This window comes from Chloroflexota bacterium (genome assembly GCA_013152435.1).
Classification (GTDB): domain Bacteria; phylum Chloroflexota; class Anaerolineae; order DUEN01; family DUEN01; genus DUEN01.
In genome coordinates, this window is record JAADGJ010000106.1 from 133,269 (window position 1) to 188,917 (window position 55,649).

Here is a 55,649-nt window from a genome sequence, read left to right on the forward strand (position 1 = left end):
GGGGTCCAACGCCTGGATCTTCGTGGAGACGTCCGGTGTGGGGGGCACCCACCCGGCCCTGCTGGAGGCGATGGCCTTTGGAAACTGCGTGGTGGTCCACGATACGTCGGAGAACCTGGAGACGATCGGAGAGGCCGGGCTGAGCTACCCGGGGCGTGAGGGCGGGTCTGGCCTCCGCCCCGTCCTGGCCCGCCTTCTGAGCGACCCCGATCTGGTCGAGGAGTACCGCAAGCGGGCGGAGGAGCGGGTGCGACGGCACTACTCATGGGACGCGGTCACCGATCAGTATGAGGCGCTGTTCAAGCGAGTGCTGGGGCGAGAGGCTCCCTCTCGCCGCTCGGCCGAGTAGGCTCCACGAGATTTTAGCCCGGAAGCTCTTTCAGGTATAATTCACCCCGGAACTGGCTGACCCACTCCGCATCGCTTCGCGAGGGTGCGAGAACCCCCAGACGCCCAGGTGCGTCTCATAAGCGGGGGAACGACGTCACCTCTCGCCACGGCAATGCCTCACACCCTCGCCTGCCAGCCATGCCCGCGATTTCAGATCACCTTACGGAGAGTGAGATTTGAGCCAGGAAAAGATCCGGTGCAGTGTGGGGGTCACGGCGCACAACGAGGAAGCCAACATCGGAGCGCTCCTGGATGCCCTGCTCGATCAACACCTGCACGATGTCGAGATCACCGAGATCATCGTCGTCGCATCGGGGTGCACCGATCGCACGGTCCCCATCGTGCAGGAGTACGCCCAGCGTGACCCGCGCATCCGCCTCTTCGTGCAGGAACGCCGGGAGGGGAAGACCTCCGCGGTGAACGTGTTCCTCAAGCACGCCAAGGAGGACATCTGCGTCCTGGAAAGCGGCGACACGCTCCCCCGCGAGGACGCGATCGAGAACCTGGTCCGCATGTTCGCCGATCCCCGGGTCGGCATGACCGGCGCGCACAAGGTGCCTCTGAACACGCCGGATCACCTCGTCGGGCTGTTCACCCATCTGCGCCTGCGCATGGAGCACGAGCTGTGCCTGGACATCCCCCGGCTGGGGGAGCTCATCGCCTTCCGGAAGGTGTTCGACCAGATCCCGCCCGATGTGGCTATGGATGAGGCGTTCGTGGAGGCTCTCATCATTCAGCGCGGGCTGCAGGTGCGCTACGCGCCCAACGCGGTGGTCTACAACACCGGGCCCACCACCGTGAGCGATTTCGTGAAACAACGCCGCCGCAACCACGCCGGCCACCTCTACCTCAAGCACAAGTACGGATACAAGGTTGCCAGCATCCAGAACCGGCGGGTGGTCCGGGTGGCCCTGCGAGAGATATGGGGCGCCATCCGGCTGGTGCTCGTCCTGATGGCCCTGGGCGTGCTGGAGGCGTGGGCCCGACTGCTGGGCTGGTATGACTTCGCCATCAAGAAGGAACGGCACACCGTATGGGACATGGCGTGGACGCAGAAGGCCAACCTGGCCCAGGCGGGGAAGGAGTGGACGAACCACAAGGAAGAATCGCTCGTGACCCCCGTACACGAGGTGAATCCCCTTGAGAGATAAGCTGACCACACTGGCCAAGGCGATCATCAGCCTGGGCCTGATCGCCTGGATCTTCCACCGCGTGGACGCAGCCGAGGTCGGGCAGATGCTCGCCAGCGCCAACGTGTGGTATCTCCTGCTGGCATTGATGCTGTACATCGGCGCCATCGCCCTCAACGCGGTGAAATGGCAGGTCCTTCTGCGAGCGCAGGGCGTTCGTGTGCCGCTGCGAGCGCTGTTGAGCTATACCTTCGTGGGCGTGTTCTTCAACAACTTCCTGCCGGCCAACGTCGGCGGGGACGTGATGCGGGGGTATGGGCTCTCCAGATACACCACCCGGCTGACCGACGCCGCCGTCTCCGTGATCGTGGATCGCGTGGTGGGGCTCATCGCCTACATGAGCGCGGCCGTGGTCGCGGCGATCGTAGTGGTGAACACCGTCGGAAACAGCCAGGACTTGCAAGCCGTGGAGTACGTGGCCTTCCTCTCCCTGGCCGCCATCGCGGGCGGCTTCGGGGTACTGCTGAGCCGTCGGCTGCGCGCGTGGATCGGACGCCTGTTCCAGTGGCGCTGGCTCACCCCTCTGGCTCCCGTATACGGCCGCGTGTCAGATGCCTTTGGCGCCTATCGATTCCGCTATCGAGCGCTCGCGCTGGCCTTCCTGATCGCCCTGGGTGGGCTCATGCTGACCAACCTGGTGAACTGGCTGCTGGCGGAGTCGATCGGCGGCGGCATCCCGCTGCTGTACATCTGCCTCTTCAACCCGCTGATCGCCCTGGTGTTGCTGGTCCCCATCTCCATCGGCGGCATCGGCGTCAACCAGAACGTCTACCCCTTCTTCTTCGGGCTGTTGGGCATCCCCCATGGACTGGCGCTGGCGGTATCCCTGCTCATGCAAGCCCTGATCCTCGTCTCCGGGCTGCCCGGCGGCATCCTGTGGTGGCGCCTGCGGTCGGCAGAGGTGCCCGCAGGCTCCCCCATGGCCCCGGGTCGGGCACAATGAAGGGACCGCCCCTCTCCATCGAAGCGGTGCAGGCCCTGTACGAGGGAACCGATGCGGCCCACCGTTTCGATCACGTGCTCCGGGTGCTGGCGCTGGCCGAGCGCATCGCGCGGGCGGAAGGGGCCGACCTGGCCATCGTGCGCACGGCTGCCCTGCTGCATGACATCGAACGGGAGCGACACGCCGCGGATCACCACCTGCGCGGGGCGGAGCGAGCGCGCCAGTTGCTGCGAGGACACCCGCAACCCTTCGTAGACGCCGTAGCGCACGCCATCGAGGCCCATCGATTCCGGGCTGGCCCGGCCCCGGCCACCCCCGAGGCTCGATGCCTGTTCGACGCGGACAAGCTGGACGCCATCGGGGCGATCGGCGTCGCCCGGGCGTTCGCCTACGGTGGACGGCACGGGCAGCGGCTGTGGGCGCCGCTGTCCAGCGTCGACGCCGACGGGCCGGAGCCCCCTCCGGACGAGTACACCCCCGTACACGAGTTCGTGCGCAAGCTGGCCCGTCTGCGGGACCGGCTATACACGGCCACCGCCCGGCAGATCGCCGAGGACCGCCATGCCTTCATGCTGGCGTTCTACCGCCGGCTGGAGGCGGAGGTCCAGGGACGAGCCTGAAACCCCATCCCAAAGGCCGATCGTATATACATAGGGGGATCGTCCTCCGATCACCGCGTCAGGGGATCGTGACGGAAGGGATGTATGATGGAACACAACCGAAGATCCCGCGAGCCCGGCCGGCCTCCCGCGAACCTCGGGGAGAGCTCCCGTTGACGGGAAGGATGGGCTCTTCCTCGGCCAGCTCCACGTCCACAGGGAAGGAGCGAGAGGGGCTTCCTTCATCCGCGGATCACGCGCCGACCCGCCGGGAAGTCCTGCTCCCTCGCCGACCCGAGGCGGCCGCTCCACGCCGGCTGTTCGTCATCGGCCTGGACTGCGCCGAGCCCTCCCTGGTATTCGACCGATGGCGTTCCGGGCTACCCAACCTCGCACGTCTCATGGCCGAGGGCGCCTACGGACGACTCCAGAGCTGCCATCCCCCCATCACGATCCCGGCGTGGTCGTCCATGCTGACCGGCAAGGACCCTGGTCAGCTGGGCTTCTACGGGTTCCGCAACCGCGCGAGCTACGGCTACGAGAGCCTGGTCGTCGCCAGCAGCGCCCTGGTCCGGCACGACCGGGTGTGGGATATCCTGGGCCGCGCCGGACGGCGGAGTATCCTGGTCGGCGTGCCACAAACCTATCCCGTCCGGCCCCTTCACGGCTGGATGGTCAGCGGACTCCTGACGCCCAGTCACGAGGTGCCCTACACCTACCCGGCCGATCTACAGCGGGAGATCGAAACCCTGGTCGGCGAGTACGAGTTCGACGTGCGCGACTTCCGCACGGAGGATAAGGAACGCCTCCTGCGAGACGTCTACCGCATGACCGAAAAGCGATTCACGGTGGTCAAGCACCTCCTGCGATACAAGCCCTGGGACTTCTTCATGTTCGTGGAGATCGGCCTGGACCGGATCCAGCACGCCCTCTGGCGCTTCATGGACCCAGAGCATCCCCGGTTCGAGCCCGGCAGCCCCTTTGCGAACGCGATCCGGGACTATTATCGCTACCTGGATCGCGAGATCGGCCAGCTGCTGGGGCTCCTCGATGAGGACGTGGTCGTGCTGGTCGTCTCCGATCACGGCGCCCAGAAGATGGATGGCGGCTTCTGCGTCAACGAGTGGCTGATCCGGGAGGGGTACCTGGCGCTGAAGGCACCACCCAGGGGGATGACCCTGCTCGAGCAATGCGAGATCGACTGGGCACACACGAGGGCCTGGGGGATCGGCGGCTACTACGGCCGCATCTTCCTGAACGTTCGCGGCCGCGAGCCGCAGGGGATCATCCCACCTGAGCGCTACGAAGAGGAGCGGGAGATCCTGCGGGCGAAGCTGGAGGCCACGACCGACCATCTCGGCCGCCCGCTCGGCACTGTGGCGCTGAAGCCGGAGGAGATCTACCGCGAGGTGCATAACATCCCGCCGGATCTCCTGGTCTACTTCGGTAACCTGAGATGGCGAGCCGTCGGATCCGTGGGCATCGGCGCCATCCACACGTTCGAAAACGACACGGGCCCCGACGAGGCCAATCACGCCCCGATGGGCATCTTCATCTGGTGGGACCCCCGGCGACGCCTGGGCGGCCGGGAGCTCGTCGGCCTTCACATTGAGGACGTGGCCCCGACGATCCTGTCGATCATGGGCATCCCTCCACCCCCAACGATGGAGGGACACCCGGTGAGCATCGAAGCCTGACCATCGCCATTGCCGAGCATCCGATTCCCTCAGCCTCTCATCCGTCCCGTAGGGCCGAGGGCTACCGGTCCTGATCTCCGACAAGCCCCTCGCCCCCACAAGAGGAACTCCCGGCCGAACGCCATCGTCTGTAGAGGGGGGCGATTTTGCCAGCTCGGTCCAACGGGACTATCATGAGGCAGGCCATGTGAGGCGACGAGAAAGGAGCATGATGCGCCGATTTCTGTTGGGTCTGGGATTGCTGGTTCTGATCCTCGTCCTGCTCACGGGAGGCGTGGGCGCTTCCCCGCAGGACGGGCCTCCCGCGGGCGACTTCGTCCCGGGCGAGATCCTGGTGCGCTGGCAGGATCATGTGCCCACGACGGAGATCGAAGCCACGCTCGCCACGGAGGGGCTGGAGCGTATCGGCACGATCGATGCGCTCAAGATCGATCGTTTGCGCGTGCCTGTCGGTCGCGAGCGGCAGATCATCGCCCGCCTGCAGGCTGACCCCCGCGTGGCGTTCGCCGAGCCCAACTACATCGCGCGGGCTGCTGGCATCCCCAACGACCCAGACTATTGGCGCCAGTGGAACCTGGAGCAGATATCCGCCCCGAATGCCTGGGACCTTGCCACCGGGAATCCCAACCTGAAGATCGCCATCATCGATTCAGGCGTGGACGTGAACCATCCGGAGCTGGGTCCACGGCTGGAGGGCGGCTGGGACTACGTGCGGAACGACGCGGTCCCGGATGATGAGTACGGACATGGCACGCACGTGGCGGGGATCATCGGGGCGATCACCAACAATCAACAGGGCGTGGCCGGCACCTCCTGGTACGGTCAGCTGATCCCCTACAAGGTGCTAGATCAGGCCGGCCGTGGCACCTACGCGGACATCGCCTCGGCCATCGTCTCCGCGCAAGAGAAGGGCGCACACATCATCAACCTCAGCCTGGGCGGATCGGTTCCCAGCCAGACCTTGCTGAACGCCGTGAACGCGGCGTACAACGCGGGAGCCCTCCTGGTGGCCGCGACGGGGAACAACAACGGTCCGGTGAACTATCCGGCGGCCTATCCCCAGGTGATCGCGGTGGCCGCCACCACTCATCTGGACCGCTACGCCTGGTATAGCAACTTCGGCCCGGAAGTCGACGTCGCCGCGCCGGGGGGCCTGCCGGAATTCGCCATCTACAGCACCATACCCAACGGGTATGGTCTGCTCTACGGCACATCCATGGCGGCCGCCCACGTCTCCGGCCTAGCCGCGCTGATCTGGTCCATGACGCCGCAGCTCTCCAACGCCGAGGTGCGCCAGATCATCGAGGCCACCACCGAGCAGGTGGACGCCACCTCCTATCCATACGTGAACGGGCGCAACAACTACCTGGGACGGGGACGTATCAACGCGGAGATGGCGCTGCGCCTCGCCATGGCGCCGCGGGTGGAGAGCACGCCGGAGGAGATCGATTACATCATCACGACCGGACAGCCCGTGCCCCCGCGCACGGTCTACCTCACCAACCCCAGCCTGCAGCCGATCTCCTGGCAGGCGCAGGTATTGGCGGGGCGATACTGGCTCTTCCTGGAGCCGCCCACCTCGGGGAACCTGGTCTACCCGGACACGGCCGCCCTCTCCCTTACGATCAACACAGCCAGCATGATTCAAGGCACATACACCGGCCTCGTTCGCGTCACGGGAAGCAGCACCAGCGGGGGACAACAGCTAGACATCTACGTGCAGGTCCGCGTGATCGAGAAGGTGCATCACATGTATCTGCCCCACCTGACACGCTAGCGGGAGGCAAGGCCCCGTTCACCACGCCCTCAGCCCCCTGTCATCATGGCCCTCAGGACCAGCCCGATCAGGATCAGCGTGACCACGCTATACAACAGCATCTCGGCTCGTTCCCCGCGCCCTCGCGTGTAGGCATAAGCCGTGGGAAGCGCCAATATGCTCATCACCCCGTACAGCACATGGATGGAGCGGGCCGGCCGGATCCCCTGAAGCCAGAGGAAGCCACCGAGCCCCCCCTGCACGATCAGCACCAGCTCCACGATCACCAACGCGCCCCAGTAGCTTCCATCAACACCCCGCCGCCGCAAGAAACGCCACCACCCCCAAAGCGTCATAGCGAGGAGATAGAGCAACACCGTGTTGGCCAGCCGGTCATGGACTTCGATCAACGCCATCTTCCACTTGACCTCCGCAATGAATCAGACCTCACTGCGATCTCTCCCCACCCTGACCTACAAGCCGGCGACGACCTGGGCCAGGTGCTCTCGGAAGGCGCTCCCGCGCAGCTCCAGCCATAGCCCGGGGAAGGAACGCTGCAGACTCACCTGCTCGGCCTCCTTCGCCTCCAGGAAGCGATAGGCACCCTGCAGATCAGCCGGAGCTTTACGACGTCGCGCCTTGCGTTCCCGACGTCGAATGAACTCACGCACCAGCTGAATCGCCACGTCCGCGTCATGCAGATCCCCCAGGTGATCCTGCACCTGCACGACCTGAGAGATCAACGGCTCCGCCTCGGGCGGCAGCACCTCCCGAAAGAACTCCAGCGTATACCGCAGCCGCTTACAATCGATGCGCAGGGCATGGAGGGTCTCGATAGGCACCCGCAGCATGGCCTCCGGATCGTCGTCATTCGGGAGCACCGTCTCATAGGCCCGCACGCAGGCATAGCGCTGCCAGATCTGCTCCGGCGCCACGTGACGCACCTGCACGGGCACCACCTCATCGTCCGGCGGAGGCACCACCCCCGCGCCGGGCGTCTCCAGGAAGCGCCGGAACCGCCGCACGAAGCGACGATACATCTTGCTATCCAGGTAATCCAACATCGCCGCCCGGGCGGCCATGCGCTGCTTATGCCAGGTGTTCAGCAACGGCTCCAGCGCGGACCGATCCTCGTCGGACAGGGGCGCCAGATACAGCTCCATACGAGCGATGAGCACATCCAGATCCCGAACGGCGCCCAGCATGGCGGCCGTCTGTCGGAGGCCACGCCGGTGTTTGCGGATGGCCGAACGCTGGAAGAATCGACCGAACACGCGAAAGGCCGCCCGCATCCGGCGTGTCGCCACTCGCATATCATGCAATGCCTCGATGTCCGATCCCTCTCGCGTGCCCGGCTCATGCTTCAACATACGACGGAAATGGAAGGCCAGCACCTTGCGTCCGGCCTCCGCCATGGGATCATCGGACAGAACCCCTGGTCCCTTACGCTGTCCCTTCACGACGCCGCCTCCTCATCGCCCCACACCTCGCCCGCGACCATGCGGTGCCAGCGCAACGCGCGGGCGAACTTCGACTCCGGTTGCGGATGCAGGTGAAACTCCCGCTGCAGGAGCCCTCCGACCGCCTCCAGGTCCGCGAGCTCCCCGCTCCCCTCCAACTCGATCTCCAACTCCTGCCAGGAGAGGGCCCGTCCTCCCTCCTTCACCACCACCTGATCCAGGGAAAACAGGCCGATCAGACGATCCCCAGCGCGCAAACGGCGGCGATACCGGGTCTGGCGGAGCTCGAAAAGCAGGCCCAGGGGGCTATCCCCGATGAGCGAGAGGACCAACGCCCGCGCCGGGCCCTCCGGCCAGGTCCGAGGCTCGATTCCCCCCTCGACGGCCACCTCCAACTCGCTCCGCCGATGGACGAGCCCCCCCACACCCCCCAAACCCTTCACCGTCACGACGGACCGCCCGCCCTCGCTTCGCAGTCGGCAGGCATATCCCCCCTGCAGCAACGCCGCATCTTGAGTGTCATAGTACCGATCGATGACCTCGACGATCTCCACAGGCCCCAACACGTATTCGCTCACCCTCGTCACCGCCAAAAGGCGATCGAAGGTGACCTCATCCGGCACCTGAAATTTGGCCTCCACCTCCACGCCCATGGCATCTCCCCCACGAACACCCCACGCCCACGCTACCCTGCTACCCCGAGGAAGAACACCTCATGGAGCAACCCGATCGAATACATTACCCAAGAAGCCCCCTCGGGACCCCGACGGTTTCCTCCATGAAGCGCCACCTCGCGTGAGAACATGATAACATGAGCACAGAAGCCGGTCAACGACGATCCGGGGCGACCTCCCTCAAGAGCTGCGCCAATTCCAGAACCGAGGGGAAGACGAGATCCGGGCGCTCCTCGGCAGCCTCCAGGTCCCCCGCCTGGGTCTCCCCGCTCAGCACCAGGACAGCCACCAGGCCGGCGGCGTGAGCGCCCGCGATATCCGTGTACAGTCGATCCCCCACCATCGCGGTGGCCTGCGCCGGTGTGCCCAGGCGCGCCAACGCCTCCTGGAAGATGTACACGTTGGGCTTGCCGACGGTCACGACGGGTTGGACCTGGGTGGAGGCAACGATGGCGGCGGCGATGGCCCCCGCGTCCGGGATGAAGCCACCGGGAACCGGGCAGTTGATATCCGGATGGGTGGCGATCCACGGCACCCCCTCTCGAATGAAAGTGCACGCGCGGGCCAGCCGCTCATAAGTCAGCGTCTTATCGAACCCCAGCACGACGAGATCCGGCGAGTCCTCCACCACAGGGAATCCGGCTGCAGCGAACTCGGCCTGCAGGCTGGGTGTGCCCAACACGAACAGGCGAGCCCGGGGATGGTGCGCCTGCAGCCACCCGATCGTGGCCGCGCCGGAGGTCAGCACCCGGTCCGGCGTAGCAGGCAAGCCTAAGCGACGGAGCTTGCGAGCGTATGCGACGGCGTCCTGCGACGAGTTGTTGGTCAGATAGAGGAACGGAATGCCCCTATCCTGCAACAACGCCAGGAAGTCGGCCGCGCCGGGCAACAGATCATCGCCCACATATAGCGTCCCATCCATATCGAGCACGAAGCCCGCCAGCCCAGCGACGAGCGCTCGCGCCCCGGCCATCGTAGGGAAGGTCATCGAAGCGCATCTCCTCTCACGGATTCCCGGGCGCTTCCACGCCCAGGGGCGGCCCAACGGAGGTAGGTCACGCGTGGGGCGAGCGTCTAGTCCGGCCTATGCCCTCGCGCGATAATGGCAATGCAGGGTATGTCGCGGGACCCTTAACCTTTCTCCTCCTTTGTGCGGAGTGCTCGAGGTGAGACGCCCTCGAGCACTCTCGCGTCCAACGTCCTTTAGGATGATGACATCGCACCGCCCCTTCGTCAAGCGCGATTCTGGCCCTGGAGACCCCGCTGTGCTAGAATAGCGCATCGTGACAAACCGGCGGACCTCCTCCGAAGCATCGTCCCTCTCCCGCCCCCAGGACGGCCGTATCACCCTCCACCGGCCGAACGGGACCCCCAGAGGAGCCGCCCAACGACAGAGGCACACGTGGGAGACGACCGCCAAGCACTGCGTGAGAAGGCGCTAGAGGTCTTCAAACGGCTCGTCGCGGAGTATGGGAAGCCCACCTGGCGGTCCCGTGGCGATCCGCTCGAGATCCTGGTGGGGACGTTCCTGTCGCAAAACACGTCGGATGTCAACAGCAGCCGGGCGTTCGCGGCGCTCCGGGAGCGCTTCCCTACCTGGGAGGCGGTGATGACCGCCCCGGTCGATGAGGTCGAGGAGGCCATCCGGCCGGGAGGGCTGGCCCGGAGCAAGGCCCCCCGGATTCAGGCAGCCCTGCGCCGCATCCTGGAGGAACGCGGGGAGCTCTCCCTCAACTTCCTGGCGGCTATGCCGTTGGAAGAGGCCAAGGCGTGGCTGCAATCGCTCCACGGCGTGGGGGCGAAGACGGCAGCCATCGTGCTGCTGTTCAGCTTCGGGCGCCCCGTATTCCCCGTGGACACCCACGTCCATCGGATCAGCCGACGGCTGGGGGTCGTCCCCGGCAAAGCGACGCCGGAGCAGACTCAGGAGGTCTGGGAGTCTCTGGTGCCCTCGGAGATCTTCTACCCGCTCCACATCGATCTGATCCGCCACGGCCGACAGGTGTGCAAAGCCCGAGATCCCCGCTGTCACGTGTGCGTCCTGCAAGACCTCTGCGACCACTATCAGCAGGCGATCGACGATGGGGAACGCTGATCCCCCACTCACTCCCTGAAGCCAGCACGCCGATAGCACAAGATACGGGCAGGAGACGACCATCCTCGTCCCCTGCGATCCGGGAATACACGCAAACCTCCGGCGGCGTGTCCAAAGATGGTGGAAACGCCGCGAAATAACCCATGATGCCCATCGCAAGCCCCCAGGGGTGGCGCGGCGGGAGATCTCGCCGCACGAACACTCCCCTTTCAGCCTGGAACCTGCCCGGCCCGGCCTGATTCGGGCGAACAAGGCCGGGCACCGTATTTTCACCAAAAAAGGTACACCACCAAACTTCCTCACGTCTGGCATTTGGCATGAGCTTTTGCTATAATGGGCCACGGGGTCGCATTGGGGCCATCCTGAGCATTCTGCCAGCCAAACGGTTCTCGCTCGTAGGATCCGGCGAGCATCGAAATTCACATCAGGGAGTGCATCCGTGACACGACAATCCAGGCCTGCTCCCAAAGCTGCGCTCGCCTGCGCGGGTTTGCTCGTCGTTCTCCTCGCGTGGGCCATCGCTTCACAGCCGCCCCTGGTGGTTGCGGATTTCGCCTTCCAATCCCCTCCCGACGCGAACGCGGCCGCCGCCACGGCCACACCGATCCAAAACTCGGCCTTTCAATCGCCCCCACCTATCCAGACGCCTGCTTCCACCCCGGCGGAGGAGCCCGCCGCGCCGCAAGGGCAAGAGCCTAAGGAGGCCTCACCGGGGGCCACTCAGCTGCCCAGAGAGGAACAACCACTGCCTCTGGAACCTCTCGAGCCCGCCCAGCAAAGCGACCTCGAGATCCTCTTTCGGACCCTGGCTCTCGCCTTCGGATACCTGTGGCTGGGATGTGGGATCATCATCCTGATCGCCATCCCCGTGATCCTCTTCTGGCTCGACCGGCGCGGGCGACGCGCCCGCTCCTGAGGAGGGAACCGCATGCGCGCGCGGATCACCCTTCCAGAGAGGAGCCGGCGCCACGCGGCCATGATCGCGCTCACCTGGCTGGCCTTCGCCTGGCGGGTGTGGGGGCTAACCGCGCAAAGCTTCTGGCGCGATGAAGTGGACGCGCTGCGGTTCGCCACCCGGCCCTGGCCGGAGATGCTGGCGACGTTCACCAAGCCGGGGGAGAACGGCCCGCTCTTCTTCCTGCTCCTACGCCCCTGGCTGGCCATAGCCGGCCACAGCGAATACGCGCTGCGGTTCACCGCGGTGTGCGCGGGCGTGGTCGCCGTGCCGCTGGCCATGATCCTGGCCGCCCGACTCGGCTGGCCCCGAACCGCCAGCCTGGCCGTCGGGCTGTTCATGGCGACGAACCCTTACCTGACGTGGTACAGCCAGGAAGGGAAGATGTATGCCCTCATCACCGCGCTGGCCCTGGCCAGCAGCCTGGCCTTCGTGCAGGCGATACGCCGGGGCGGCTACCGGCGATGGGCGCTGTACTGGCTGCTCACCACGCTCTGCTTCTATATCCACGTCCTGGCCGTGCTGCTGATCCCGCTGCACCTCCTATGGTTCCTCACCGGTTGGACAACGAGCCGCCATCAATGGCGGGGGTACGCGATCGCGCTGGCCGGACTGACGCTGCCCTATCTGCCACTGGTGAAATGGCAATATAAGCTGTTGACCGCAAGCTGGTTCAATCCCGGGTTTCCCTTTCTCCCACTGGACCAGATGGCCACCGTGCTCCTGCTGGCATTCACCCGTGGGTTCTACCCCGTCTCCAACGCGTGGAGCGTGATGCCCGCCGTCTTCCTGGCCCTGGCCGGCCTCTGGATCGGGCACGATCGGATCAGGCGCTTCGGGGTTCCTCCCCTGGCATGGCTGACCCTGTGGCTTCTATTCCCGGCACTGGCCCTGTTCGCCATCTCGCTACGGGTCCCGCTGTTCACCGATCGCTACCTGATCTGGATCGCGCCGGCGCTGTGGCTGCTGGCCGGGCTGGGCGTCGCCGCGGTGAGGCCGTACAGCCGATGGATCGCCCTGCTGGCTCTGGGCAGCGTCATCGCGCTGAACCTGCAGGCCACAGCCTACCACATCCACACCCCGATCAAATCGGATTTCCGACAGGCCACGGCCTGGGTGGAGCAACAACGCCAGCCGGAGGAGGCCGTGATGTTGCTCATGCCCTACCTCCGTTACACGTACACGTACTACGCGGGCCATGACGTGCCCCTCGTCGAGCCCCCCTACACCAACGCCGGAATGACGCCCGAGCAGGTGGACGACGAGATGCGTCACCGGCTGGCCGGGCGACAGGGAGTTTGGCTCGTCATCTCGGAGGAGGAGATGTGGGACCGCCGAGGGCTGGTGCGCGCCTGGCTGGACGAGCATGCGGAGGCCATCGCCCGCAAGAGCTTCGCCCGTGTGGAGGTGATCCACTACCGCCTGAACTCGCTCGAGGAGAAGTAGGCGCCGCACGCAGGTGAGATGGGGAGTCGCGAAGAAGGACTCTGCCGTAACCGACGATCCCCCTCCTGGGAGGGCCCAAAAGGGCCTGTCCGGACGGGGACGATCACGAACCACTCCTGTTCATGGGCAGACGGTGGGTGAGATCTTCCACCATTCCTGGCTCAGACGGAGTCGAAGCCGGGAATAACAGGCCAGGGGCAGGGAAAGGAGCGATGCGATGTTGGCTCGTCTCGTAGATCGGCTCACGCACTGGTGGCGCCCTCGCCCTCGTCGCGTAGGACTGGCCCTCAGCGGCGGGGCCGTGCGCGGTATCACACACATCGGCGTCCTGGAGGTGCTGGAGGAAGCTCACGTCCCCATCCATTGCATCGCCGGGGTGAGCGCGGGGGCAGCCGTGGGGGCGGTCTACGCCGCCGGGGTGCCCGCCTCACAACTGGAGGACCTGGCCCTGCAACTGCGTTGGACGCACATCAGCCGCGTGCGCCGCCCCCGCCTTGGGTTGCTGGACATCAGCCCGCTGGAGGATTACATCAACGAGGTCCTCGGCGCCCAACTGACCTTCGCGGACCTGCGTATCCCCTTCGCCGCGGTGGCCGCTGACATCGTGGCCAGCGAGCTGATCGTCCTACGGGAGGGGCTGGTGGCGCCGGCCGTACGCGCGAGCTGCTCCGTGCCCACCATCTTCAGCCCCGCCCGGCTGGACGGTCGCCTGCTGGTGGATGGCGGGATCCTCAACAACCTGCCCGTGTCCGTAGCCCGCAGCCTGGGGGCCGACTACGTGATCGCCGTCGACCTGCTGCCTCGGGGCGCGCTGCAACGGGAGCCGAGGCATCTGCTCGAAATGCTGACGGCGACCATCTACACGCTCATGCGGGCCACCCACTTTGAAACCGAGCAAGCCGACTGCCTGATCCAGCCGCAGATCACCCACCTGAGCCTGATCGACTTCTCCGATGCTTCCGCCCTGTTGGAGGCGGGGCGCGAGGCCGCCCGAGCGGCGCTTCCCCAGATCCGGCGGGATCTGAACCTTCCCCCAGCATAGCGATAGGCAACTCGCCAACCGGGACGGCCGATAGGGATCTCGACTCCCCATCGGCACCGCTGTGGTATAATCCCCCATGGGACCCAAGCCGCTTTCTCCAGGCGCACTCTCAGCGCGTGTCTGAAAAATCACCGATAAGATGTCTGAGGGTCCCCCTCAACGGCCAGCTCCACAGGGGGAGGTGTGGAGGGGAACCCCCTCCACGGAAGTCCCACTTTTCCGGCCTGCACCTGTCCTTCTCGGCCCTTTCCGCAGAGATCTGGGCCGAGATCGGGCAGATCGAAGGCGGAAGAAGGGCTTTTTCCGGAGGGGCTTCGCGCGGCATTCCCCCCACCACAACGGACGGGACGTAGAAGGCATATCCATTCTGTGGACACAACTTGCTCCCGGGCTTGCATCCGAACGCACTTCTCGCCCCCTCATTCGCGAAAGCTCTGAGAGCCTGCAACTCACACACCGATAGCGAACAAATACAGAGAGAGGCCCGCACCCACACGCGATACCCAAGGGATGTGAGCATGTGATGCAAGTAATCCTGAACGCCGACGACTTTGGCCGTTCGCAGCCCATCAATCAGGCCATTCTACGGGCACACCAGGAGGGAGTGCTCACCAGCGCCAGCCTGATGGTGGGCGGCGAGGCATTCGAGGCGGCGATCGCCCTGGCGCGGCAGACGCCCACGCTGGCCGTGGGACTCCACATCACCCTGGTAGACGGTCCCCCCGCACTCCCCCCTTCGGAGATCCCTCACCTGGTTGACGACCGGGGGCGCTTTCCCAACGCGCCGGTGCAGCTCGGATTGCGCTACCTGTTGAGCCAAGATGCCCAACAGGAACTCGCACGGGAGCTATCCGCCCAATTTGAGCGCTTCGCCGCCACGGGCCTCCCCCTCGCACACGTGGACGGCCACCAACACATGCACCTGCACCCCGTCGTGCTCCGTCTGTTGCTCCCCCTGGCGGAGCGCTATGGCGCGCGTGGCCTCCGCCTGCCTCGCGACGATCTTCGGCTTGCTCTGAGCTATGATCGCCGGCGAGCAGGGATCAAGATCCTATGGGCCGTCATCTTCGGCCCGCTCTGCCGCTGGGCTCAAAAGCAGCTGCAAGGACATTCGCTGCTCACCACGCATCGGGTATATGGCCTGATGCAAAGCGGAAAGATGGAGACAGGCTACGTCGTAAAAGTGCTACGCCAGCTCGACGTGCCCACCGCCGAGTTGTATTTCCACCCTACCACAGGCCCCAGACAAGAGGCATTCGGCCCCAACCCCAGCGATCTGGCCACGCTGCTGAGCCCAGCCGTGCGAGAGGTGATCCGGGAGCGAGGTCTACGCCTGACCAACTATCTGGCTCTCCAAGAAGGTTAAGGGCATGCTGAGGACAGCGTTTGCGTTGTTCACCTTTGTCAGCTGGATCTATTGGCTGGTCGCCTGGTGGCACGTCCGGGCCTTCTTCCGAGACCCGTCGGAGCCAGATCACGACTTCGCTCCACCCGTGTCCATCCTGAAGCCCATCAAGGGTTTAGACGCTCAAGCGTACCAAAATTTCGCCAGCTTCTGTCAACAGGATTATCCCGACTTTGAGCTGATATTCGGCGTGGCGGATTCATCCGACCCGGCCGTGCCGATCGTCCAACGACTCCAGCGAGACTTCCCGCAGCACAATATCCGATTGATCGTCACACCCGCCATCGGGACGAACCCCAAAGCCAGTATCCTGCACGGCCTAGCCGCCCAGGCACGCCACGAGACGCTGGTGATCAGCGACAGTGACATCCGGGTCTCCTCGGATTACCTGCGACGGGTGGTAGCCCCACTGGCCGATGCGCGCATCGGCCTGGTCACCTGCCTCTACCGAGGAGAGGCAGCCTTAAACCTGACCGCCCGTCTGGAGGCTCTGCACATGGGCGTCACCTTTCTGCCTTCTGTGGTCGTCGCCCGCAAGCTCCTGGACATGCGCTTTGCCCTGGGTGCGACGATGGTCCTCCAACGCGAAACCCTGGCACACATAGGCGGGTTTGCCGCCGTGGCCGATTACCTGGCCGATGACTATCAGGTGGGAGCACGGGTCGCAGCATTGGGGCTACGAGTACATCTGTCCAACTACGTCGTGAGGAGCATCTTGGGAGCAACAAGCTTCCGGGAACAATGGGATCGGGAGACGCGCTGGGCCCGTTGCATCCGGGTCAGCCGGCCATGGGAATATCCGGGACTGCTGCTCACCTTCAGCACCCCGCTGGCCATCGCCTTCGCCCTCGCCACCCGCCTTGCACCGGAGGGACAGCAGGTGCTGACGATCTCCCTGCTCTTACGCTGGCTGGTGGCATGGCAGGTGACCCACTACACCGACGATCGTGAATCACGCAAATGGCTGATCCTTCTGCCCATACGGGACATGTTGAGTGTACTGATCTGGTGTGCCGGCGCAATGGGCAGACAGGTGACGTGGCGAGGAGAGCGATTCGCGCTGACCGCCGATGGCCGCCTGCACCCTCTACCACGGGCGACACACAAGATCCCCTCTTCGGCCCTAAGGTGGACCATACGAGGGCTGGATGCCCTGCTACGCCGCTGCTATCACATCCAGGAATTCAGTCAGGAAGAGGATTGCATCCTTCGCATCGCCCTACACAAGAGCGACGAGGAGGTCTTGCTATCCGACGGCACCCGGGTCCTCCCCGGGGATCTCATCGGCGAACTGCACCTGTGGAACGAGCACATCCCGCCCATGCCGCCCGAAGGACCGGATCTCATCTGGGCGTTCACCTTCCGACGCCGGATGGCCCGCTCCCTGGCCGCGCTGGCCGCTTACGTGGAATCCGACCCTCGCTTCCGAGACGTCAAAGCCTTCCGGGGAATCCTGGCTATCGGAAGCGGAGACGGGCTAGCGCAAGCAGCCCGCGCGGCGGATCGTTGGGGGTTTGACCTGTTGGACCAACAGGAGCCCGCTGGGCTCCTCACCCGGTTCCTGAGTTTTTGGCAGAAACTCTACACCTGGGGGATAATCTGGACGTTCAACCCAAGCAGCCTGAATGGGAAAAACCTGCGGCGGCTGAAACACAGACGATTCTGGATCTCCCGTAAGCAACTACTCGATCGTTACGGCACCGGCAGGGATCCATCATCATGAGACGCTCGGAGAGGACGCCACAACGTCCTCATCCCCAATCCATCACGCGACGAGGGACAAGCCATGTTAGAACAAGCCCGCGCCTTACACGAACGCATCCGCTCCTTGCGCCGAGAGATCCACATGCACCCCGAGCTGGGGTTCGAGGAGCACCGCACGGCGGAGTTGATCACCCGCACGCTGTCCGAGCTTGGCATCCCCTATGAGACGGGGATCGCGAAGACCGGCGTGGTCGCCACCATCGGCCGGGGAGACGGCCCCGTGGTGGCCCTGAGGGCCGATATGGACGCGTTGCCCATCCCGGAGGCCAACGACGTGCCCTACCGTTCGCAGGAAGAGGGGAAGATGCACGCCTGCGGCCATGACGCCCACACGGCCATGCTGCTGGGCGCCGCCATGCTGCTGAAGGCCATCGAAGATTCGCTGCCAGGCCGGGTCCGGCTGCTCTTCCAGCCGTCCGAGGAGGGACAGGACGACGAGGGGAAGTCCGGAGGCCTGCGCATGGTCGAGGAAGGGGCGCTGGACGGCGTCGACGTGGTGTTTGGGCTGCACGTGGACACGGACTCCGAGGTCGGGACCGTCGGCGTGCGCTCCGGTCCGATGCAGGCGGCCGCGGACGCCTTCGACATGGATGTGCTGGGCCGGGCGGCGCACGGCGCACATCCGGACCGCGGCGTGGACGCCATCGTCCTGGCCGCTCACGTGGTACATGCGATCAACCAGATCGTCTCCCGCCGGCTGGACCCCATGGACCCGGGCGTGATCACCATCGGCGTGATCCAGGGCGGGATGAAGGAGAACATCGTCTGCGACCGTGTGAACCTGTGGGGCACGATCCGCAGCTTGACGGAGGAGACGCGCCAGTTGCTCTGGAAAGAGATCGAGCGAGCGGGCGAGGCGGCCCGCGCCCTGGACGGCGACTACCGGCTGCAGATCAAGCCCGGCTACCCGCCCACCGTGAACGACGAGCGAGCGGCCGCCTTCGTGCGCCAGGTGGCGGAGGCGATGCTGGGCGCCGATCGTGTATATGAGGCGCCCATCAGTATGGGAGCCGAGGACTTCAGCTACATGGCCCGAGCGGTCCCCGGCTGCTTCTTCCGCCTCGGCGTGCGGACGCCGGGGGAGCCGATTCGCGCCGGCCACAGCACGACGTTCGACATCGACGAGGATGCGCTGCCCGTGGGGACGGCCATGCTGGCGGAACTCGCCCGGCGCTGGCTGGCGGAGCAGAAGTAGGGACGAACGATCGTTCGCCCATGGCACCAACCGAACGGCACAGGAGGTTTTTCCCCTTTCGCGAAAAGGCTTCTTTTCACGCCTTTGTTCATAGGTAGGAACAGGCGTCACAGTGAAGACGCCGGGAGACTTCTTCGTGAGCGTATCGACCGACCAGGAGCGCAGGGCGGCCTCCCACGGCCGCCGAGAAGAGATCATCGACGTTCGCGGCGTGTGTCCGCACGACTGCCCCGACACATGCGCCTGGATCGCCACGGTGGATCGGGCGACGGGGCGCGCCATCCGCCTGCGCGGCGCCGAAGATCACCCGATCACGCGCGGGTTCCTGTGCACCAAGGTGAACCATTACCTGGAGCGCACCTATCACCCGGACCGGCTGCTTTATCCCCTACGCCGGACGGGCGCCAAGGGCGAGGGACGCTTCGAGCGCATCTCCTGGGACGAGGCGCTGGACGAGATCGCCCGGCGTCTGAAGGAGATCCTCGAGCGCTACGGGGCGGAGGCCATCCTGCCCTACTCCTACGCCGGCACCATGGGGATCGTCCAGAGCCAATCCATGGACCGGCGCTTCTTCCATCGGCTGGGTGCCACCCGGTTGCTGCGCACCATCTGCTCCGAGGCGGGCTTCATCGGGCTGAGGTACACGCTGGGCATCGCCCGCGGCACGCCACCCGAGGAATTCGCCCATGCCCGTTACATTCTCCTCTGGGGCGCCAATCTCCTCACCTCTAACGCCCACCTGTGGCCCTTCGTCCGGGAGGCCCGGAAGAACGGAGCGAAGGTGGTGTGCATCGACCCGGTGCGCACACGCACGGCCCGGGCGTCCGACTGGTGGCTGCCCATCCTGCCGGGGACCGACGGAGCGCTGGCCCTGGCCATGATGCACGTGATCTTCCGGGACGGGCTGGAGGACCGGGCGTTCATCGAGGAGCACTGCATAGGTGGCGATCGGCTGCGGGAGCGGGTGGCGGAATGGACGCCAGAGCGCGCCGCCGCCATCACGGGGTTAGACCCGGACGTCATCACGCAGCTCGCCCGCGAGTATGCGACCACGCGCCCGGCGGTGATCCGCATCAACTACGGCATGCAGCGTCACGCGGGCGGCGGCATGGCCGTGCGGACCATCGCCTGCCTGCCCGCGCTGGTGGGCGCGTGGCGGGACGTGGGCGGCGGACTGCTCCTCTCCACCAGCGGCGCGTTCCCCCTCAACTATCAGAAGCTGGAACGCCCTGATCTCTGCCCGCCGGACACCCGGGCGCTGAACATGGTGGAGCTGGGCCGCGTCCTGAACGAGGTGGATGATCCGCCTATCCAGGCGTTGGTGGTGTACAACAGCAACCCGGCCGCCGTCGCTCCTGATCAGGCCGCGGTGCGAAAAGGGCTGAGCCGGGAGGACCTCTTCACCGTGGTGCTGGAGCACTTCCAGACCGATACGGCCGACTACGCGGACATCGTGTTGCCGGCCACCACGCAACTGGAGCACTGGGATCTGGTCAAGCCCTACGGCCACTATTACCTGGCCCTCAACCGCCCGGCCGTCGCCCCCCTGGGCGAGAGCAAGCCCAACAGCGAGATCTTCCGGCTGCTGGCCCAGCGCATGGGATTCGACGATCCCTGCTTCCAGGATGACGATCTGACGATCATCCGGCAGGCGCTGGAGAACGACGCGCCGGAGCTGGCCGGTGTGACCCTCGAACGGCTGCTGGAGCAGGGCTTCGTGCGGCTGAGCCTGCCCGATCCCTATCGCCCCTTCGCCGACGGGCGGTTCCCCACCCCCTCCGGCAAGTGCGAGCTATACAGCGAGCGCATGGCCCGGGACGGATACGATCCCCTGCCCACGTACGTCCCGCCCAATTGGGAGGCCGAGGTCCGCTCTGAACGAGCGGCGGAAGGGCTCCTGCTGGTCTCGCCGCCCGCCCACGCCTTCCTCAACTCCACCTTCGTCAACGTAGACCGGCTGCGGCGGCGCGAGGGCGAGCCGATGGTCTGGATGCATCCGGACGACGCCGCGCGGCACGGCATCGAAGATGGGCAGATCGTGCGCGTCTGGAACGAGCGGGGGGGCTTCCTCGCCCGCGCCCGGGTGACCGGGGATGTGCGCCCCGGCGTATGCATGGCCCCCAGCATCTGGTGGCCCAAGCTCAGCCCCGGCGGGCAAAACGTCAACTTCGTGACCTCGCAAGCCCTGGCCGATATGGGCGGCGGGGCGACATTTCACGACTGTGTGGTCAACGTGGCGCCGGAGGATTGATCGACAGACGATGGACAAAAGACGGAGGTCGAAAGAGAGGGAATGAGGGAAGAGGATATCCATACTCCGGAGGATCTGGCGCGGTACATCGAGCAGCACGGCATTGAGGCCGAGCTGGTGAGGCCGCCCCATGAGACTCCATCGGTGACCGCGGCGGCCAGGGCGGTCGGGTGCGCCCCGGAGCAGATCATCAAGTCCCTGGTCTTCCTGATCGACGGCCAGCCCTACCTGGTCATCGCCAATGGCAACGCCCGGGTGAGCTATCGCCGGCTGGCCGCGCACTTCGGCGTTAGCCGCAAACGGGTGCGGATGGCATCGCCGGATGAGGTGCTGAAGCTAACCGGATATCCGGCCGGCGGCGTGCCCCCGTTCGGGCTGCCCAACCCGCTGCCGGTGCTCATGGACCCCGGCGTGTTGGATCAGAAGATCGTCTACGGCGGCGGCGGCGATGACCACACGCTGGTACGGATCTCTACAGCGGAGCTTCGCCGAATCACACAGCCCACGATCGTAGCGATTGTGGAGGATTCGCGAACATCCCATTCATAACCCACCTTCCGATCACGATACGAGGTGATGGACATGCCCCTCGTCCAACCCAGCAAAGGCCAGATGGAGGCCGAGATCACCAAAGCCATCATCCAGTTCGAACGAGAGCACCTGGGCCGTGGGCCTCAAGAGGCTCGCGCCTGGATTATCCAGGACCTCATCCTGGTCCGCCTCAAAGGGGTCCTGACCCCGGCAGAGGCGAAGCTGGCTCAAGACACGGAGGGACGGAACCTGATCAAGCAGGTCCGCATGCAATTGATCGAAGGGTCCCGTCCCCTGCTCGAGGCGATGATCCAGGACATCACCGGCGTGTCGGTAGTCAGCCTGCACAGCGATGTCAGCACCCAAACAGGCGAACGGATCATCGTCTTCACCCTGGCGGAGAACCTGGAGCACAAGATCAACCGGTAGAGGACGGAGCCGGGAGCCGCATCTCCCCCATCGTCTCCCGCTCCAATCTGCTGACGCCCGGGGAGACCACTCGCGCCGGGTAACACGCGGGGACTTCCCCACCCTCCCGGGTTCCATCGCCGGCTTTGCCCCCCCGATCTCGCGGCCGCCTTGTTTGACGTGAGAAAGCCCACTATGCTATACTCAATCGAAATTGAACAACGATTCCATCGGCGGACAGGGCGGAAGGTACGCTCCCGACGAGGGAGAGGACCGGCCGCCAGGTAGGCCAACACCGTGCTCCTGAGAGATAACTTTGGTGTTGGCCTTTCTTGTTTAAACCAGAATGAGGCGGAGTAGCCGCGGGTGAAGTCCACTGGGATGTGGCCAAACGACGCCCCAAGGCTCTCCTTGCGGAGGTAACAACGGATGAGTGACTGGTATCGCCGGGACCCGGTGGATGTTTTGGCGCGCCTGGAGACCGACGCCGAACGGGGGCTGAGCCAAGCCGAGGCCCAACGCCGTCTGGCGGAGTACGGCCCCAACGAGCTGATCGAACACGGGCTCAAAAGCCCCTGGCTGATCCTTTGGGAACAGCTGACGGCGATGATGGTGGTCATCCTGATCGTCGCCGCCGTGGTCTCAGCCGCTCTGGGCGATTACAAAGATGCCATCGCCATCGTGGCGATCGTCGTGCTCAACGCCGTACTGGGGTTCACCCAGGAGTATCGAGCAGAAAAGGCCATGGCGGCCTTGAAGAAGCTGTCCGTGCCGACGGTGAAAGTCCGGCGGGATGGCCATGTGCAGGAGATCTCCGCCCGAGAGCTGGTTCCCGGAGACATCGTGCTGCTGGAGGCGGGCGACCTGGTGCCAGCGGACGGCCGGCTGCTGGAGAGCATCAACCTGCGCGTCCAGGAGGCCGCCCTGACCGGCGAATCGGAGCCGGTGGAGAAGAGCCCGGGGGCGCTGGACTACGAGGACCTGCCCCTGGGCGATCGGCGCAACATGGTCTACATGGGCACGGTGGTCACCTACGGACGTGGGGTGGCCGTGGTCACCGCGACGGGGATGCACACGGAATTGGGACGCATCGCCGAGATGATTCAGACGGTGAAGCGGGAGCCCACCCCACTGCAGCGACGGCTGGAACAGTTGGGACATGGCCTGGCCGTGGCCGCCCTGGTGATCGTGGCTGTGGTCTTCGTGCTGGGCGTGCTGCGAGGCGAGGATCTGCGCCTGATGTTCCTCACAGCCATCAGCCTGGCCGTGGCGGCGGTCCCCGAGGGATTGCCGGCCGTGGTCACCATCGCCCTGGCCCTGGGCGCCCAGCGCATGCTCCGACGCCGCGCCCTGATCCGCAAGCTGCCGGCGGTGGAGACGCTGGGCTCCGTCACCGTCATCTGCTCGGACAAAACGGGCACCCTGACGGAAAACCGCATGACCGTCACGGTGCTGGATGTGGCCGGGAAGACCGTGAGCCTGACCGAGGTGCTCCAACGTGGGCAACCCGTATGGACACGCTTCGGGAACCCCCACCCGGCGCCGGAAGCTCCGGCCGAGGAGGCCGCCGCCCCGGACCTGCCAGAGGCAGATGCACGCGGCGAGGAAACGCTAGATCCGTCGCTGCAGCTTCTGCTGGCGGGGGCCGCCCTGTGCAACGATGCCATCCTGGAACCCGTGGACGATGGCTCCGGGCGTCTGCGCGCGCTGGGTGACCCGACGGAGGGGGCGCTGGTGGTGGCCGCGGCTCAATTCGGCCTGCTCAAGGCCGAGCTGGAGCGAGCGCTACCCCGAATCGCCGAGGTCCCCTTCACCTCAGAGCGGAAACGCATGACCACCGTCCACCGCGTCCCATCCTCGCAGGAGCAACGGCCCGCCTGGCTGCCCAGCCTGGGAGATGGGGCGGCCGTGGTCTTCACCAAGGGCGCCGTCGACACCCTGCTGGAGGTGTCGAGCCAGGTATGGGTGGACGGCCGCGTCGAGCCCCTGGACGATCAGTGGCGCCGCCGCATCCAGGCCGCCAACGACCGTCTGGCCCAGGACGGGATGCGCGTGTTGGGGGTCGCCTATCGTCTCCTGGAAGCGCCGCCCGCGGACGGCGAGGAGGAGACGCTGGAGCGCGACCTGATCTTCGTGGGGCTCGTGGGCATGATCGATCCGCCACGGCCGGAGGTCAAGGAGGCGGTGCAGACATGCAAGACGGCCGGCATCCGTCCCATCATGATCACCGGCGACCATCCCCTGACAGCTCGCCACATCGCCCAAGAGCTGGGCATCGCCACCGACGGCCGCGTGATCACGGGGCAGGATCTGGCCCGCATGGACATCGAGGAACTGGAGACCATCGTCGAGGAGGTCCCAGTCTACGCCCGTGTGTCCCCAGAGCACAAGCTGAAGATCGTCCAGGCCCTGCAGGATCAGGGGCACATCGTGGCCATGACGGGGGACGGGGTGAACGACGCCCCCGCATTGAAGAAGGCCGACATCGGGGTGGCCATGGGCATCACCGGCACCGATGTGGCGAAGGAAGCGGCCGACATGGTGCTCCTGGACGACAATTTCGCCACCATCGTGGCCGCCGTGGAAGAGGGCCGGACCATTTATGACAACATCCGCAAGTTCATCAAGTACACCCTGACCTCCAATACCGGCGAGATCTGGGTGATGCTGGCGGCCCCCTTCCTGGGAATGCCTCTCCCCCTGCTCCCCCTGCAGATCTTGTGGGTCAACCTGGTCACGGATGGGCTGCCCGGGCTGGCCCTGACCCTGGAGCCAGCCGAGCGAGACACCATGCGCCGCCCGCCCCATCACCCCCAGGAGAGCATCTTCGGCCGGGGAATGAGCTGGGACATCTTGTGGGGAGGGCTATTGATGGGATTGGTATCCCTGGGGATGGGCTACTGGGCCTGGAGCGCGGCGCATCCCACCTGGCAGACAATGGTCTTCACGACGCTCACCCTGTCCCAGATGGGCAACGCGCTAGCCATCCGCTCAGAGCGGGATTCACTGTTCCGGATCGGCCTCCTCTCCAACAAACCTCTACTGGGCGCCGTGCTTTCGACTTTCATCCTGCAACTGGCGGTGATTTACGTCGCTCCCCTGCAGGGGATCTTCAAAACGGTAGCCCTGCCCCCGGGCGACCTGGCGATCAGCCTGGCCCTAAGTACAGTGGTCTTCTGGGGAATGGAGTTGAGGAAGTGGCTGTCGCGCCGGAAAGGTAACCAGGACTTCAGAGCAGAGAGCCCTTCAGTCCCGAAGAAACCTTCCTCTCCGTGACCGAGACGGAACGGATCATGAGAACAGTAGGAAAGGATAAGGCACTATCATGAAGCGAGAGACACCAACATCCCCTACGCCCTTCAGGCCGGTCACGCTGCGCTGGACGTTGGGTATAGCGACGCTGCTGTTCGGGATGCTTTTCGGCCTGGGAGCCTACACTTTCGACTATGCAGAGGGCACGGCGTATTTCTCTGATGACCCGAATGCCTGCTCGAACTGCCACGTGATGCGTGAGCCATTCGACAGCTGGAGCCGCTCGAGCCATAAGGCCACAGCAACCTGCAACGACTGCCACACCCCGCATGACCTCCCTGACAAGTGGTTGGCCAAAGGGCTGAACGGCTGGAATCACAGTTGGGCCTTTACTACCGGAGACTTTGCAGACCCGATCCGCATTCGGGCATTTAACGCGCAGATTGTTCAGCAAAACTGCGTGAGCTGTCACCAGACACTCGTGAGCCAGATCCATCGTTCCGGGTCGCAACAGGAGCTATCTTGCGTTGCCTGCCACGGCAATGTAGGACATGGTAAATAAACACATGTGCGCCTTTGCGCTGTTGTAAACGAACACAAACCAGCTCAAGGAGGACACTTTCATGGGACAGTTTCTGCTTTCGCGACAAATGCTCGTCTACGTGGTTATTTTCGTAACCACCGCAGTCCTGACGGCAGCAGTGGCCGGCCTGTTGGTGAATATCACCGAACGCAAACGAGAAGCGGCTCAGTATCCGCTCAAGGTGGTCGAGATTCCAGAGGGTGAGCTCGACCCGGCTGTGTGGGGCAAGAACTTCCCTCACCAGTACGACTCCTTCATCAAAACCCAAGAGGACTATGGCAAGACCCCCTATGGTGGATCAACGCCCTATAACAAACTAGAGAAATACCCGGCCATGGTGCGGTTGTGGGCCGGCTATGCCTTCAGTATCGACCACAATGAGGACCGGGGGCACTACTATGCTCAGATCGACCAGCGCAACACTCAGCGAGTCCAGGTCGTTGAGCAGCCTGGTGCCTGCATCAACTGTCACGCCGCCGAGGCGCCGCAGTTGATCGCCGAACTGGGCTGGGAAACCTTCAATCGGACGCCCTACAACGAGCTGAAGGACAGGCTGCACCTGGGTACGTCTTGCGCCGATTGCCACGACCCTCAGACGATGGATCTGGTCATCACGCGGCCGGCCCTCATCAATGCGCTTGAGAAGATGGGCGTCGATCTGAACCAGGTGACCCGGCAGGAGATGCGTTCATACGTCTGTGCCCAATGCCATGTCGAGTATTACTTCCTGGGCGAGAACAAGGTGTTAACCCTTCCCTGGAGCAAGGGGTTGACAGTGGAGGCCATCGAGGAGCATTATGATGCGTACGGCTTCAAAGATTGGACGCATAAGGAAACCGGTGCTCCCATGATCAAGATCCAACACCCTGAGTATGAGCTGTGGAGCACAGGGATTCACGCTCGCTCGGGGGTGTCGTGCGCTGACTGCCACATGCCCTTTACGCGTGTGGGCAGCGTGAAGGTATCAGATCATTGGGTGCGCAGTCCGCTGACGAACCTGCGCCAGGCTTGCGGGACCTGCCACAACCTGCCAGAGGAAGAGCTACGGGCAAGGGTGATAACCATACAGGACAAAACGGCTGAACTCCTACGCCGCAGCGAAGAGGCGCTGTTGTCTGCGGCGGACGCCATTGTGGCTGCTCGGGAGGCCGGCGCGAGCGACGAGGAGCTGGCTGAGGCGCTGCAGCTGTACCGTGCGGGCTCCCTGCGTTGGGACTTTATCTCCTCGGAGAACAGCACTGGCTTCCACAGCCCGCAGGAGTCGGCTCGCGTGTTGGCCGCAGCAATTGACCTGGCCCGTCAGGCTGAACTGAAGGCCCGGCAGGTCACGACCAGACGATAGGGAACGGGCTGAAGAGAGGTGGGAGTGAAGTATGAATTCCTTACTGCAGTTCCTGTTGGCTCTGGCCATCATCATCGCGGCCGCCAAAGCGGCGGGGTACCTGAGCATCCGGCTGGGGCAGCCGGCCGTCCTGGGTGAGCTGCTGGCCGGTCTGGTTCTGGGCCCCACCGTGTTGAACATGCTGCACTGGCCCCTGTTCGGCGGCGAGCATCTGGGGGAGACCCTCAGCCTCCTGGCCCACCTGGGTGTTCTGTTCCTGATGTTTATCGCCGGGCTGGAGGTGGACTTGAAAATGATGATAAGCTCCGGGCGGCCGGTGGTGCTGGCCGGTATCATGGGTGTAATAGCACCGGTGGCCCTGGGGATGGCGGCGGCGCTGCCCTTCGGCTTTGATCCGCAACAGAGTCTGGCCATCGGCCTGGTGCTGGCCGCCACCAGCGTCAGCATCTCAGCCCAAACCCTGATGGAATTGGGGGTGTTGCGCAGCCGAGTGGGCGTGGCCCTGCTGGGCGCGGCCGTGGTGGACGACGTGTTGGTGATCCTACTGCTGTCCCTCTTTGTCGCCCTGGTGGGCGGCGGGGGTGGAGGCGCCGTGACCGTCCTCTGGGTGCTGGCAAAGATGATCGCCTTTCTGGGCCTGGCCATCTGGCTGGGGGCGCGCATCATCCCCCGTTTGAGCTCTTGGGTAGAGCAACTCCCCATCAGCCAGGGCGTGATGTCCCTGGCAATAGTGGTCACCCTGCTCTACGCCTGGGCCTCTGAGGCCTTGGGAGGCATAGCCGCCATCACCGGGGCGTTCCTGGCCGGGCTGCTCTTCGCCCGGACGCCCCTGCGACAGCATATCGAGACGGGGATGCATGGCCTGGCCTACGCCTGGCTGGTGCCGGTCTTCTTTGTGAGCATCGGCCTGGAGGCCAACGCCCGGGCCCTGGGTATCGGCGGACTGTCCTTCGCTCTGGTCATTGTGGGCGTGGCCGTGGTCTCCAAGGTGCTCGGCTGTGGGATTGGCGCGCGGTTGGGGGGCTTTTCCAACAGCGAGGCTCTGCGACTGGGGGTAGGTATGACCTCGCGGGGCGAGGTGGGGCTCATTGTAGCTACGGTGATACTGGACGCCGGTTTGCTGGACGAAGCGATCTTCGCCGCCGTAGTGCTCATGGTCCTGGCAACGACGCTGGTGACCCCCATCATGCTGCGGGTGCTCTACCCGCAGGCCGGCGGCCAACCGGAGCCGGTCGAGGTTCCCGGGGCTTCGTCGTGAGTTCGGCCGAATAGCCTCGCCCTGATGTACGAAAGAACGGGCCGTGGCTTGGTCAGGATTGGCCGCAGCAGGCCGGGGTCAGATGAAAACTTTTGTATCCCGGAAAGGAGTAATCATGACACATCTGTTAGTTTTCGTACTGGATAACCTGGAGCAGTGCTCAGATATCCTGGATGCCTGGGAAGAAGCCGGGGTCCCGGGAGTAACCATCCTGGAGAGCACTGGTCTGAGGCGCGTGCGTGGTGTGGTGCGGGATGACTTGCCGCTGTTGCCCTCCCTGAATGATCTCCTGGCCAGCCGGGAATTGCACCACCGCACCCTCTTCACCGTTATCGAGGACGAGGCCACCCTGGAACGGGTCATCGCCACCACGGAGCGGGTCGTCGGTGACTTCAATCGCCATCACACCGGCCTTCTGTTTGTCGTCCCCGTGACCCGGGTACTGGGTCTGAGGAAACGAGATGCAGGGGAACCATGAAATCCATTTTCGGGTGAAGCCATTGCCCACCTGACCGAATTGGGCGCGGTCTCCCTGATGTCCATGGCCGGCCTGGGGGCGCGGCTGGGGAGCTGGAATGGTTTCACGGGCCAAAGTTGCTCTGATCATTGCCAACCTCGGACTGGTGGAGGGCTTGACCGGGCCGAAGATCTCTGCCACAATCGTAGTCATGGTCATCTTTACCGCGCGGGTTACTCCGCTGATGCTGCACGCGCTGTCTGCCCAGCCCAGCCAGCGGCTACCCCTTCATGGCGTTGATCTGCCGATCGATATATCTTCTGAAAGTGAGCAATCATGATATACTTTGCTCGTTTATGTCTTGGATGAAGAAAAGTTACGGGTGAGGATGACAAGCGTACAGGACAAAACTGCTGAACTCCTACGCCGCAGCGAAGAGGCGCTGTTGCCTGCGGCGGACGTCCTCGTGGCTGCTCGGGAGGCTGGCGCGGGCGATGAAGAGTTGGCTGAGGCGCAGCAACTGTACCGTGCGGGCTCCCTGCGTTGGGACCTTATCTCTTCGGAGAAAGGACGAGGAAACCGATGACACAACTACTGATTGTTATCTTAGATGACCTGGCGTGTATGCCGGACTTGCTCCAGGCCTGGCAAGCCATCGGCGTGCCAGGGACAACTATCCTGGAAAGCGTGGGGGCCTACCGGGTGAGTACCTGGCTCAGTCGAGTGGGCCTGGGGGCGCTCGACGGCCTTTTCGAGGCCAAAGAGGTACGCCGGCGCACGCTCTTAGCGGCCATTGAGGACGACGATCTCCTGGCCCAAGCTGTGGCCGAGGCGGAGCGGATAGTGGGTGGTTTTGACCGGCCGGACAGCGGCCTGTTGCTGGTGTTGCCCGTGGCCCAGGCGAGAGGATTGCACAAAGTCCGCCCCGCGCCATCCCAGGAGGAGTTGCCCCCTGCCGTCCGGCCGGACTGGAAGCTCCTACGAGATACGCCGGTCGAGGAGGTGGCAGCCATCCTGGACCTGGAGCCGACCATTGTCAGCCCCGACACTCCCCTGGACGAGGTAGCTCGGGCCATGCTGGCTCACCCCAACGTCCACGTGGCCTGCGTGGTGGCTGAAGACGGCCGGCTGGTGGGGGTGCTCAGCCTACGCTCTCTGGCCGATGACTTCTTCTTCCACATCCTGCCCGAGGAGTTTATGAGCGAGGTCACCGACTTGAAACAGGCGATGCAGTTCGCCGAGAAGAGCCGCATGCGCACCGCAGCCGACGCCATGCAGGAGCCGGTCTGGGTGAAACGAGGGGAGAAAGTGAAGGATGCCTTCAAGCGCATGCACGAGCATGATCTCTCGGGCGTGCCGGTGGTGGACGAACGTTACCATATCGTAGGATATATCAACCTGCTGGAGCTGCTGGCTATCTGCCTGGAGCGGGGAGAGGAAGCCGAGAACGGCGAAAAGGAGAGCCCATGAATCCCACCTGGGTGGCTGGAGGTATCTTCCTGATCACCTACGGCCTGATTGTCACCGAACGAGTGCACCGCACGTTGGCGGCGTTGCTGGGTGGGGTGGCCATGATATTCCTGGGCGTGCTTCCACAGGAGCAGGCCTTTGGCGCGGTGGACTGGAACGTTATCTTCCTGCTGGCGGGCATGATGGCTATCGCCAACGTGCTGCGGGAAACCGGGCTCTTCCAGTGGATCGCCGTCCAGGCCGTCAGGCTAGGGAAAGGGGATCCCTTCCGTATTCTGGTTATCCTCTCTTTGGTCACCGCCATCACTTCGGCGTTCCTGGACAATGTGACCATCGTGGTGCTGGTGGCGCCGGTCACCCTGCTGGTCGCGGCCAGTCTGCGAGTCAGCCCGTTGCCCTACCTCATCGCCGAGATCCTGGCCTCGAACATCGGCGGGATGGCGACCCTTATCGGCGATCCACCCAATATCCTCATCGGCAGCGCAGCCGGCATCGACTTCGTCACCTTCGCCGCGAACATGGCGCCGATCAGTGTGCTGATTCTGATCGCTTTTGTTGGACTGGCCTGGTTCCTGTTCAAAAAGGAACTGCAGCGCGGCAAAAGCGGTCCATTGGACGTCGAGTCTCTGGACACCTCGGAGTTGATAACGGACGTTCAGTTGCTGCGCAAATCCCTGATCGTCATGGGAGGCGTGATCCTGGGCTTTCTACTCCACGGAGTCTTACACCTGGAGGTGGCCACCATCGCCCTGGCCGGCGCGACGATCTTAATGCTGTGGAACCGTCACGATCCCCATCACGTGCTATCCGAGATCGAGTGGACGACGCTGTTCTTCTTCATTGGCCTGTTCATTACCGTGGAAGCAGTGGTGCAGGTGGGGATCATTGAGACGGTGGCCCGGGCAGCGCTGCGCCTGACCGGTGGGGACCTGACCTTGACCTCCATGCTGCTTATCTGGCTGTCGGCTGTTGTCTCGGGTATCGTGGACAACATCCCCTATACAGCGACCATGATCCCGGTAGCGGAGAGCCTGGGGAAAACAATGCCGGTGGCGCCGCTATGGTGGGCGCTGGCAATGGGCGCCGACCTGGGAGGCAACGCCACGCTGGTGGGCGCCTCGGCCAACGTCGTCGTGGCCAGCATAGCCGAGCGCAGCGGGCACCCCATCAGCTTCCGCCTGTTCCTGCGCTACGGCGTCATCACCACGTTCCTGTCCCTGATCATGGCCAGCCTTTACATGTGGATTCGCTATCTATAGGACGCGACCCCGAGGTAGGACGGTGATATGGACGAGATCCTTCTGGAGGTGAGCCTGATCCTGGCCCTGATCTTGCTCAACGGCTTCTTCGCCGCGGCCGAGATCGCCGTGGTCTCCGCCCGCAGGAGCCGCCTGCAAGTCCTGGCAGCCGAAGGACACCCTGGAGCGCAGCGCGTGCTGGCCCTGCAACAGGACCCGAGCCGCTTCCTCTCCACGGTGCAGATCGGCATCACGCTGGTCGGAGCTCTGGCCTCCGCCATCGGCGGCGCCAGCGTGGTTCGCTTCCTGGAGCCCCGCCTGGCGGCGTTACCCCTGCCCTGGTCGGCAGCCTACGTCGAAGCAGTGGCCCTGCTGCTGGTCGTGGCCGTGATCTCGTATCTCTCGCTAGTGGTGGGCGAGCTGGTGCCTAAGAAGTTGGCGTTACGCCGGGCTGTGGCTCTGGCCATAACGCTGAGCGCCCCTCTGGACTGGCTCTCCCGCCTGGCGCATCCGCTGGTGTGGATCCTCACCCGGTCAAGCGATCTGATCCTGCGGCTCGTGATAGAGCTGAGTGATCTCCTGTTCCCGACGGAGGAGGAGGAAGAGGCCGGGGTGACCGATGAGGAGATCCTGGCCATGCTACGCGAGGGTGTGGCCGCGGGCGCTTTTCACCCCTCCGAACAGGCGCTGGTGCAGGGCATATTCCGCTTCGCCGATCGGCGAGTGCAGGAGGTCATGCGGCCCCGAGCCGACATCACGGCCGTGGAGGCCAGCACCCCACTGGCCCAGGTGTTAGATCTAGCCCGGCAGAGAGGATACTCCCGCTATCCGGTCTACGAGGGGGATCTCGACCACATCGTGGGCCTGGTGCATGTCAAGGATCTGCTATCGGACGACGACCTGCAACGACCGGTCAGGGAGGTGGCCCGAGAGCCCCTGCTGGTACCGGACAGTCTGCGGCTGATCGAGCTGCTCCGCCAGTTCCAAAGGGCCGGGATGCATCTAGCCATCGTGCTGGATGAATACGGCGGCACCGCCGGGCTGGTCACCCTGGAGGATCTGCTGGAAGAGATCGTGGGGGACATCGAAGATGAGCACCCCCACCCTGTGCCGGGACCCCGGCGTCGCTCCGACGGGATACTGATCGTGCCGGGGACACTGCCCGTGCACGATCTGGCCCAGACGCTGGGGCTGGCCATCCCAGAGCACACCCCCTACGACACGGTAGCGGGTCTGATCCTGTATCTGCTGGGCCATATCCCACAGCCAGGGGAGGAGGTCGTTTACGAGGGATATCGGTTCGTCGTCCAGGAGATGGAAGCCCGACGGATCAGGCAGGTGATGATCATCCCTGCGGCCCGTAAAAAGGGAGGCGGGCAGGCCGGACAGCCCTGCGCCTCGTGAAATCCCCAAGGCTGTGGTAGAATATCCTCGTCTTCCCCTCACTCACCAACTCACGGGCGAACACGAGGATGGCCGATCTCACAAGCGCTGACGTTCTCGTCGTGGGGGCGGGGCCGGCCGGCAGCGCGGCCGCGGCCCGGCTGGCCCAGGCGGGCTGGGACGTGCTCCTGGTCGACAAAGCCCACTTCCCGCGCGAGAAGACATGCGGCGGCGGTCTGACACCTCGAGCCGTCGCCGCGCTGCAAGCGCTGGGAGCGCTGGATCAGGTGGCCGCTCGGGCCCATCGCGTGACGGGCGCCCGACTCGTCTCCCCCTCAGGCCATCAGCTCCACATACGCTTCGCCGACCACCTCGATGGGCTTCCCCCCTACGGGCTGGCCATCCCCCGCCTATACCTGGACGACCTGCTGCGTCGGCACGCCATCGACCAGGGAGCCCGCTTCCTGCCCGGCTGTAAGGTCGCCGGCCCCCAGCGCGATCACGTCCTCCACACGGTGATCGGGCAACGGGATGGCGAGCGGATCACCCTGCACGCCCGGCTGGTCATCCTGGCCACAGGCGCCTATCTGCCGATCCTGCGCGCCTTCGGGTTCCTGGACCACATGCCCCCCACGGTATTGGCGGCGCGAGCGTATTGGGATGGCCTTCAGGGCCCCGCGGACGCGTTCGAGTTCTATTTCGACCGTCGGCTGCGCCCGGGCTACGCGTGGCTGTTCCCCACGGGAAATGGACGCGCCAACGTCGGGGTCGGCCTGTTCCCCACAGGCCGAGAACATCCCCACTCCGCCGCCCGCCTGCTACCCGGCCTCCTCGATGGACATCCCCTCCTGCGGGAGCGGCTATGTCAGGCGCATCGGGCGACCCCGATCAAGGGCTATCCGCTGCGCACCGACTTTCCAAGCCATCCAACGGTTCGAGAAAACGTGATGGTCGTCGGCGAAGCGTGCGGGCTGGTCAACCCGGTGACAGGGGAGGGAATCGATCTGGCGATCGAGAGCGGGTTGTTGGCGGCGGAGATCGCGAACGAGGCACTGCGCCATCTCGGGGATCGCTTCACGACCACGCTACGCCGATACGATCGCGAGCTGCGCAGGCAATTCGCGGAGTTCTTCCGAGAGATGCGGGCTCTACTCCGGCTGGCCATGGGGCGAAAGGCGCTGGACGTCCTGATCCGAAAGGGCGCTCGCCACCCGGAGCTGGCCCACACGATCGTATACATCAACCTGGGGCTCATCTCCCCGCTCGCCGCGTTCACCCCTCGGACGTGGCGGGATATCCTCTTCTGACCCGAGGGCGCCGGCGGACCGCCCCGGCGGCCTCATCGATCAGGCGCACATAATCGCCGGCGGGCACCCCTACCAGGTCGAGTGTGAACTGATAAAGCGCATAGACCTCCATGGCGAACGGGAGATAACCGCCATACCCCAGGATGGGCATCTCGAAAACATGGAAGAAGCTGACGAACGGCACATGGTAGATCCACTTGGGCAGCGCGTAGTAGTTCCACATCTCCCAGAAGAAGCCGCACGTCAGCCCGGCCAGCCAGAGGGCGACGATAGGTCGCCAGTCCCCCTGACGGAGATACGTGATGAGGCTGGGGCGGCCGCGCAGGTGATTGATCGGGTCCAGGATCAGATATACGGAGAGCCATACCAGGGGAAACGCGTATCGCGGCGCCGTGATCACCGCCACGACGGCGACGATCCCGAGCAGGATCGCATTGGTGAGCGCGCGCGGCGTATCACTCACTCGCGGGCCGGAGGGGAGCCTCTGAATCCACCCGGCCGTGCCCCACAGCTCGGCCGTCTCCAGCACGGCGGGCGTCACGATGGTGAAATGGACCGTAGCCGTCAGGAAGTAGGAGAGCCCGCTCCACTCCCCGGTGCCGATATACTCCCAGTTCTGCAGGTAGCGATTGAAGAACTCGAATAGCCACCAGGCCGGCACGGAGGCGGCGAAGAGCCCCAGGAAGCGCGCACGGTTACGATGCCAGAGCGATGTGCCCTTGCGCGCGTACACCAGGGCATCCACAACGAGGATATAACCAACCCAGAGGAGCAGGAACGCATGGTGGGAAAGGAATTCCAGCCCCTCCGGCCTGAGCCAGGATAACGGCCACCCGGCCGCGATGAGCGCCAGGCCGAGGAAGCCGTAAAGCGGGAAGCGCCAGCGTGATCTGTCCTTCACGATCAAATCGATCCTCCTGAGAGCTTCATGATCTTGTAGGCCAAAATAAGGAGGAAAGCCAGGATGATGAGTAACCCGAGAACGCTCTTTGTGCATCCCCACGTCATGGCAGCCGGGCTTGGGCCGGGATCCAAGGAAGGCTTTCTGGGTAGGAAGTATCTTTGTATTGATCCCCACCAATACAAAAATTGGCGTGCGATGAAACCGACCACCAACGCAACCATGCCGCCCCAAATACATCCGCTCGAGAAAGCGGGCTCTATCTCTAGCGGCTGTAAGAACTCCCGAACAATCATGCCAGCTAGAGAATCAAGCAGCGCGTTCCCAATGCGAATCAGCATGCGAACCAGATCCACCATGCCTGCCCCCATGAACTCGAGGAGCCCAACACCAGTTTGACTTTTGCAACGCCCGGCCCTATAATAGAACAGGCGTTCGAGAGGGTGGGAAAGTCTGGATACAAGGTTGGGTGGATGCAAAGGTTACTAGAATTTTTAACAAGTCTATACTGGCTCGCCCTGCCTCAAACCATTGTTGAAAACCTCCTCTACGCTGATTGGAGCACAGCCAAGCGCAAGAATACCCTGGTTAGCGAATTCCTACGTAATCTTCTAGGATTAAACTCTGTGCCCTTTTTCGTTCCTATGGATAGCCCATGGTCCGCAGGGGAAATCCACGCCCTGCTAGCCAAGCATGGTATCAAAATGTGGGGAGTAGGATGGGCCAACGGAGAATTGTTCTTTCGCGTCCGCAAGCAACAAGCGATCTGGGCACAATATGTAATGCTACGCGCTGGCGTCCCACTCACCCATGGACTTCTCGCCTCCCATAGCAGCCTTGAAAAGCATCCAATCCAGCAAGTCTCCTCTGACAAAGGAATGCCCCATCATGAGGCTCGGAAGCAAGCACACAGAAAACAACGAGCCAGGGGACAAGGAATCCTGTCCGCTATTGATCAATTCTTAAATGACATCGACTCATCCTTGGGAGGATAGAAAACCCTTACCAGCATCTCTCAATCCGCGATCACCGTTCGGCGGCGGACGTCGGGATCGGTGAACACGTCCTCTACATCTGTGGCGCGGGACGAGAAGCTCCACACGACAGCACCTTCCGGCCCCGCCTGGAACCAATGAAACGTGTTCGGCGGGGACGTCACCTGATCGCCCGGCCGCAATAGCGTCTCGTGCCATACGGTGTACGTGTGCCGCCGATGCGCGGGCGGGTTAGCCCTGGGATTTGGTGTCGACTCGCCGGGCATGTATAGGTACAGCTCGCCCCACTGACAGCGGAACGTCTCCTCTTTGCCCGGATAATCGCCCAGCGGCGGGTGCTTGTGCTGAGGACACGTCTGGCCGGGGAACAGCACCAATACCTTTACCCCGATCGCCGGGGTATCCACGAGCGTGAGGATCTGCACCCCGCTCTGCTCCAATTCCCCCAGCCCGAAGTCGGCTACCTCGATACGCTCGATCTCGTCCGGCCTCGCCACGATACCAGCATGGCGCAGCATCTCCGCCGCGCGCCGACGGGCGGCCTCATAATCTTGCCGTGTGATCATAACAGCGCCCTCACCAGATGCTGATAGGCTCGGGCGGGGATCCCCTCCTCGATGAACGCCTGCAATCGATCGCGCCCCAACTTATCCAGCAGCTCCCGGGCCGCCTCGACGATGGCGATGGTCGCCTCCATGGTCTCCACGGGATCACCATCGCGGGTGAGCACATCATAGGCCAGCCATCCCTCCCAATCCAGCCGCTCCAGATAGAACAACATCTCCACCAGGTCCCAAAGGTTCACGGAGCCGGGGAGCATGTCCCAATCCCACTCCCGGCCGTTGTCGTTGAAGTGGACATAGAACAGCCGTCCGGTCTGCGCCGCCAGACACATCACCTCGGCCGGCGTCTCCTTCGCCACCAGAGCGTGTCCCACGTCCATGGTAACCCCCACGTTGGGCAAGCCCAGCCGCTCACACAGGTACAAAGTACGCCCCATGTCGCCCAGGATGATGTAGTTGCGAGCTTCGTTCAGCTTGTACTCCAGGCTGATCCGCACGTCGGAGCGGTATCGGGCGGCCTCGGCGATTCCCTCCTCCAGCCAGCGCCACTGCTTCAGATAATCGGCCTGAAAATTATAATTATGCCCATCGATCAGGGGACAACAGGTCACCATCCACGCGCCCAACTCAGCCGCCAAATCCATGGCCGTCTTCAGCTCGGCGATGGCATCGGCCCGCAGTTGGGGATCGGGCGCGGTGAAGGAGCCCCTCCGCCACTTCTCAGCCGATTTCACGTTCAAGTTCACGGCCGACACGGGGAGCCCGGCGTCCTGAACCATGGCGATGGTCTGATTAGGATCAGAGAAATCCTGCGGATAGACGATCTCGATCCCTTCTACGCCGCGCACCCGCTTCACCATGGCCAATCGCTCGGCCAGGTCACGAGCGGGCTGATACTCATGGAAGCGATCGGCCTGGCGCCCCATCAGGGAGACCATGACGGCGTGTTTCAGTTGCATCAGCCACTCCCTTCTTCCTCACAATTGGAGCCTGGGGCTCCGGGCTCAGGGTACAAGATGCGGGATATGGATGCAGGATGCAGGATACAGGATGCAGGATGCAGGATGCAGGATGCAAGATGCAGGATGCGGTCATATGCCCAGCATGGAACGAGCTTCGGCGGGTGAGGCAATGGGGCGCTCGGCGTCCCGGGCGATCCGGGCGATGCGATCGATGAGCACGGCGTTGCTGCTCGCCCGCTCCCCCGGTCGATAGAAGATGTGATCCTCGAACCCCGCGCGGGCGTGTCCCCCCAGGGCGATAGCCCATAGCGCCGCCTGCAGGTCATGGCCGCCGTGTCCGGTCACCTCCCACAGGGCGCCTGGGGGCAGGCTCTCGACCAGGAACATGAGATTTCGGGCCGTCGCCGGCAGCGCGCCGGTCAGCCCCAAAACGAAGTTGAAGAACAGCGGTTCGGCGATCAGCCCCTGGCGAGCATACCGCAGCGCGTTCTCGATCATCCCCGCCTCGAAGATGGCGATGCCGGGCTTGATGCCGCGCCGGCGCATCTCCCGCACCCAATAGTCGATATCCTGAGGCGAGTTGATGTAGACGCCCTGATCGTAGTTCACCGAGCCCGGGTTCAGGGATGCCAGATCGATATCGGCCTGCAACGCCACGGAGCGGTCGGCCGCGCTGAAGCCGGTGAGCCCACCCGTCGAGCCCTCAATGAGGATATCACAGCGCTCACGGATAAGAGCGATGGTGCGACGGAACGCGGCCAGATCCTGCGTGGGGCGTCCCTGCTCGTCCAACACGTGCAGGTGTGCGATGGCCGCGCCCGCGTTCCAGGCCCGCACCACCTCGTCGGCGATTTGCTCGGGCGTCCGCGGCAGGTCCGGGTGAGCATCCAATTGACCGGGCGGCGCACACGGTGCCACCGTGATGATGAGCTTATCCATGAGCCACTCCCCAAGCTCTGATCCTCAACCCTCACCTTCCAGCTCAAGACCGACACGCGTCCAAAATCAGCCGCAACACGCCGGCATCGTTCTCCTCCTGATCACGCCACAGCCCGGGGCTCTGCGCCACCACCAGATCCAGACTGGGACAAACCCAGATGTGCTTGCTACCCGCGCCGGAGGCGGCGTAGCTGTCCCGCGGCAGCGAGGGCCACAACCGCCCATATTCATTGGTCCAGAAGGCGTAACCGTACGTCCACTTCTCCTCGGGCGCGTGGGAGCGGATATCCGGCGCCACCCGTACCGCCTCACGCAACCACGCCTCGGGGACCACCTGGCGATCCCCCCAGCGCCCCCAGTTGAGCCACAGCCAGCCCATACGCGCCATATCGTACGCCGTAGCGTAGATCTGCGTATAGTTGCCGAAGATGTGGATGCGAGCCCGCGGGGGCAGATCGAAATTGGTGTACCCCCAGGTCCACGTGCCGCCGATGGGATCCCGGATCTTCTCCTCCAGCAGCTGCCCGAACCCGGGCAGCCGCTCCGGATCGCGGCTATCGTAGTACCCATACCGAGTCGCGAGGGCATGGCAGAGGATGTTCATGCCAAAGGTCTGATAGTGGAAGACCTTCCCGGGCTCCTCGCCCGGCTTCAGATACCCGGACGTGTTGGAGATCAGCTGGCGGAAGGTGATGGCGCGATCCTTCTTCCGGGCGAAGCGGCCGGGCTTGGGCCCACACCCCTCCGGCACGTTCATCATCTCCGGATAGGAGGCCATCACCCGATCGTCAGCCGAGCCGATCACACCCTCGGCGATGGCGATGCCCAGCATGCAGCTGTACAGCGACTTGGCCGCCGAGGCCATGGGAAGCCGCTCGTCCGCCGCCACGCTGTCCGCCCACTCGGCCGCCAGGTATCCGTGACGCACGACCACCACGCGGTACGGGCGGCCATCGGCGCGCTCCGCCAGCCAGCGTCCCGCCGCCTCTAATTTCTCCGGATCGAACCCCAACGCGGCGGGTTCGCGTCGCGCCCACCTCTCCTCGGGATATACACGCTCGATGACCGCCATCCCTGCCCCCTCCTCCACAGCACGAGCGACCGCGCCGTGGCTAGCCTGATCGGGACGCGCCCGGATAGCCGGTGATCTCGGCCACCCGGCGGAAGAAGGCCCGTTTCAGGTCCGTGTTAATCGTCCAGTTCACCGGCGGCGTCTGAAAGCCGCTCAAGTCCTCGTACCGGGACTCCCGCGGCCGCGCCCGATAATCCACGTACACATCCCCTCCCCACGCGCCGGAACCCCCGAATCCCTGATCGAAATACCCCCACGACGCGTAGTTCCGCCACGCGGCCTCCAAGTTGGGCAGGCCGGGGGAATCCTCATTGATCACGATCGGCTTCGGATCCCGTTGGAACGCGGGCATCGCCCGCACGGCCCGGATCGCGGCCTCCAGCTGCGCCGGGCGATTGCCGTTCCCGTGAAGCAACACGAAGTCCGACGCCTCGACAAGCGAGGGAGACGGCAAGCCTTTCCCCGTCTCCACGTCGGCTCCCACCAGGCTGCAAGAGTAGAGGAAATCGGGGTGTGCCGATCGCAGGTCCTCGATCATCCAATGCACCCGATCAGGCGCCAGGACCCCGTAACCGAAGCGCTCATGCGCCTCATTGGCGATCTCGACGAGCACATTGCGATGCCCTGTATCCTCCAGAAATGCCATCGCATTGCGCGCCGCGCGCCACACGGCCCCCTCACCCTTCAGTTTGGTCACGTGGATCCAATAGAAGAGCCCCACAATCACCACCATGCCCAGTTCGTCGGCTCGCTCAATCACCCGGGCGATGCGATCGGCATAGGCGGGTTTCACATCACCCGTGGGTGTGAAGCCATTGTTGTCGAACTGATGGTAGATCTCGGGGCTGTAGAGCGGGCCTCCCCCCTGAAAGTTGATGGTGAACCCCAACACGCCGTGATCCCGCCACGACTCCAACGCGGCGCAGAACTCATCAGTGTTGCGATCCGGATCCCACTCTCCCGTATCCGGGTAGGCCCAGAGGTGACGAGTGCGCGGATTGGCATCATCAAAGGTGGCCTGCACAGCCCGCACGTTGAACAGGAGCCCTTCGACGGGATACCCCTCAAACTCCCGCCCGGGATACGTGGGCTGACCATCCACCAGGAACTTCTCGCCGGCGATCGCGACCCGAGTCATAAGCCTCCCCCCGAACCAGAGGGCTGACACATCAAAAAGGGCGGCCTCGCGGCCACATGAAAGAGCCGCTCGCCACTATTTTGCCCTAACATAGGATATCATGCAAGCGACTTGGCAAGAAGCCCCCAGCCCTGGCGGCGTATCCAAGATGATGGAAATGCTGCGAGGCAACCCACCTGATTCGAGCGGACGTAGTTGGCGAGGCAGGTCAGGGACTGAGTCCCCTCCACGGGAACCCCACTTTTCCGGCCCGCACCTGCCCTTCTCGGCCCTTTCCGAAGGACTCGGGCCGAGGCCGGGCAGGTCGAAGGCAGGAGAAAGGCTTTTTCCAGAGGGGCTCTGCCCCTCTGGGCCTCCCCCACAGCAGAAGCAACGGCATTTCTCAGACACACTCTCAGAGGCGTGACCGGGGATCGACCGCGTCGCGCAGCCAATCGCCCACCAGGTTCAGGGATAGGATCGTCAACGTCAAGGCCAGGCCCGGCGCGGCGGAGATCCACGGCGCCTGCCGCAGATAGAGCCGTCCTTCGTTCAGCATGGCCCCCCACTCGGGCACACCCGGCGGCGCGCCCAGCCCCAGAAAACTCAACGCGGACACGTTCAGCATGGCCCACCCCGCCTGCAACGTCGCGATCACGATCACCGCGCCGGTGACGTTGGGCAGCACATGTCGGAGCAGGATACGCCGCTCGGTGCAGCCGACCGCCCGGGCGGTGAGGATATAATCCTCGCCGCGAACGTGGGCCACGGCGCTGCGCACTACCCGGATCACGGTGGGAATGCCAGCCAGCCCGATGCCCAATCCCACAGCCCTTAATCCCGGCCCCATCACGGCGACGATCAGCATCGCCAGCAGGAGATAGGGGATGGCCAAGATGGCATCCGTAACCCGGCCGATCAGCTCGTCCAACAGGCCGCCGAAGTACCCGGAGACCAGGCCCAGAAACACCCCGGGGAGGACGGCCACGATGGCCGCGAGGGAGGCGATGCCCAGCGTAAGCCGGCCGCCGTAGAGCACCCGGCTCCACACATCCCGGCCGAACATGTCCGTCCCGGCCCAATGGCGCGGGCCGGGAGGCAAAAGCACCCCGTCCAGGTGCATGGACATGGGATCCGCGGGCGCGATCCACGGCGCGGCCAGAACCGCGCCGCAGATGAGAAGAAGCAACGCCGCGGCGCCCAGGATACCCCGACGCGGCCGGGCCAGCCTGCGAGGGGCAGTCCAAATGCGAAGGGCGGGATGTCCAACGGGGATCCAGCGGGCAGACGGTCGCTTCGGGGGGAAAGGCTCGGCTTTCATAGGCGGCCGCGCGGATCCAGCACCCACTGAGCGACGTCGGCCAGCAGGTTCACGACGGTGTAGACCGTGGCGCCGAGCAGCACGATGCCCTGAACCACCGGGAGATCCTGCGCCAGGATCGCCTGCACCGCCAGCCGCCCGATCCCCTGCCGGGCGAACAGCGCCTCGGTGACCGCGACCCCGCCGAGCAGAAATCCGAACTGGAGCGCCAGCATCGTCACCACCGGAGGCAGCATGATCGGCGCCACATGGCGCGTCAGCACCCTCCAGAAGGGCAACCCCTTCGCCCGAGCCGCCGTGATGAACGGCTCGCTCAGGACGTCGATCAGGCCACTCCGGGTCAGCCGGGCGATCGGACCGGCCGACGCCAGCCCGAGCACGACAGCGGGGAGCAGGAGATGCGAGAGCCCTCCCTGGCCTCCGGAGGGAAGCCATCCCAGGATCAGGCTAAAGAGCCAGATGACCAGCAGCCCGGACCAGGCGATGGGAGTGGACAGCCCCAGGAGGGCGATGCCCATGCTCAGGCGATCGCCCCACGTGCCCGGCCGCAGCGCCGCAATCCCTCCCAGCATGATCCCGATGATCACCGCCACGCCCATGGCGCCCAGCGCCAGCTCCAACGTGTGCGGCCACTGCTCCGCCAGAAGGCGGGCGACGGAATCGCCGCTGGCCCATGATCTTCCCAGATCCCCCCGTAGCAGATCGAGCAGGTAGGCGCCGTACTGGATGGGGAGCGGGCGATCCCATCCCAACATGGCACGTCGCTCGGCGATGACCTCGGCCGACGCGCCCGATCGGATAAGCAGAAGCGTGGCCGGATCACCGGGCAACAGATGCACGATGAGGAAGGCAACCGTCACCGCTCCCCAAAGGACGGGAAGCGCTCCCAACAGACGCCGGACGAAGAACCGTAGCATCGTCCACCTTCAAGGCATCTCACGGCTTCAATGAGACATCCACCAACCAGGGGAACCAGCCCCGAGCATCATATCGGAGGCCATCCACGCGAGCGCTGGCCACATTCAAATTCACGTAATCGCGTATCGGCAGGATCAGCGCCTGTTCCATGATCCGGCGCTGCACCCGGGCGTAAAGCGCACTCCGTCCGTCCCAATCGGTGAGGCGTGAGGCCTGCTCCAGCCACTCATCCAGCTCGGAATCGGAGGCCTTCGACCAGTTGAAGGCCGCTCCGGAGTGGAAGAAGCTGCGCAGCAGGTCCGGGTCCGTGCCCGAGAGCAGGAAGGGGAGCAGGTGAACGGCCCCGGTCCGCCCGGCCTCCAACAACGCCCCATAGGGGACCTGTTGCACCGTGAGCTCCACGCCGATCGCCTGCCACTGCGCCTGCAGGAGCTGGACGACCTCAGGCACGTATCCCCAGCCCATGATCACGGCCTCCAGCCGCAGCGGCTGGCCGTCCTTCTGCCGCACGCCGTCCACCTCTCGCCACCCGGCCTCGTCCAGCAGCGCCTTAGCGCGCTCCGGATCATACGGGTACATCCCCTCCACCGCGGGATCGTACCCCAGGGTCGCTCGGGTGAGGGGGCCATGGGCCACCGGCGACAGCCCACCGAACACGGCGTTCACGATCGCCTCGCGATCCGTGGCGTAGAGCAGGGCCTGGCGCACGCGCAGATCGTCGGTCGGCGATTTCGTCGTGTTGAAGAAGAACTGCAACGGTTGACCTGGGATGGGCACGGCGTAGAGCCTGAAGCGCTCGTCCTGGGACAGCCGCCGCGCATCCAGTGGCGGGACCTCCCCCATCACGTGCACCTCGCCCGACTCCAGCGCCATGGCCCGGGTGGCGGGATCAGTGTAGAAGCGGAAGACGACCTCATCCAGATAGGCCGCCCCCCGATTGGCGAACACCGACGGCCCCCAACGATAATCCGGATTGCGAGCGATCGTCAGATGATCGTTGGGGACGTACTCGACGAACTTGAACGGGCCGGTACCCACCTGGTGGAACTGGTAATCCGCCCCCCACTGCTTCAGCGCCTTCGGCGAGGCCATGCCCAGATATACCTGGCTCAGGCTATCCAGCAGCGGCGCGAACGGCTCCCGAAGATGGATGGCGACGGTGTACTCGTCGATCACCTCCGTGCGCTCGTAAGGCCCCAACATGAACACCGCCTTCTGCGATTGCGTCTCCGGGGCCGCGACGCGATCCAGGTTCGCCTTCACCGCCTGCGCGTTGAACGGCGTCCCGTCGTGGAAAGTCACATCGCGGCGGAGGTGAAATGTGTACACACGCCCGTCCTCGGAGATCTCCCAGGACTCCGCCAGGCCGGGGACGAAGTCTCCGCTCTCCGGGTCCTGATAGATCAACGTATCGTACACGCTGGTCAGAGGAATCCCCAACTCAGCCGAGGCGTTGACATGTGGATCGATCCCCGAGGGGGCGAGGGTCAGCCCATACACGAGGCGGCGAGGCGCCGGGGTGGGCGGCACACAGGCCGCTGCAATGAGGGTGATACACAGGAGAAGCGCGCCGCCGAGCCATAGCCGTCCATCACGCCGGCCGGCAGCCGAATCCACCCAAAGGCCCTTCCATCCGACTCTATATGACATGCATTCTCCCTCCAAGGTGATATAATGTCAGCACGCAACGCGCTAACACGCGGCACAACCCTCATGTTAGCACAAACCCCATACCGGAGAAAGTGAAGAGCATGCGCACTTACGAAGAGGCCCTATCCTATCTTCAGCGGTACATCAACTACGAGCTGAAGCGCACTATCCCCTACGCGCCCGGCACATTCGAGCTGGCGCGCATTTACGCGCTGCTGGGGCGCCTGGGCGATCCCCATCGGGCTTATCCGACGATCCACATCGCGGGGTCTAAGGGCAAAGGGTCGACGGCCGCGATGACGGCCTCCATCTTGCAGGCCGCCGGATATCGGACCGGCATGTACATTTCACCCCACCTGCACACCTGCCGTGAGCGTATGCGGGTGAACGGCACCCTCATCGCCCCAGAGGAGTTCGCGGCCCTCGTGGAGGAGCTCGCCCCCCACGCCGAGGCAGTCGAAGGGATCACCTGGTTCGAGGTCACGACCGTCCTCGCCTTCCTGTACTTCGCCCGCCAGGGGGTGGACGTCGCCGTCATCGAGGTGGGATTGGGAGGACGCCTGGACGCGACCAACGTGATCACCCCGGAAGTCAGCGTGATCACCTCGCTAAGCTATGAACACACCATCTGGCTGGGAGACACGCTCGGTCAGATCGCCTGGGAGAAAGCCGGGATCATCAAGCCCGGGGTGCCCGCCGTCTCCGCCCCCCAGGCGGACGAGGCCATGGCCGTCATCGAGGAGGTTTGCACCCAGCGCGAAGCGCCTCTCATCCGGGTAGGACGTGACTGGCTATTCCGCCCCGGCCCGATCCACCCCGGCGGACAGGCGTTCGACGTGCAGCCCACATCCGCGACGGGCGCCCTGCCCGCGGCCTGGACCCGATTCGAGATCCCCCTGCTGGGTCGCCACCAGATCATCAACGCCACGTGTGCCCTGGCGGCGATCCACGCGCTGCCCGCAGGACGGTTTGAGATCCCTTTGCAGGCACTGCGGGAGGGCCTGGCGACGGTGCGGTGGCCCGGGCGCATCGAGGTGCTCTCTCGCCAACCGCTGGTGATCGCCGACGGCGCCCACAACGAGGACTCGGCGCGACGGCTGGTGGAGACGTTACAGGAGTGGTTCCCCGGGCGCCGCTGGACGTTCGTCGTCGGCATCCTGTCGGATAAGGATCACGCCGCCATCCTCAACGATCTGGCCCCGCTGGCCGAGCAGATGATCGTGACCCGCTCCCGACACGCGCGGGCCACCGACCCTGAGCAGCTTGCGGAGATCGCCCGCCGGATCGGATTGCCCGTCCACATCTCGCCAGATATAGAGACGGCGCTGGAGGAGGCGCTGGCTCAGGGGGATGCCATATGCCTGACCGGATCGCTCTCCGTAGCGGCCGAGGCCCGCGTGGCATGGGCCATACGTTGCGGCGCCCCACTCCCGGAGATGGATAGCGACCGGGATCGAGAAAGAGGATACGCGCAACAAGCCATCGCCCTGGCGTGAAGACAGAAGTCGGAGGAGGCCGTCATGCGGACCGTCTACGTGGAATTGGACATCCCGCGAGCCCTGGCAACACAAGTCCTGGGCAAGGTATGGACAGGAGCCTACCTGAGCCCCATCAGCCCCGTTCACTCCGCGACGCTGCCCGATCCGCCGTTGCCTGGGCCACATCATGTGCGCGTGCGCAACCGGCTCTCGCTGATCTGCGGGAGCGATCTGCACATGGTCTACGTGGAGATTGACCCGCGCGTGGCACCGGCCGCGCTGCCGGGCAACAAGCGTTTCTACCTGGGACACGAGCTGTGCGGCGAGGTGATCGAGGTGGGCGAGGCCGTCTCCCGGGTGCGCGTCGGCGACCGGGTGGCGCTGCGCCACTTCAGCTCGACCTGCCACACCCAGGGCATCGAGCCTCCCTGCCGACACTGCCGGGAAGGGAACTACTACCTATGTGAGAACCAGTCGATGACCGAAACCTCTCCCATCATCGGCGGCGGCTGGAGCGATCAGTTCGTGGCCCACGAGGCTCAGCTCTTCCGCGCGCCGGAGGATCTGAGCGATGAGGAGATCGCGATCCTGGAGACCATGGCGACGGGGGTGCACACGGTGTTGCAGGCGCTGCCGGAGCCGGGCGACCGCGTCGCCGTATTGGGATGCGGGATCATCGGGCTGGTGACGATCCAGGCGCTGCGAGCGCTGGCCCCGGAGGCGCACATCACCGCGCTGGCGAGATATCCCTTTCAGGCGGAGCAAGCCCGTCGGCTGGGCGCGCACGAGGTGCGCGTACGGGAGGACGGCTACCAGGTGACGGCCGAGGTCACCGGCGCCAAGCTCTACCAGGGGATGCTCGGCAGCAGGATGCTACTGGGCGGCTTCGACGTGATCTACGACTGCGTGGGCACGGGCCGCACGATCACGGACAGTCTGCGATGGGCGCGGGCGAAGGGACGGGTCATGCTGGTCGGCGTGCAGTTCAGGCCGATGAGCGTGGATCTCAATCCGGTCTGGTATCAAGAGGTCCAACTGCTGGGCGTCTATGCACACGGCCGAGAGGTGTGGGAGGGACAGGAGATAGGGACCTTCGAGCTCACCGCCAGGCTGATTCAGGAGGGGAAACTCACGGCGGAAGGGTTGATCACCCATCGGTTCCCGCTGGCCCGATGGAAGGAGGCCGTCCGGGTGGCCAGCGACAAACGGCAGTATCAGTCCGTCAAGGTCGCGCTCACGTTTGAAAACGTTGACGGATGATGGATGACGAAGGCAACAGCCATCTCGTGGTCGGTATGAAAACCGGGGTACACGTTATGTCTACCGCATCGGCGTGGCGCCTTTGCAACGACTGAGTCTTGTCAGACATGCAGGGCGGGTTTCCTCCCCGCCAAAAAAGCAAAACGGGAGGCTGATCTCGTGTCAGTCTCCCGCCTCACAGATGCGCCGGGCTCAGCTCGTCTTGAAACATGAGCCGTTGCGGTGGTAGGGGGTCTTCAGCCGCTTGGCGATGCGACCGGTCTCTGAGAACACGGTGGTCGTCACCATGAGCAGCTCGCCCTTCTTGATGGGCTTGCCACAAGTGGCGCAGACATGTCCCGTCATCTGGGCCCGGTTTGCCTCGCGGGTGGCGATATCGGCCCCCATCCTCGTTGCTCGTGCCATCTTTTCACTCCTTTGCAGTGATGTCGTCACGGTCTCGTGGCGAAGCGCCGATCATCATCGGAGGGCCCTATCGCCACCGAGGCCGAATTGTTTCGTTCACGGACATGCATACGCCCCAGGCCGGCGCCCAGGGCGTACATGCCACAACTGAAGCCAACAGGTTGCATCTTATACCCGAAGCCACCCCTTTTGTCAAATTCCAGACGGGCCAGTGTAAAAGGAGGCACGTCTTTTTGAGAGAGCGTCCTTCGCGCGGAGAGAGGCCGTAGGTCCAGCGTCCCGCGCAGGGGACGAGCGGAGCGCTCTTGCGAGCATCTCCCCATCACCCCGGCGGGATGTAGACCGTGACGGAGACCTCTCCCTCACCGGAGAGCACGATCGTGTAATCCCCCGTCGTGGGGATGTCGGCGAACCACAGCCCGGGCCGCCCCGCCCGAACCGTCGGGATCGGCACATCACCCGGCCCGAAGACGGCTACCATCACCTCACTCTCGCCCAGAGCGGAGACGTACAGCCGCTGCCCGCCCATCACCCGAAGCACATACGCCTTCGGCACACCCGCCACCAACGTGGTCGTGAACTCATACGACGCCGTGCCCGGGGCGAACTGGATCCGCTCCGGCGTCGGCGAAGCCGGCTTTGGCGTTGGCGTCGGCGCGAGCGGTGGAACCCGGACCGTCACGGGAACGCTGCCCTCGCCCGTCAGGGTGATGACGTAATCGCCGGTGATGGGGAGGGCGAAGTGCCACTGTCCCCCGCTTTGGGTAACGGGCAGCAGCGCGGCCCCGTCCGGTTGAAGCAGGGAGACGGCCACAGCAGGTGCCGTGGTAATGAACATCTGCTGCCCCGCCAACGCCCGCAGCACATAGCGTTGGGGTACGCCCGCCGTCAGGACCGCGGTCCACGTCGCCGAGTCCGTGCCCGGGGCGAACTGGATCCGCTGCGGTTCCGGCGTGGGGGTGGGCGGGAGTGGGGTTGCCGTCGGCAGAGGGGTTGGCGTGGGCTCAACGGGCGTTGCCGTCGGCGCGGCCGTGGGCACGGGAGTGGGGGACGCCACCAGCTGCGTCGGGGCCGCCGCTTGAGCGGTCAGCGTGGCCTCAACGGCCTGCTCCACAGCCGCCTGATCGGGCGAGACCGAAACGGTGCACGCGGTCAGGGCCGCGAGGCTCAGCAGGATGACCAGAACCGCTACGGGAAAGCGCATGACCATGACCTCCTAATGGGGTGCAAAGCCGCGATACTCCTACAGATAATCATGACGCTGGCTAGCGGCTTTAGAAACGAGATCTCTGCAGGACGGCTCAGGGCGGCTCATCCCGTGCCTGCCTCTAGATGCTCATAGAAGGCTTGCGGCTGCAGCTCTTGGAAGTCCCCCTGCTGCACCAGGTGTCTCCGGATATCCAGACAAAGATGGCACTTCGAGACATATCCCTCTTCCCGCTCCTCGTACCCGAACCGCCTGCCCAGCTCGTAGAGATCCCTCAGGTCCGTCAAAAGCGCTCTGAGCACCGGCCGCTCATCGAGATCGACGCCGTCCCGGCAAAGGGCGTCCAGCTCCCGGGCGTCCCCCAGGGACAGGCCGCCGCAAAACCCCGGCATGAAGTTGCCGTAATTGTCCACATGAATATGCCACTCCCGGATCAGATCGTCTCTACAGGACACGCCGAAGAAACGCTCCGCAGGATGATGCGGGAAAAGATGGGCCAGCGCATAGGCGGCCCGGCCGCTGGCAAATAGCTCCATGTATCGCAACACGTATCCCGCGCCGCGCAGATACTCCCCAAACCCCAATGTGCCCTTGAGGCCAAGCTGTCGGAACTGCTCGTAGAAGAGCTCCTGATAGACGATCACGTTATAGGGCGGGAACACCTCCCGGGCGATCCTGGCAGCCCGTTCCGTCCGCTCGAAGGGCACATATTCCAGGGTGAAGGGGTTCGCGCTGATGAGGATGCCATGAAGCCCAGCCTCTCTCAGCGCGAGCAATTTCCCCCGGGTCACCTCGTCATCGATGCACCAGGCAGCGTTGGTCTCTACGAAGCGTGAGGGCATATCCAGCTCCGCGGCGATCCGTACGACCTGCAGCAGCCGCTCGAAGTTCATGAACGGCTCCCCGCCGGTAAAGTGGATCCCGTCGTTGACGCCGATGCGCTCGGGGAACGGATACTTGCCGCGCATCCTCTCCGCCAACTGCGAAAGGATGCGTTCGGCGTCCCCCAGCGAGAGGAAGTCTGCCTTCCACTGAGGCGAGCAGGCGTACAGGCAATGCTTGCAGGCGCTGGTGCATTTGTACGTTAAAAGGATGCCCGCCGAGTACGGCTCCGGGATATACAATCTCTCCATTCACCCTCCTTAAAATATTTGTTGTTCTCACCGCAAAGGGCGCGAAGGACGCAAAGGAGTTGATAAGGGCACGGCGCCGCCGTGCCTCTACTGAAATGTTCCGCCGATGGCGAATTCTCAAGCCCTTTGTGTCCCTGTGATGCACTCCTCCGGCGCGTCCTTACGCCTCCGGCAGGTGCACCTCGCTATGCCCATACCAGCGCATGATCTCCACCAGCCGATCCAGTGGCAAGGCATAGCGCACGTGTCCATCGCGGCCCCTCATTGTCTCCGCTATGCACAGCGCGTTCAGGATAGCTTCCTCGGTCGCCTCCACCGCAGCCTGGAACAGCCCCTCGATAGTGGGACCGAAATCGGGCAGGACCTCCAGCCTCAGCGTCGGCGCCGAGAATCGCAGGGGGACCCGCTGTACCGTGGAGAAGGCGATGACGAAATCGCCGCTGCCGGCCCCGTGCGTGGACCCCGTGCGGGCCAGCCCGGCGCCACACCGCACCGCCAGCCGCCGCAGTTGCCGGGCGATCAGCGGCGCGTCCGTCGCCAGCACGATCACGATGGAGTTGCTCACCGGCGGCCCCGAAGGCGGATGCCAGTCCGTCAGCTCCCGTCCCACCGGCACACCATCCACCCGAAGCTGAGGCCGACGCCCGAAGTTGCATTGGGCCAGCACGCCGACCGTATACCCCCCCAGGGGATTCGGCAACACCCGGGACGCCGTGCCGATCCCGCCCTTGAACTCGAAGCAGGACATGCCCGTCCCGCCTCCTACGTTCCCCTCGGCCACGGGGCCTGACGTCGCGTGCTCGATGGCCTGGAACACATGCTCGGGCCGCACATGGCGGCCGCGGATGTCATTCAGCCAGCTGTCGTTACACTCCGCCACCACCGGGCTGACGCCGCCCATGCGCACGCCGATGTCCGGGTTGCGCCGTTCCATCCATCGCATCACGGCATCCTCGACCGTCGGCACACTGAACGTGTTCGTGAGCAGGATCGGCCCCTCGATCACCCCCAGCTCCGCCACCTGGTCCACGTTGGTCACCTCCCCATAGCCGTTGATGCAGTAGGTGACGCCGTGAACCCGCTCCAGGAAGAGGTCACCATCGTGAGGTATGATGGCGGTGACGCCGGTGCGGACGGGGCCGCGGCCGGGCTGCAGCGGGCCGGCCTCCCCCTCGATCAACGTCACATGGCCCACCCGCACGCCGGACACGTCCGTAATGGCGTTCCAACGGCCAGGGGGCAATGCCCCAATAGCAATACCCAATTCTCGAGCACGAGCACGTCGAGGAGTCATTATTCGGCTTTCCTCACTCTCACAACGGTGCCTCGATGAGAACGACAAGCCCTTTCACGCTTTCCGTGTTATAATGACGGTGCTCCCAACAGGCTCTGATGCATGGCCATGGATATCCACGCACTCTTAGAGGGGTCAAGGACGCCGGCCATTTCATGTGGACACCAGAATACCATGATCATCCCGCATGCCCTCATCACAAGGAGAGCAAACGATGACACGAGACGAAGATCGCGATCGTGTCACAACGCGGATGCGATGGATCGCGCAAGTCTGGAGCATTCCGATCATTGCTTACGCACTACTTATGCTCATCGGCTATGCATGGAACTGGGTAACCCTTGGCACCCCAGACCCATATGCGGTGGAAGGCTATCCGCTGATAGAGGCCCTTCCGCCGATTTTTATGTTTCTGAGCATTTTGGGACTGGGCATCGCCCGGCGTTGGGAGCTAGCGGGCGGAGCGATCGCCGTCGCCTTTCTACTAGCGACGATCCTGCTACTCATCATCCGCATCCCAATCACCCGCGATTTCCCCCGTTCCGCGATCCCTTACGTTCTCTCAGCGACCGTCGCCACCCCTGGCGTACTATTTCTGATATGTGGATGGCGATCTAGGAAGGGAACCTCCCCGGCCTAAGCATTGTGCGCTGTCAGGAAAGCCTCCACCTCGTTGGCCGTCGGCAGGGAAGGCTGCGCGCCCAGCCGGGTGACGGAGAGGGCGGCCACCGCGTGGGCATAACGCACGGCCGCGTCCAGCGAATCCCCGCGAGCCAACGCCACGGCCAGCGCGCCGTTGAACGCATCCCCCGCGGCCGTCGCGTCCACGGCCTCCACGCGGAACCCAGGCACCCGTCGCACCTGATCCGGGCCGGTCACCACCAGCGCGCCTGCCTCGCCCAGAGTCACGATCACCGTGCGGATGCCCTTTTGCAACAGGGCAAGAGCCGCCTCCTCTGGGGTCTCACAGCCGGTCAGGACCGCAGCCTCCGTCTCGTTTGGGGTCAGGATATCCACATGTGCGAAGAGCTCATCCGGGAGGGGAGAGGAAGGAGCCGGGGCGGGATTCAGGATGACCGTAGCCCCCGCCGACCGGCCGGCCTTGGCCGCCGCCATGACGGTTTCCAGCGGGATCTCCAGCTGAAGCAGGACGGAGCGGGCCTCGGCGAAGGCGGGCGAGGCCGCCTCCACATCAGCCGGAGATAGCCGCCGATTGGCCCCGGGCGCCACGGCGATGATATTCTGCCCATCCGGGCCGACGACGATCAACGCCACGCCGGAGGGGGCGTCCGGATCCTGAATCACATAGCGGGTATCCAACCCTTCACGCTGGAAGTTGCCTAGCGCCTCCTGGCCGAACATATCCCGGCCGATGCGAGCCACGAAGGCGACACCAGCGCCAAGTCGGGCTGCAGCCACCGCCTGATTAGCCCCCTTGCCGCCCGGAGCGATGATCAGATCGCCGCCCAGGACGGTCTCTCCTGGCAGCGGCAGCCGATCCGTCTGAACGACCATATCCGTGTTGGATGACCCAACGACGACGATACGAGAAGACTTGGATGACATCACTTTGGCACCTTTCGTTTAAATGTTCCATAGTCGTATTGCGTATTACGTATTACGTGTTACGCATTACGCAACACGCAATACGCAATACACAACACGCCACACGCAACGCTCCTCACCCCCTGAGCCGTTCCGCCAGGGCGCTGTATCGCTGGGCCACGCGATCGTTTCGGACCGCGATGGCGATGGCACGCGGCGTCCCCACCAGGACGACCAGCTGTCGCGCCCGCGTGACGGCCGTGTACAGCAGATTGCGTTGGAGCATGACGTAGTGTTGCGTCAGCACGGGCACGACCACCGCCGGGAACTCCGAGCCCTGCGCCTTGTGCACCGAGATGGCGTATGCGTGCACCAGCTCGTCTAGCTCCAGGAAGTCATAGGTCACGCGGCGGCCGTCGAAATCGACCGCCAGCGTCTGATCCTCCAGATCTACGGCGACGACATACCCCAGATCACCATTATAGACATCTTTGTCATAGTTGTTGCGCATCTGCATCACGCGATCGCCCAGGCGGAAGACGCGGCCTCCTACCCGGCGCTCCGGCTTGCGCTCGGACGGCGGGTTGATCGCCTCCTGCAGGAGAGCGTTCAGATTGCCCACGCCCGCCTCCCCCCGATGCATGGGACTCAGCACCTGGATATCGGAAGGAGACAGGCCAAACCGGCGAGGGATGCGCGTCTGCACCAACTCCACCACCAGCTCGGCCGCCCGCTCCGGGTCATCCGTCTTGAACAAGAAGAAATCCCGAGACCTGCGGTTGTCCAGGATCGGCATCTGCCCCTGGTTGATGCGATGGGCGTTGACGATGATGTAGCTGCCCTCCTCCTGGCGGAAGATCGTCTCCAGCCGCACCACGGCCACGACGCCGGAGGCGATGATATCCCGCAGCACGTTTCCCGCCCCCACCGATGGAAGCTGGTCCACGTCACCCACCAGGAGCAGGTGCGCGCCGGGCGGGATGGCCTTGAGCAGATGATTGGTGAGCAGGAGGTCCAGCATGGACGCCTCATCCACGATCACCATGTCCACATCCAGCGGGTTCTCCTCATCATGCTGGAACGACATCCCCTCACCCGGCTTGAACCCCAGCAAACGATGCACCGTCTTCGCCTCGCGGCCGGTGGCCTCAGTTAGGCGCTTGGCCGCCCGCCCCGTGGGCGACGCCAGCACGTAAGACCGCCCCGCCATCTCCAGCATCCGGATGACCGTCTGCACCGTGGTGGTCTTGCCCGTGCCCGGACCACCGGTGAGCACCGCGACCCGCTGGGTCAGGGCCGTCTGCACGGCCTGCCGCTGTGCAGGCGCCAACGCCAGCCCCGTCTGGCGCTGGATGGTCTCGAACGCGGCCGCCCAATCGAAGGAGAGGAAGGGAGACAGCCGCTCCACCGGCGCCTCGATCAGCCGCTTCAGCCGCCCCACCACACCGATCTCGCCGTAGTAGAAGGGCGTCAGATACACCGCCTGCTCATCCGACTCCCAAGCCGGCCCGGGCTCCCGCACCACCTGCGGGGAGCGTGCGTCCGGACCATCCTGGACGGGGATACGGAGATCCCGCAGGGATTCGATGTGCACCTGCTCGTCCAGGGCCAGCGCCTCGATCGCCTGGTTCACCCGCTCCTCGTCGATCTCCAGCAGGCGAGCCGCCTCCGCGACGAGATCCTGGCGCGGCACGTAGACGTGTCCCTCGTCCGCCTTCTGGCTGAGGACATAGGCGACGCCCGCCGCCGCCCGTCCCGGATCATCCGGGGCGATCCCCAGGTTGCGGGCGATCTTATCCGCGGTGATGAAGCCGATGCCGTGGATGTCCCGGGCCAGCCGATAGGGATCGTTGCGCACCACAGCGATGGCCGAATCCCCATACGTCTTATAGATCTTCACCGCCAGCGAGGTGCTGACCCCGTTGGCCTGCAGGAACAGCATGACCTCCTTGATCTGGCGCTGCTCCTCCCAGGCGCGCTGGATCATCGCCACGCGCTTTGGGCCGACCCCCGGCACCTCCAGGAGCCGCTCGGGGGCTTCCTCGATCACGTCCAGCGTCTCTAACCCGAAGTACCGGACGATCCGCTCCGCCGTGACGGGGCCGATCCCCTTGATGAGCCCAGAGCCCAGGTACTTGCGGATCCCCTCAACGGTGGCCGGGAGGACCGTCCGCACGGACTCGGCCTTGAACTGCCGGCCGTACTGGGGATGCAGAATCCACTGTCCAGTCATCCGCACGGACTCGCCCACGTGCACCCCCAGCATGTTGCCGACCACGGTAACGGTGTAGTCCTTGCCCTCGGGGGCAAGTCGGGCGACCGTGTATCCGCTCTCCTCGTTATGATAGGTGATACGTTCGATCACGCCGGTCAACTCGAGCACGGTTCCACGCTCCTACAGGCTATTTTACCCGAAGCGCCCGCAACCGGAAAGAGGGTGTACGCGGTGTCAGGGCTCTTCAAAAATCTAACGGGGACTCTCCCCGGGCACCTCAAACCAGCCTCGCCTCACTTGGGAAAGGGCGTTGTAGGGACGCAACGGCGTTGCGCCCTATTCGCACCCACTGAACAGCATGGGCGAGGCCCCCGCCTGTCGCTTTCTCCCTCCACGGGCGGCCGCACCTGAAAGGGGAGATACGGAGGGAAAGCCCCTCCGCAGAAAAACGCCTTTTCTCGCCTCTTACCTGCCTGGCTGGGGCTTTGGCCGATGGCCTCCGGCCCCACGGGGCAGGTGAGGGCCTGAAAATAGATCTCTTCGGAGGGGCTGCCGCCCCTCCGAGCCACCCCAGAGATGCGGG

50 protein-coding genes and 1 pseudogene (1 of these 51 only partly in view) are annotated in these 55,649 nt (G+C 64.5%); 31 read left to right on the plus strand and 20 right to left on the minus strand.

Annotated elements, in window-relative coordinates; genetic code table 11:
* The 6 genes from GXP39_15325 to GXP39_15350 form a co-directional block, all read left to right on the plus strand.
* On the plus strand, positions 1-349 hold the final stretch of the coding sequence (locus tag GXP39_15325; GenBank protein NOZ29405.1) for a glycosyltransferase family 1 protein. Its footprint begins 785 nt before the window's first position; the window shows 349 of its 1,134 coding nt (coding positions 786-1,134); its start codon lies beyond the left edge, outside the window; its stop codon occupies positions 347-349.
* Between the two features lie 217 nt (positions 350-566).
* The gene (locus GXP39_15330; GenBank protein NOZ29406.1) at positions 567-1,541 is read left to right on the plus strand and encodes a glycosyltransferase; all 975 of its coding nucleotides are present in this window, start codon (positions 567-569) and stop codon (positions 1,539-1,541) included.
* Positions 1,531-2,523: a flippase-like domain-containing protein gene (locus tag GXP39_15335; protein NOZ29407.1), complete on the plus strand. Its 993-nt coding sequence runs from the start codon at positions 1,531-1,533 to the stop codon at positions 2,521-2,523. Before GXP39_15330 ends, GXP39_15335 begins: the two co-directional genes overlap by 11 nt.
* A complete protein-coding gene (locus tag GXP39_15340) occupies positions 2,520-3,143 on the plus strand; it encodes an HD domain-containing protein (GenBank protein NOZ29408.1) in 624 nt (207 codons plus the stop codon). Before GXP39_15335 ends, GXP39_15340 begins: the two co-directional genes overlap by 4 nt.
* 164 nt (positions 3,144-3,307) lie before the next feature.
* Entirely contained in the window at positions 3,308-4,819 is a 1,512-nt protein-coding gene (locus GXP39_15345) for a phosphodiesterase (protein NOZ29409.1), read from the plus strand.
* 208 nt (positions 4,820-5,027) lie between these two features.
* Entirely contained in the window at positions 5,028-6,596 is a 1,569-nt protein-coding gene (locus tag GXP39_15350) for a peptidase S8 (protein ID NOZ29410.1), read from the plus strand.
* A gap of 29 nt (positions 6,597-6,625) precedes the next feature.
* On the opposite strand, the gene GXP39_15355 is transcribed toward GXP39_15350, so the two are convergent.
* From GXP39_15355 to GXP39_15370, 4 genes are all read right to left on the minus strand, one after another.
* Positions 6,626-6,991 (minus strand): hypothetical protein, encoded by a 366-nt coding sequence (locus GXP39_15355; GenBank protein ID NOZ29411.1) that lies wholly within the window; start codon positions 6,989-6,991, stop codon positions 6,626-6,628.
* A gap of 57 nt (positions 6,992-7,048) precedes the next feature.
* Positions 7,049-8,035 (minus strand): CHAD domain-containing protein, encoded by a 987-nt coding sequence (locus tag GXP39_15360; protein ID NOZ29412.1) that lies wholly within the window; start codon positions 8,033-8,035, stop codon positions 7,049-7,051.
* Positions 8,032-8,688, minus strand: coding sequence for a CYTH domain-containing protein (locus GXP39_15365; protein NOZ29413.1), 657 nt, complete (start codon positions 8,686-8,688; stop codon positions 8,032-8,034). The genes GXP39_15360 and GXP39_15365 overlap by 4 nt, the downstream gene beginning before the upstream one ends.
* A 175-nt stretch (positions 8,689-8,863) precedes the next feature.
* Positions 8,864-9,682 carry an HAD-IIA family hydrolase gene (locus GXP39_15370; GenBank protein ID NOZ29414.1) on the minus strand — a complete coding sequence of 273 codons (819 nt, stop codon included), beginning with the start codon at positions 9,680-9,682 and terminating at the stop codon, positions 8,864-8,866.
* A gap of 450 nt (positions 9,683-10,132) precedes the next feature.
* On the opposite strand from GXP39_15370, the gene GXP39_15375 reads away from it, so the two are divergent.
* The 21 genes from GXP39_15375 (at position 10,133) to GXP39_15475 (ending at position 34,091) form a co-directional block, all read left to right on the plus strand.
* Entirely contained in the window at positions 10,133-10,804 is a 672-nt protein-coding gene (locus GXP39_15375; GenBank protein NOZ29415.1) for an endonuclease III, read from the plus strand.
* A 439-nt stretch (positions 10,805-11,243) separates the two neighbouring features.
* The gene (locus GXP39_15380; GenBank protein NOZ29416.1) at positions 11,244-11,720 is read left to right on the plus strand and encodes a hypothetical protein; all 477 of its coding nucleotides are present in this window, start codon (positions 11,244-11,246) and stop codon (positions 11,718-11,720) included.
* Positions 11,721-11,732: 12 nt separating this feature from the next.
* The gene (locus GXP39_15385) at positions 11,733-13,205 is read left to right on the plus strand and encodes a hypothetical protein (protein NOZ29417.1); all 1,473 of its coding nucleotides are present in this window, start codon (positions 11,733-11,735) and stop codon (positions 13,203-13,205) included.
* 217 nt (positions 13,206-13,422) lie between these two features.
* On the plus strand, positions 13,423-14,247 hold the full coding sequence (locus GXP39_15390) for a patatin-like phospholipase family protein (protein NOZ29418.1): 825 nt from the start codon (positions 13,423-13,425) through the stop codon (positions 14,245-14,247).
* Positions 14,248-14,767: 520 nt separating this feature from the next.
* Entirely contained in the window at positions 14,768-15,613 is an 846-nt protein-coding gene (gene hpnK, locus GXP39_15395) for a hopanoid biosynthesis-associated protein HpnK (protein ID NOZ29419.1), read from the plus strand.
* A 4-nt stretch (positions 15,614-15,617) separates the two neighbouring features.
* On the plus strand, positions 15,618-17,375 hold the full coding sequence (locus GXP39_15400; protein ID NOZ29420.1) for a glycosyltransferase: 1,758 nt from the start codon (positions 15,618-15,620) through the stop codon (positions 17,373-17,375).
* Between the two features lie 63 nt (positions 17,376-17,438).
* A complete protein-coding gene (locus GXP39_15405) occupies positions 17,439-18,611 on the plus strand; it encodes an amidohydrolase (GenBank protein NOZ29421.1) in 1,173 nt (390 codons plus the stop codon).
* Positions 18,612-18,804: 193 nt separating this feature from the next.
* Positions 18,805-20,862, plus strand: a complete 2,058-nt coding sequence (locus GXP39_15410; protein NOZ29422.1) for a molybdopterin oxidoreductase family protein — start codon at positions 18,805-18,807, stop codon at positions 20,860-20,862.
* Between the two features lie 42 nt (positions 20,863-20,904).
* On the plus strand, positions 20,905-21,411 hold the full coding sequence (locus GXP39_15415; protein NOZ29423.1) for a YbaK/EbsC family protein: 507 nt from the start codon (positions 20,905-20,907) through the stop codon (positions 21,409-21,411).
* A 33-nt stretch (positions 21,412-21,444) separates the two neighbouring features.
* Positions 21,445-21,822 carry a DUF2294 domain-containing protein gene (locus GXP39_15420; protein NOZ29424.1) on the plus strand — a complete coding sequence of 126 codons (378 nt, stop codon included), beginning with the start codon at positions 21,445-21,447 and terminating at the stop codon, positions 21,820-21,822.
* A 408-nt stretch (positions 21,823-22,230) separates the two neighbouring features.
* Positions 22,231-25,077, plus strand: a complete 2,847-nt coding sequence (locus GXP39_15425; protein ID NOZ29425.1) for a cation-translocating P-type ATPase — start codon at positions 22,231-22,233, stop codon at positions 25,075-25,077.
* 49 nt (positions 25,078-25,126) lie between these two features.
* Positions 25,127-25,615 carry a cytochrome c nitrite reductase small subunit gene (gene nrfH, locus GXP39_15430; GenBank protein NOZ29426.1) on the plus strand — a complete coding sequence of 163 codons (489 nt, stop codon included), beginning with the start codon at positions 25,127-25,129 and terminating at the stop codon, positions 25,613-25,615.
* Positions 25,616-25,703: 88 nt separating this feature from the next.
* Entirely contained in the window at positions 25,704-26,978 is a 1,275-nt protein-coding gene (locus GXP39_15435) for an ammonia-forming cytochrome c nitrite reductase subunit c552 (GenBank protein ID NOZ29427.1), read from the plus strand.
* A gap of 31 nt (positions 26,979-27,009) precedes the next feature.
* On the plus strand, positions 27,010-28,236 hold the full coding sequence (locus GXP39_15440) for a cation:proton antiporter (protein NOZ29428.1): 1,227 nt from the start codon (positions 27,010-27,012) through the stop codon (positions 28,234-28,236).
* Positions 28,237-28,351: 115 nt separating this feature from the next.
* On the plus strand, positions 28,352-28,714 hold the full coding sequence (locus GXP39_15445) for a hypothetical protein (GenBank protein ID NOZ29429.1): 363 nt from the start codon (positions 28,352-28,354) through the stop codon (positions 28,712-28,714).
* Between the two features lie 97 nt (positions 28,715-28,811).
* The gene (locus GXP39_15450) at positions 28,812-29,033 is read left to right on the plus strand and encodes a hypothetical protein (GenBank protein NOZ29430.1); all 222 of its coding nucleotides are present in this window, start codon (positions 28,812-28,814) and stop codon (positions 29,031-29,033) included.
* A 48-nt stretch (positions 29,034-29,081) separates the two neighbouring features.
* Positions 29,082-29,279 carry an ammonia-forming cytochrome c nitrite reductase subunit c552 gene (locus GXP39_15455; GenBank protein NOZ29431.1) on the plus strand — a complete coding sequence of 66 codons (198 nt, stop codon included), beginning with the start codon at positions 29,082-29,084 and terminating at the stop codon, positions 29,277-29,279.
* A complete protein-coding gene (locus tag GXP39_15460; GenBank protein ID NOZ29432.1) occupies positions 29,276-30,163 on the plus strand; it encodes a CBS domain-containing protein in 888 nt (295 codons plus the stop codon). The genes GXP39_15455 and GXP39_15460 overlap by 4 nt, the downstream gene beginning before the upstream one ends.
* Complete coding sequence (locus GXP39_15465) at positions 30,160-31,422, plus strand: ArsB/NhaD family transporter (GenBank protein ID NOZ29433.1); 1,263 nt, start codon at positions 30,160-30,162, stop codon at positions 31,420-31,422. Before GXP39_15460 ends, GXP39_15465 begins: the two co-directional genes overlap by 4 nt.
* Before the next feature lie 27 nt (positions 31,423-31,449).
* Positions 31,450-32,805, plus strand: coding sequence for an HlyC/CorC family transporter (locus GXP39_15470; GenBank protein ID NOZ29434.1), 1,356 nt, complete (start codon positions 31,450-31,452; stop codon positions 32,803-32,805).
* A gap of 68 nt (positions 32,806-32,873) precedes the next feature.
* Complete coding sequence (locus GXP39_15475) at positions 32,874-34,091, plus strand: geranylgeranyl reductase family protein (GenBank protein NOZ29435.1); 1,218 nt, start codon at positions 32,874-32,876, stop codon at positions 34,089-34,091.
* Here GXP39_15475 and GXP39_15480 read toward each other — a convergent pair.
* Together GXP39_15480 and GXP39_15485 are read right to left on the minus strand one after the other, a co-directional pair.
* On the minus strand, positions 34,057-34,992 hold the full coding sequence (locus GXP39_15480; protein NOZ29436.1) for a hypothetical protein: 936 nt from the start codon (positions 34,990-34,992) through the stop codon (positions 34,057-34,059). The genes GXP39_15475 and GXP39_15480 overlap by 35 nt on opposite strands.
* Positions 34,993-34,994: 2 nt before the next feature.
* Entirely contained in the window at positions 34,995-35,351 is a 357-nt protein-coding gene (locus GXP39_15485) for a hypothetical protein (GenBank protein ID NOZ29437.1), read from the minus strand.
* 114 nt (positions 35,352-35,465) lie between these two features.
* On the opposite strand from GXP39_15485, the gene GXP39_15490 reads away from it, so the two are divergent.
* Positions 35,466-35,987 carry a hypothetical protein gene (locus tag GXP39_15490; protein ID NOZ29438.1) on the plus strand — a complete coding sequence of 174 codons (522 nt, stop codon included), beginning with the start codon at positions 35,466-35,468 and terminating at the stop codon, positions 35,985-35,987.
* A 20-nt stretch (positions 35,988-36,007) separates the two neighbouring features.
* Here the strand turns inward: GXP39_15490 and GXP39_15495 are convergent, their stop codons facing one another.
* The 8 genes from GXP39_15495 to GXP39_15530 all read right to left on the minus strand — a co-directional run bounded on the left by GXP39_15495 (position 36,008) and on the right by GXP39_15530 (position 44,529).
* On the minus strand, positions 36,008-36,550 hold the full coding sequence (locus tag GXP39_15495; GenBank protein NOZ29439.1) for a D-lyxose/D-mannose family sugar isomerase: 543 nt from the start codon (positions 36,548-36,550) through the stop codon (positions 36,008-36,010).
* Positions 36,550-37,509 carry a sugar phosphate isomerase/epimerase gene (locus tag GXP39_15500; GenBank protein ID NOZ29440.1) on the minus strand — a complete coding sequence of 320 codons (960 nt, stop codon included), beginning with the start codon at positions 37,507-37,509 and terminating at the stop codon, positions 36,550-36,552. The genes GXP39_15495 and GXP39_15500 overlap by 1 nt, the downstream gene beginning before the upstream one ends.
* A gap of 132 nt (positions 37,510-37,641) precedes the next feature.
* Complete coding sequence (locus GXP39_15505) at positions 37,642-38,451, minus strand: 3-keto-5-aminohexanoate cleavage protein (protein ID NOZ29441.1); 810 nt, start codon at positions 38,449-38,451, stop codon at positions 37,642-37,644.
* Between the two features lie 43 nt (positions 38,452-38,494).
* A complete protein-coding gene (locus tag GXP39_15510) occupies positions 38,495-39,523 on the minus strand; it encodes a beta-lactamase family protein (protein ID NOZ29442.1) in 1,029 nt (342 codons plus the stop codon).
* 40 nt (positions 39,524-39,563) lie between these two features.
* Complete coding sequence (locus GXP39_15515; protein NOZ29443.1) at positions 39,564-40,661, minus strand: hypothetical protein; 1,098 nt, start codon at positions 40,659-40,661, stop codon at positions 39,564-39,566.
* 394 nt (positions 40,662-41,055) lie between these two features.
* Positions 41,056-41,961, minus strand: coding sequence for an ABC transporter permease (locus tag GXP39_15520; GenBank protein NOZ29444.1), 906 nt, complete (start codon positions 41,959-41,961; stop codon positions 41,056-41,058).
* Positions 41,958-42,878, minus strand: coding sequence for an ABC transporter permease (locus tag GXP39_15525; GenBank protein NOZ29445.1), 921 nt, complete (start codon positions 42,876-42,878; stop codon positions 41,958-41,960). Before GXP39_15525 ends, GXP39_15520 begins: the two co-directional genes overlap by 4 nt.
* A gap of 19 nt (positions 42,879-42,897) precedes the next feature.
* On the minus strand, positions 42,898-44,529 hold the full coding sequence (locus GXP39_15530; GenBank protein NOZ29446.1) for an ABC transporter substrate-binding protein: 1,632 nt from the start codon (positions 44,527-44,529) through the stop codon (positions 42,898-42,900).
* Positions 44,530-44,630: 101 nt separating this feature from the next.
* Here GXP39_15530 and GXP39_15535 point away from each other — a divergent pair, with 101 nt between their 5' ends.
* The gene (locus tag GXP39_15535) at positions 44,631-46,025 is read left to right on the plus strand and encodes a bifunctional folylpolyglutamate synthase/dihydrofolate synthase (GenBank protein NOZ29447.1); all 1,395 of its coding nucleotides are present in this window, start codon (positions 44,631-44,633) and stop codon (positions 46,023-46,025) included.
* Positions 46,026-46,049: 24 nt separating this feature from the next.
* Complete coding sequence (locus GXP39_15540; protein NOZ29448.1) at positions 46,050-47,267, plus strand: alcohol dehydrogenase catalytic domain-containing protein; 1,218 nt, start codon at positions 46,050-46,052, stop codon at positions 47,265-47,267.
* A gap of 192 nt (positions 47,268-47,459) precedes the next feature.
* Here the strand turns inward: GXP39_15540 and GXP39_15545 are convergent, their stop codons facing one another.
* From GXP39_15545 to GXP39_15560, 4 genes and pseudogenes are all read right to left on the minus strand, one after another.
* Positions 47,460-47,672 (minus strand): hypothetical protein, encoded by a 213-nt coding sequence (locus tag GXP39_15545; GenBank protein NOZ29449.1) that lies wholly within the window; start codon positions 47,670-47,672, stop codon positions 47,460-47,462.
* Positions 47,673-48,615: 943 nt separating this feature from the next.
* Positions 48,616-48,723: pseudogene (locus GXP39_15550) on the minus strand (energy transducer TonB).
* 260 nt (positions 48,724-48,983) lie between these two features.
* A complete protein-coding gene (locus GXP39_15555) occupies positions 48,984-50,012 on the minus strand; it encodes a 4Fe-4S cluster-binding domain-containing protein (GenBank protein NOZ29450.1) in 1,029 nt (342 codons plus the stop codon).
* Between the two features lie 160 nt (positions 50,013-50,172).
* Complete coding sequence (locus tag GXP39_15560; GenBank protein NOZ29451.1) at positions 50,173-51,306, minus strand: P1 family peptidase; 1,134 nt, start codon at positions 51,304-51,306, stop codon at positions 50,173-50,175.
* A 214-nt stretch (positions 51,307-51,520) separates the two neighbouring features.
* Here GXP39_15560 and GXP39_15565 point away from each other — a divergent pair, with 214 nt between their 5' ends.
* Complete coding sequence (locus tag GXP39_15565; protein NOZ29452.1) at positions 51,521-51,946, plus strand: hypothetical protein; 426 nt, start codon at positions 51,521-51,523, stop codon at positions 51,944-51,946.
* Here GXP39_15565 and rbsK read toward each other — a convergent pair.
* Both rbsK and GXP39_15575 read right to left on the minus strand, forming a co-directional pair.
* Entirely contained in the window at positions 51,943-52,872 is a 930-nt protein-coding gene (gene rbsK / locus GXP39_15570) for a ribokinase (protein NOZ29453.1), read from the minus strand. The two genes, GXP39_15565 and rbsK, sit on opposite strands and share 4 nt — an antisense overlap.
* A gap of 115 nt (positions 52,873-52,987) precedes the next feature.
* Complete coding sequence (locus GXP39_15575; GenBank protein NOZ29454.1) at positions 52,988-55,234, minus strand: ATP-dependent RecD-like DNA helicase; 2,247 nt, start codon at positions 55,232-55,234, stop codon at positions 52,988-52,990.
* Positions 55,235-55,649: the final 415 nt, after the last annotated feature.

Bases quoted from the DNA above. Each gene is read 5' to 3' on its own strand.
- GXP39_15490 (NOZ29438.1), top strand. From the start codon at position 35,466: ATGCAAAGGTTACTAGAATTTTTAACAAGTCTATACTGGCTCGCCCTG.
- GXP39_15560 (NOZ29451.1), bottom strand. From the start codon at position 51,306: ATGACTCCTCGACGTGCTCGTGCTCGAGAATTGGGTATTGCTATTGGG.
- GXP39_15455 (NOZ29431.1), top strand. From the start codon at position 29,082: ATGACAAGCGTACAGGACAAAACTGCTGAACTCCTACGCCGCAGCGAA.
- GXP39_15400 (NOZ29420.1), top strand. From the start codon at position 15,618: ATGCTGAGGACAGCGTTTGCGTTGTTCACCTTTGTCAGCTGGATCTAT.
- GXP39_15515 (NOZ29443.1), bottom strand. From the start codon at position 40,661: ATGACTCGGGTCGCGATCGCCGGCGAGAAGTTCCTGGTGGATGGTCAG.
- GXP39_15545 (NOZ29449.1), bottom strand. From the start codon at position 47,672: ATGGCACGAGCAACGAGGATGGGGGCCGATATCGCCACCCGCGAGGCA.
- GXP39_15540 (NOZ29448.1), top strand. From the start codon at position 46,050: ATGCGGACCGTCTACGTGGAATTGGACATCCCGCGAGCCCTGGCAACA.
- GXP39_15420 (NOZ29424.1), top strand. From the start codon at position 21,445: ATGCCCCTCGTCCAACCCAGCAAAGGCCAGATGGAGGCCGAGATCACC.
- GXP39_15565 (NOZ29452.1), top strand. From the start codon at position 51,521: ATGACACGAGACGAAGATCGCGATCGTGTCACAACGCGGATGCGATGG.
- GXP39_15340 (NOZ29408.1), top strand. From the start codon at position 2,520: ATGAAGGGACCGCCCCTCTCCATCGAAGCGGTGCAGGCCCTGTACGAG.
- GXP39_15445 (NOZ29429.1), top strand. From the start codon at position 28,352: ATGACACATCTGTTAGTTTTCGTACTGGATAACCTGGAGCAGTGCTCA.
- GXP39_15405 (NOZ29421.1), top strand. From the start codon at position 17,439: ATGTTAGAACAAGCCCGCGCCTTACACGAACGCATCCGCTCCTTGCGC.
- GXP39_15470 (NOZ29434.1), top strand. From the start codon at position 31,450: ATGGACGAGATCCTTCTGGAGGTGAGCCTGATCCTGGCCCTGATCTTG.
- GXP39_15385 (NOZ29417.1), top strand. From the start codon at position 11,733: ATGCGCGCGCGGATCACCCTTCCAGAGAGGAGCCGGCGCCACGCGGCC.
- GXP39_15520 (NOZ29444.1), bottom strand. From the start codon at position 41,961: ATGAAAGCCGAGCCTTTCCCCCCGAAGCGACCGTCTGCCCGCTGGATC.
- GXP39_15475 (NOZ29435.1), top strand. From the start codon at position 32,874: ATGGCCGATCTCACAAGCGCTGACGTTCTCGTCGTGGGGGCGGGGCCG.
- GXP39_15525 (NOZ29445.1), bottom strand. From the start codon at position 42,878: ATGCTACGGTTCTTCGTCCGGCGTCTGTTGGGAGCGCTTCCCGTCCTT.
- GXP39_15435 (NOZ29427.1), top strand. From the start codon at position 25,704: ATGCTCGTCTACGTGGTTATTTTCGTAACCACCGCAGTCCTGACGGCA.
- GXP39_15425 (NOZ29425.1), top strand. From the start codon at position 22,231: ATGAGTGACTGGTATCGCCGGGACCCGGTGGATGTTTTGGCGCGCCTG.
- GXP39_15345 (NOZ29409.1), top strand. From the start codon at position 3,308: ATGGGCTCTTCCTCGGCCAGCTCCACGTCCACAGGGAAGGAGCGAGAG.
- GXP39_15355 (NOZ29411.1), bottom strand. From the start codon at position 6,991: ATGGCGTTGATCGAAGTCCATGACCGGCTGGCCAACACGGTGTTGCTC.
- nrfH (NOZ29426.1), top strand. From the start codon at position 25,127: ATGAAGCGAGAGACACCAACATCCCCTACGCCCTTCAGGCCGGTCACG.
- GXP39_15530 (NOZ29446.1), bottom strand. From the start codon at position 44,529: ATGTCATATAGAGTCGGATGGAAGGGCCTTTGGGTGGATTCGGCTGCC.
- GXP39_15440 (NOZ29428.1), top strand. From the start codon at position 27,010: ATGAATTCCTTACTGCAGTTCCTGTTGGCTCTGGCCATCATCATCGCG.
- GXP39_15350 (NOZ29410.1), top strand. From the start codon at position 5,028: ATGATGCGCCGATTTCTGTTGGGTCTGGGATTGCTGGTTCTGATCCTC.
- GXP39_15460 (NOZ29432.1), top strand. From the start codon at position 29,276: ATGACACAACTACTGATTGTTATCTTAGATGACCTGGCGTGTATGCCG.
- GXP39_15390 (NOZ29418.1), top strand. From the start codon at position 13,423: ATGTTGGCTCGTCTCGTAGATCGGCTCACGCACTGGTGGCGCCCTCGC.
- GXP39_15535 (NOZ29447.1), top strand. From the start codon at position 44,631: ATGCGCACTTACGAAGAGGCCCTATCCTATCTTCAGCGGTACATCAAC.
- GXP39_15555 (NOZ29450.1), bottom strand. From the start codon at position 50,012: ATGGAGAGATTGTATATCCCGGAGCCGTACTCGGCGGGCATCCTTTTA.
- GXP39_15365 (NOZ29413.1), bottom strand. From the start codon at position 8,688: ATGGGCGTGGAGGTGGAGGCCAAATTTCAGGTGCCGGATGAGGTCACC.
- GXP39_15500 (NOZ29440.1), bottom strand. From the start codon at position 37,509: ATGCAACTGAAACACGCCGTCATGGTCTCCCTGATGGGGCGCCAGGCC.
- GXP39_15415 (NOZ29423.1), top strand. From the start codon at position 20,905: ATGAGGGAAGAGGATATCCATACTCCGGAGGATCTGGCGCGGTACATC.
- GXP39_15370 (NOZ29414.1), bottom strand. From the start codon at position 9,682: ATGGCCGGGGCGCGAGCGCTCGTCGCTGGGCTGGCGGGCTTCGTGCTC.
- GXP39_15465 (NOZ29433.1), top strand. From the start codon at position 30,160: ATGAATCCCACCTGGGTGGCTGGAGGTATCTTCCTGATCACCTACGGC.
- GXP39_15485 (NOZ29437.1), bottom strand. From the start codon at position 35,351: ATGGTGGATCTGGTTCGCATGCTGATTCGCATTGGGAACGCGCTGCTT.
- GXP39_15510 (NOZ29442.1), bottom strand. From the start codon at position 39,523: ATGGCGGTCATCGAGCGTGTATATCCCGAGGAGAGGTGGGCGCGACGC.
- GXP39_15450 (NOZ29430.1), top strand. From the start codon at position 28,812: ATGGTTTCACGGGCCAAAGTTGCTCTGATCATTGCCAACCTCGGACTG.
- GXP39_15505 (NOZ29441.1), bottom strand. From the start codon at position 38,451: ATGGATAAGCTCATCATCACGGTGGCACCGTGTGCGCCGCCCGGTCAA.
- rbsK (NOZ29453.1), bottom strand. From the start codon at position 52,872: ATGTCATCCAAGTCTTCTCGTATCGTCGTCGTTGGGTCATCCAACACG.